56 protein-coding genes and 2 tRNA genes are annotated in these 53,320 nt (G+C 67.7%); 40 read left to right on the top strand and 18 right to left on the bottom strand.

Annotated elements, in window-relative coordinates; genetic code table 11:
* The first annotated feature begins 126 nt into the window (after nucleotides 1-126).
* Nucleotides 127-747 (top strand): dihydrofolate reductase family protein, encoded by a 621-nt coding sequence (locus tag ABD260_RS07175; RefSeq protein ID WP_344232563.1) that lies wholly within the window; start codon nucleotides 127-129, stop codon nucleotides 745-747.
* On the opposite strand, the gene ABD260_RS07170 is transcribed toward ABD260_RS07175, so the two are convergent.
* Complete coding sequence (locus ABD260_RS07170; RefSeq protein WP_344232562.1) at nucleotides 731-1,603, bottom strand: aminoglycoside phosphotransferase family protein; 873 nt, start codon at nucleotides 1,601-1,603, stop codon at nucleotides 731-733. The two genes, ABD260_RS07175 and ABD260_RS07170, sit on opposite strands and share 17 nt — an antisense overlap.
* A gap of 40 nt (nucleotides 1,604-1,643) precedes the next feature.
* Complete coding sequence (locus ABD260_RS07165; protein ID WP_344232561.1) at nucleotides 1,644-2,090, bottom strand: MarR family winged helix-turn-helix transcriptional regulator; 447 nt, start codon at nucleotides 2,088-2,090, stop codon at nucleotides 1,644-1,646.
* 93 nt (nucleotides 2,091-2,183) lie between these two features.
* On the opposite strand from ABD260_RS07165, the gene ABD260_RS07160 reads away from it, so the two are divergent.
* Nucleotides 2,184-3,569 carry an FAD-dependent oxidoreductase gene (locus ABD260_RS07160; protein ID WP_344232560.1) on the top strand — a complete coding sequence of 462 codons (1,386 nt, stop codon included), beginning with the start codon at nucleotides 2,184-2,186 and terminating at the stop codon, nucleotides 3,567-3,569.
* 2 nt (nucleotides 3,570-3,571) lie between these two features.
* On the opposite strand, the gene ABD260_RS07155 is transcribed toward ABD260_RS07160, so the two are convergent.
* The gene (locus ABD260_RS07155) at nucleotides 3,572-4,030 is read right to left on the bottom strand and encodes a MarR family winged helix-turn-helix transcriptional regulator (protein ID WP_344232893.1); all 459 of its coding nucleotides are present in this window, start codon (nucleotides 4,028-4,030) and stop codon (nucleotides 3,572-3,574) included.
* Between the two features lie 136 nt (nucleotides 4,031-4,166).
* On the opposite strand from ABD260_RS07155, the gene ABD260_RS07150 reads away from it, so the two are divergent.
* Nucleotides 4,167-4,736, top strand: coding sequence for a YceI family protein (locus ABD260_RS07150; protein ID WP_344232558.1), 570 nt, complete (start codon nucleotides 4,167-4,169; stop codon nucleotides 4,734-4,736).
* A gap of 46 nt (nucleotides 4,737-4,782) precedes the next feature.
* On the opposite strand, the gene ABD260_RS07145 is transcribed toward ABD260_RS07150, so the two are convergent.
* Complete coding sequence (locus ABD260_RS07145; RefSeq protein ID WP_344232557.1) at nucleotides 4,783-5,388, bottom strand: TetR/AcrR family transcriptional regulator; 606 nt, start codon at nucleotides 5,386-5,388, stop codon at nucleotides 4,783-4,785.
* A gap of 73 nt (nucleotides 5,389-5,461) precedes the next feature.
* Here ABD260_RS07145 and ABD260_RS07140 point away from each other — a divergent pair, with 73 nt between their 5' ends.
* Genes ABD260_RS07140 through ABD260_RS07130 form a run of 3 tightly spaced genes read left to right on the top strand, consistent with a single transcriptional unit; the run spans nucleotide 5,462 to nucleotide 8,616 of the window.
* Nucleotides 5,462-6,607 (top strand): acyl-CoA dehydrogenase family protein, encoded by a 1,146-nt coding sequence (locus ABD260_RS07140; RefSeq protein WP_344232556.1) that lies wholly within the window; start codon nucleotides 5,462-5,464, stop codon nucleotides 6,605-6,607.
* 36 nt (nucleotides 6,608-6,643) lie between these two features.
* Nucleotides 6,644-7,864 (top strand): acetyl-CoA C-acetyltransferase, encoded by a 1,221-nt coding sequence (locus ABD260_RS07135; RefSeq protein ID WP_344232555.1) that lies wholly within the window; start codon nucleotides 6,644-6,646, stop codon nucleotides 7,862-7,864.
* Nucleotides 7,864-8,616 (top strand): SDR family oxidoreductase, encoded by a 753-nt coding sequence (locus ABD260_RS07130; protein ID WP_344232554.1) that lies wholly within the window; start codon nucleotides 7,864-7,866, stop codon nucleotides 8,614-8,616. The genes ABD260_RS07135 and ABD260_RS07130 overlap by 1 nt, the downstream gene beginning before the upstream one ends.
* 11 nt (nucleotides 8,617-8,627) lie before the next feature.
* On the opposite strand, the gene ABD260_RS07125 is transcribed toward ABD260_RS07130, so the two are convergent.
* Entirely contained in the window at nucleotides 8,628-9,197 is a 570-nt protein-coding gene (locus tag ABD260_RS07125) for a TIGR03086 family metal-binding protein (RefSeq protein ID WP_344232553.1), read from the bottom strand.
* A gap of 54 nt (nucleotides 9,198-9,251) precedes the next feature.
* Between ABD260_RS07125 and ABD260_RS07120 the strand changes: the two genes are divergently transcribed.
* The 4 genes from ABD260_RS07120 to ABD260_RS07105 all read left to right on the top strand — a co-directional run bounded on the left by ABD260_RS07120 (nucleotide 9,252) and on the right by ABD260_RS07105 (nucleotide 12,992).
* A complete protein-coding gene (locus ABD260_RS07120) occupies nucleotides 9,252-10,223 on the top strand; it encodes a helix-turn-helix transcriptional regulator (protein WP_344232552.1) in 972 nt (323 codons plus the stop codon).
* Nucleotides 10,224-10,428: 205 nt separating this feature from the next.
* A complete protein-coding gene (locus tag ABD260_RS07115) occupies nucleotides 10,429-11,337 on the top strand; it encodes a GNAT family N-acetyltransferase (protein WP_344232551.1) in 909 nt (302 codons plus the stop codon).
* An 8-nt stretch (nucleotides 11,338-11,345) separates the two neighbouring features.
* Nucleotides 11,346-12,026, top strand: coding sequence for a retropepsin-like aspartic protease (locus ABD260_RS07110; RefSeq protein ID WP_344232550.1), 681 nt, complete (start codon nucleotides 11,346-11,348; stop codon nucleotides 12,024-12,026).
* A 78-nt stretch (nucleotides 12,027-12,104) separates the two neighbouring features.
* Nucleotides 12,105-12,992, top strand: coding sequence for a GNAT family N-acetyltransferase (locus ABD260_RS07105; protein ID WP_344232549.1), 888 nt, complete (start codon nucleotides 12,105-12,107; stop codon nucleotides 12,990-12,992).
* Here ABD260_RS07105 and ABD260_RS07100 read toward each other — a convergent pair whose 3' ends face one another.
* Both ABD260_RS07100 and ABD260_RS07095 read right to left on the bottom strand, forming a co-directional pair.
* Nucleotides 12,993-13,448 carry a MaoC family dehydratase gene (locus tag ABD260_RS07100; RefSeq protein WP_344232548.1) on the bottom strand — a complete coding sequence of 152 codons (456 nt, stop codon included), beginning with the start codon at nucleotides 13,446-13,448 and terminating at the stop codon, nucleotides 12,993-12,995. It lies immediately after the preceding gene.
* Nucleotides 13,449-13,473: 25 nt separating this feature from the next.
* Complete coding sequence (locus ABD260_RS07095) at nucleotides 13,474-14,229, bottom strand: SDR family oxidoreductase (RefSeq protein ID WP_344232547.1); 756 nt, start codon at nucleotides 14,227-14,229, stop codon at nucleotides 13,474-13,476.
* A 128-nt stretch (nucleotides 14,230-14,357) separates the two neighbouring features.
* Here ABD260_RS07095 and ABD260_RS07090 point away from each other — a divergent pair, with 128 nt between their 5' ends.
* The 5 genes from ABD260_RS07090 to ABD260_RS07070 all read left to right on the top strand — a co-directional run bounded on the left by ABD260_RS07090 (nucleotide 14,358) and on the right by ABD260_RS07070 (nucleotide 16,885).
* A complete protein-coding gene (locus tag ABD260_RS07090; RefSeq protein WP_344232546.1) occupies nucleotides 14,358-14,777 on the top strand; it encodes an acyl-CoA thioesterase in 420 nt (139 codons plus the stop codon).
* The gene (locus ABD260_RS07085; RefSeq protein WP_344232545.1) at nucleotides 14,774-15,193 is read left to right on the top strand and encodes an acyl-CoA thioesterase; all 420 of its coding nucleotides are present in this window, start codon (nucleotides 14,774-14,776) and stop codon (nucleotides 15,191-15,193) included. The genes ABD260_RS07090 and ABD260_RS07085 overlap by 4 nt, the downstream gene beginning before the upstream one ends.
* Before the next feature lie 15 nt (nucleotides 15,194-15,208).
* Nucleotides 15,209-15,601 carry a globin gene (locus ABD260_RS07080; protein ID WP_344232544.1) on the top strand — a complete coding sequence of 131 codons (393 nt, stop codon included), beginning with the start codon at nucleotides 15,209-15,211 and terminating at the stop codon, nucleotides 15,599-15,601.
* A gap of 64 nt (nucleotides 15,602-15,665) precedes the next feature.
* Nucleotides 15,666-16,094 (top strand): OsmC family protein, encoded by a 429-nt coding sequence (locus tag ABD260_RS07075; protein WP_344232543.1) that lies wholly within the window; start codon nucleotides 15,666-15,668, stop codon nucleotides 16,092-16,094.
* 95 nt (nucleotides 16,095-16,189) lie between these two features.
* Complete coding sequence (locus tag ABD260_RS07070; RefSeq protein WP_344232542.1) at nucleotides 16,190-16,885, top strand: GNAT family N-acetyltransferase; 696 nt, start codon at nucleotides 16,190-16,192, stop codon at nucleotides 16,883-16,885.
* Here the strand turns inward: ABD260_RS07070 and ABD260_RS07065 are convergent.
* Nucleotides 16,833-17,609 carry a mechanosensitive ion channel family protein gene (locus ABD260_RS07065; RefSeq protein ID WP_344232541.1) on the bottom strand — a complete coding sequence of 259 codons (777 nt, stop codon included), beginning with the start codon at nucleotides 17,607-17,609 and terminating at the stop codon, nucleotides 16,833-16,835. The two genes, ABD260_RS07070 and ABD260_RS07065, sit on opposite strands and share 53 nt — an antisense overlap.
* A 45-nt stretch (nucleotides 17,610-17,654) precedes the next feature.
* Between ABD260_RS07065 and ABD260_RS07060 the strand changes: the two genes are divergently transcribed.
* The 7 genes from ABD260_RS07060 to ABD260_RS07030 all read left to right on the top strand — a co-directional run bounded on the left by ABD260_RS07060 (nucleotide 17,655) and on the right by ABD260_RS07030 (nucleotide 23,543).
* Complete coding sequence (locus ABD260_RS07060; protein ID WP_344232540.1) at nucleotides 17,655-18,671, top strand: hypothetical protein; 1,017 nt, start codon at nucleotides 17,655-17,657, stop codon at nucleotides 18,669-18,671.
* Between the two features lie 49 nt (nucleotides 18,672-18,720).
* Nucleotides 18,721-20,838 (top strand): 4-alpha-glucanotransferase, encoded by a 2,118-nt coding sequence (malQ, locus tag ABD260_RS07055; protein WP_344232539.1) that lies wholly within the window; start codon nucleotides 18,721-18,723, stop codon nucleotides 20,836-20,838.
* A gap of 117 nt (nucleotides 20,839-20,955) precedes the next feature.
* Entirely contained in the window at nucleotides 20,956-21,552 is a 597-nt protein-coding gene (locus ABD260_RS07050; protein WP_344232538.1) for a lytic polysaccharide monooxygenase auxiliary activity family 9 protein, read from the top strand.
* Nucleotides 21,553-21,631: 79 nt separating this feature from the next.
* Nucleotides 21,632-22,135: a hypothetical protein gene (locus ABD260_RS07045; protein ID WP_344232537.1), complete on the top strand. Its 504-nt coding sequence runs from the start codon at nucleotides 21,632-21,634 to the stop codon at nucleotides 22,133-22,135.
* A gap of 136 nt (nucleotides 22,136-22,271) precedes the next feature.
* Nucleotides 22,272-22,562, top strand: a complete 291-nt coding sequence (gene ctaJ, locus ABD260_RS07040) for an aa3-type cytochrome oxidase subunit CtaJ (protein WP_344232536.1) — start codon at nucleotides 22,272-22,274, stop codon at nucleotides 22,560-22,562.
* A complete protein-coding gene (locus ABD260_RS07035) occupies nucleotides 22,549-22,950 on the top strand; it encodes a DUF5130 family protein (RefSeq protein ID WP_344232535.1) in 402 nt (133 codons plus the stop codon). The genes ctaJ and ABD260_RS07035 overlap by 14 nt, the downstream gene beginning before the upstream one ends.
* Nucleotides 22,950-23,543, top strand: coding sequence for a GNAT family N-acetyltransferase (locus ABD260_RS07030; RefSeq protein ID WP_344232534.1), 594 nt, complete (start codon nucleotides 22,950-22,952; stop codon nucleotides 23,541-23,543). The genes ABD260_RS07035 and ABD260_RS07030 overlap by 1 nt, the downstream gene beginning before the upstream one ends.
* On the opposite strand, the gene ABD260_RS07025 is transcribed toward ABD260_RS07030, so the two are convergent.
* On the bottom strand, nucleotides 23,516-24,208 hold the full coding sequence (locus ABD260_RS07025) for a hypothetical protein (protein ID WP_344232533.1): 693 nt from the start codon (nucleotides 24,206-24,208) through the stop codon (nucleotides 23,516-23,518). The two genes, ABD260_RS07030 and ABD260_RS07025, sit on opposite strands and share 28 nt — an antisense overlap.
* A 268-nt stretch (nucleotides 24,209-24,476) precedes the next feature.
* On the opposite strand from ABD260_RS07025, the gene ABD260_RS07020 reads away from it, so the two are divergent.
* Complete coding sequence (locus ABD260_RS07020) at nucleotides 24,477-25,469, top strand: aldo/keto reductase (protein ID WP_344232532.1); 993 nt, start codon at nucleotides 24,477-24,479, stop codon at nucleotides 25,467-25,469.
* On the opposite strand, the gene ABD260_RS07015 is transcribed toward ABD260_RS07020, so the two are convergent.
* Together ABD260_RS07015 and pepN are read right to left on the bottom strand one after the other, a co-directional pair.
* Complete coding sequence (locus ABD260_RS07015) at nucleotides 25,466-25,903, bottom strand: hypothetical protein (protein WP_344232531.1); 438 nt, start codon at nucleotides 25,901-25,903, stop codon at nucleotides 25,466-25,468. The genes ABD260_RS07020 and ABD260_RS07015 overlap by 4 nt on opposite strands.
* A gap of 171 nt (nucleotides 25,904-26,074) precedes the next feature.
* Complete coding sequence (pepN, locus tag ABD260_RS07010) at nucleotides 26,075-28,645, bottom strand: aminopeptidase N (protein ID WP_344232530.1); 2,571 nt, start codon at nucleotides 28,643-28,645, stop codon at nucleotides 26,075-26,077.
* 130 nt (nucleotides 28,646-28,775) lie between these two features.
* Between pepN and ABD260_RS07005 the strand changes: the two genes are divergently transcribed.
* The 12 genes from ABD260_RS07005 to ABD260_RS06950 all read left to right on the top strand — a co-directional run bounded on the left by ABD260_RS07005 (nucleotide 28,776) and on the right by ABD260_RS06950 (nucleotide 38,609).
* Nucleotides 28,776-29,390 carry a mycothiol-dependent nitroreductase Rv2466c family protein gene (locus ABD260_RS07005; protein WP_344232529.1) on the top strand — a complete coding sequence of 205 codons (615 nt, stop codon included), beginning with the start codon at nucleotides 28,776-28,778 and terminating at the stop codon, nucleotides 29,388-29,390.
* A 95-nt stretch (nucleotides 29,391-29,485) separates the two neighbouring features.
* Nucleotides 29,486-30,526 (top strand): hypothetical protein, encoded by a 1,041-nt coding sequence (locus tag ABD260_RS07000; protein WP_344232528.1) that lies wholly within the window; start codon nucleotides 29,486-29,488, stop codon nucleotides 30,524-30,526.
* A 10-nt stretch (nucleotides 30,527-30,536) separates the two neighbouring features.
* Nucleotides 30,537-31,004, top strand: a complete 468-nt coding sequence (locus ABD260_RS06995; protein WP_344232527.1) for a ribose-5-phosphate isomerase — start codon at nucleotides 30,537-30,539, stop codon at nucleotides 31,002-31,004.
* A gap of 204 nt (nucleotides 31,005-31,208) precedes the next feature.
* Nucleotides 31,209-32,045, top strand: coding sequence for an Fpg/Nei family DNA glycosylase (locus tag ABD260_RS06990; RefSeq protein WP_344232526.1), 837 nt, complete (start codon nucleotides 31,209-31,211; stop codon nucleotides 32,043-32,045).
* Nucleotides 32,046-32,108: 63 nt separating this feature from the next.
* Entirely contained in the window at nucleotides 32,109-33,203 is a 1,095-nt protein-coding gene (locus ABD260_RS06985; protein WP_344232525.1) for a PP2C family protein-serine/threonine phosphatase, read from the top strand.
* 116 nt (nucleotides 33,204-33,319) lie between these two features.
* Nucleotides 33,320-34,534, top strand: coding sequence for a hypothetical protein (locus tag ABD260_RS06980; protein WP_344232524.1), 1,215 nt, complete (start codon nucleotides 33,320-33,322; stop codon nucleotides 34,532-34,534).
* 450 nt (nucleotides 34,535-34,984) lie between these two features.
* On the top strand, nucleotides 34,985-35,428 hold the full coding sequence (locus ABD260_RS06975; protein ID WP_344232523.1) for a class F sortase: 444 nt from the start codon (nucleotides 34,985-34,987) through the stop codon (nucleotides 35,426-35,428).
* A gap of 11 nt (nucleotides 35,429-35,439) precedes the next feature.
* Nucleotides 35,440-35,901 (top strand): hypothetical protein, encoded by a 462-nt coding sequence (locus ABD260_RS06970; protein WP_344232522.1) that lies wholly within the window; start codon nucleotides 35,440-35,442, stop codon nucleotides 35,899-35,901.
* A gap of 35 nt (nucleotides 35,902-35,936) precedes the next feature.
* Complete coding sequence (locus ABD260_RS06965; RefSeq protein ID WP_344232521.1) at nucleotides 35,937-36,371, top strand: SRPBCC domain-containing protein; 435 nt, start codon at nucleotides 35,937-35,939, stop codon at nucleotides 36,369-36,371.
* Nucleotides 36,372-36,413: 42 nt separating this feature from the next.
* The gene (locus tag ABD260_RS06960) at nucleotides 36,414-36,854 is read left to right on the top strand and encodes a nitroreductase family deazaflavin-dependent oxidoreductase (protein WP_344232520.1); all 441 of its coding nucleotides are present in this window, start codon (nucleotides 36,414-36,416) and stop codon (nucleotides 36,852-36,854) included.
* Nucleotides 36,855-37,050: 196 nt separating this feature from the next.
* Nucleotides 37,051-37,773: a CDP-alcohol phosphatidyltransferase family protein gene (locus ABD260_RS06955; protein WP_344232519.1), complete on the top strand. Its 723-nt coding sequence runs from the start codon at nucleotides 37,051-37,053 to the stop codon at nucleotides 37,771-37,773.
* Nucleotides 37,773-38,609 carry a hypothetical protein gene (locus ABD260_RS06950; protein ID WP_344232518.1) on the top strand — a complete coding sequence of 279 codons (837 nt, stop codon included), beginning with the start codon at nucleotides 37,773-37,775 and terminating at the stop codon, nucleotides 38,607-38,609. Before ABD260_RS06955 ends, ABD260_RS06950 begins: the two co-directional genes overlap by 1 nt.
* Before the next feature lie 9 nt (nucleotides 38,610-38,618).
* On the opposite strand, the gene ABD260_RS06945 is transcribed toward ABD260_RS06950, so the two are convergent.
* The 6 genes from ABD260_RS06945 to ABD260_RS06920 all read right to left on the bottom strand — a co-directional run bounded on the left by ABD260_RS06945 (nucleotide 38,619) and on the right by ABD260_RS06920 (nucleotide 48,015).
* Nucleotides 38,619-39,770: an AAA family ATPase gene (locus tag ABD260_RS06945; RefSeq protein ID WP_344232517.1), complete on the bottom strand. Its 1,152-nt coding sequence runs from the start codon at nucleotides 39,768-39,770 to the stop codon at nucleotides 38,619-38,621.
* A gap of 246 nt (nucleotides 39,771-40,016) precedes the next feature.
* Nucleotides 40,017-41,891, bottom strand: a complete 1,875-nt coding sequence (locus ABD260_RS06940; RefSeq protein WP_344232515.1) for an ABC transporter ATP-binding protein — start codon at nucleotides 41,889-41,891, stop codon at nucleotides 40,017-40,019.
* Nucleotides 41,888-43,552 (bottom strand): ABC transporter ATP-binding protein, encoded by a 1,665-nt coding sequence (locus ABD260_RS06935; protein ID WP_344232892.1) that lies wholly within the window; start codon nucleotides 43,550-43,552, stop codon nucleotides 41,888-41,890. Before ABD260_RS06935 ends, ABD260_RS06940 begins: the two co-directional genes overlap by 4 nt.
* Nucleotides 43,553-43,873: 321 nt before the next feature.
* The gene (locus ABD260_RS06930; RefSeq protein WP_344232513.1) at nucleotides 43,874-45,112 is read right to left on the bottom strand and encodes an MFS transporter; all 1,239 of its coding nucleotides are present in this window, start codon (nucleotides 45,110-45,112) and stop codon (nucleotides 43,874-43,876) included.
* 64 nt (nucleotides 45,113-45,176) lie between these two features.
* Nucleotides 45,177-46,961, bottom strand: coding sequence for a vWA domain-containing protein (locus ABD260_RS06925; RefSeq protein ID WP_344232512.1), 1,785 nt, complete (start codon nucleotides 46,959-46,961; stop codon nucleotides 45,177-45,179).
* A complete protein-coding gene (locus ABD260_RS06920) occupies nucleotides 46,954-48,015 on the bottom strand; it encodes an AAA family ATPase (RefSeq protein WP_344232511.1) in 1,062 nt (353 codons plus the stop codon). The genes ABD260_RS06925 and ABD260_RS06920 overlap by 8 nt, the downstream gene beginning before the upstream one ends.
* 136 nt (nucleotides 48,016-48,151) lie before the next feature.
* Here ABD260_RS06920 and ABD260_RS06915 point away from each other — a divergent pair, with 136 nt between their 5' ends.
* The 3 genes from ABD260_RS06915 (at nucleotide 48,152) to ABD260_RS06905 (ending at nucleotide 51,095) form a co-directional block, all read left to right on the top strand.
* A complete protein-coding gene (locus tag ABD260_RS06915) occupies nucleotides 48,152-50,017 on the top strand; it encodes a phage tail protein (RefSeq protein ID WP_344232510.1) in 1,866 nt (621 codons plus the stop codon).
* Nucleotides 50,018-50,312: 295 nt separating this feature from the next.
* A complete protein-coding gene (locus tag ABD260_RS06910) occupies nucleotides 50,313-50,696 on the top strand; it encodes a VOC family protein (RefSeq protein ID WP_344232509.1) in 384 nt (127 codons plus the stop codon).
* A 69-nt stretch (nucleotides 50,697-50,765) separates the two neighbouring features.
* Nucleotides 50,766-51,095, top strand: coding sequence for a hypothetical protein (locus tag ABD260_RS06905; protein ID WP_344232508.1), 330 nt, complete (start codon nucleotides 50,766-50,768; stop codon nucleotides 51,093-51,095).
* A 76-nt stretch (nucleotides 51,096-51,171) separates the two neighbouring features.
* Here ABD260_RS06905 and ABD260_RS06900 read toward each other — a convergent pair.
* Nucleotides 51,172-51,245, bottom strand: a tRNA-Gly gene (locus ABD260_RS06900).
* 108 nt (nucleotides 51,246-51,353) lie between these two features.
* On the opposite strand from ABD260_RS06900, the gene ABD260_RS06895 reads away from it, so the two are divergent.
* Together ABD260_RS06895 and tig are read left to right on the top strand one after the other, a co-directional pair.
* Nucleotides 51,354-51,426: transfer RNA gene (locus tag ABD260_RS06895), tRNA-Pro, on the top strand.
* Nucleotides 51,427-51,504: 78 nt separating this feature from the next.
* On the top strand, nucleotides 51,505-52,902 hold the full coding sequence (tig, locus tag ABD260_RS06890) for a trigger factor (protein WP_344232506.1): 1,398 nt from the start codon (nucleotides 51,505-51,507) through the stop codon (nucleotides 52,900-52,902).
* The last annotated feature ends 418 nt before the right edge of the window (nucleotides 52,903-53,320 follow it).

Genomic DNA, 53,320 nt, shown 5'->3' with positions numbered 1-53,320 from the left:
CCACGACCGGGACCACGACCGGGACCACGACCGGGACCACGACCGGGACCACGACCGGGACCACGACCGCGGCCGGGACCGGGACCGCGGCTGGGTCCGGGAAGGGGAGAGGGGAGGGGAAGTCGGATGAAGCTCGTGCTGAGCGAGTTTGTCACGCTCGATGGGGTGAGTCAGGGCCCGGGTTCGGCGACCGAGGACACCAGCGACGGGTTCACCCGTGGCGGCTGGTTGGTGCCGTACTTCGACGAGGCGTTCGTGAAGCAAACAGTCGACTGGCTCGCCCGCGCGGACGGTCTCGTTCTCGGGCGGCGTACGTACGAAGCCTTCGCCCGCGACTGGCCGCAGATCACGGACCCGGGTGACCCGTTCACCGTACGAATGAACACGTTGCCCAAGTACGTCGTGAGTACCACGCTCACCGAAGCGAACTGGCGTCCGACAACCATCCTCAAGGATCTGGCAAGCGTCGGAGAACTGAAGAAGAAAGCTGGCGGCGAGCTGCAAATCCACGGCAGCGCGAGACTCGGCAATGCCCTCCTGAGGGCAGGCCTTGTCGATGTCGTCCGACTGGTGGTCGCGCCAACGGTCATCGGTACCGGACGGCGCTTGTTCGAGCATCCCGGCGACGCGGCAGGTCTGCGGCTGACCGAGCAGGCGGCGACGCCGAGCGGTCTCCTGCTGCTCGAGTACGAGACCGTCGGTGCCGCGCCTGTTGCCGAGTACGAAGGTGTTACCGCGTTTGTCTGACGTGATCGGCCAGGACGGTTTCGATCATCGGGAGGTTCTCGGTGATGAGTGCTTTCCACAGCGCCCAGCCACGAGCGCGGGCCCACATCGCGTCGTCCTGGCCGACTGCTTCGCGGAACACCTCGCGGGACGTACCGGAAAAGAACCCGTAGGCGATCACCAAGTCACAAGCGGGATCGCCGACGCCGGACGTACCGAAGTCGATGACCGCGGCCAAGCGCCCGTCCTGGACGAGCAGGTTCCCGCTCGCGATGTCGCCGTGGAACCACACCGCCGGCCGATCCCACGGGGACGCGAGCGCCGCCGTCCAGACCTCCAGCGCAAGGTCCGCGTCGATCCGTCCCTTCAGCGCCGTGAGCGCCGCCATGGTCTCGTCGTGGTAGTACTCCGGAGGCGCGCCGCGGTGGAAGCTGTGGTCGCCGGCGAGCGGTCCGCCGGTGGCGTCGACGCGCTGCAGCGCGAGGATGAACTCCGCGACCGCACGGGCAAACCCGGACAAGTCGGTCACCGTCTCGGGTGCGGCGGTCCGGCCGTCGATCCAGCGGCGAATCGCCCACGGATGCGGGTAACCCTCGCCGGGTGATCCCTTCGCGACCGCGGTCGGGATGGCAACCGGCAACTGCGGTGCAAGCACAGGAAGCCACTGATGCTCCTTGTCGACAGCCGCCACGTAGCTCGCATGCGTGGGTAGCCGGGCGGTCAGCTCGGAGCCCAGCCGGTACGTCCGGTTGTCCCAGCCGTCGACCTTGACCGGAGTCACCGGCAACTCGGCCCACTGCGGGAACTGCTGCGCGATCAGTCGCCGGACGAGCGCCGCGTCGATCCCGGCGCGCCCGTCTTGATGAAGTTCAGTCACGCCGCCAGCGTTCCGGACCGCGGCGAGCGGCTCAATGGATTTAGCCCAGGTCTGCAGAGTTGTCGACCGCGTCCGACAGGAACCGCAGGATCACGCGGAGCTCGTCATCACTCCGGGACGCCAGCACTTGCTGGAATCGCTCGCCCTGCTCGGCGTACAGCGGGACCATCGTCTCCTGGATCTTCTCCAGCGCCGGTGTCACGACGACCTTGCGACGGTCGGTCGGGTCGGCTTCGCGGGTGACGAATCCGTGCGCCTCGAGCCGGTCGATGACGCCGGTGATGGTGCCGGAGGTGAGCCCGGTGTGGTCGGCCAGCTGCCGCGGCGTCAGCGGTCCGTACGCGCGCAGCAGCGTCATGAACTGCGAATCGCTGGCGCCCAGGCCCACCTTCGCGGACACCGCGTGGTTGTACAGCACGAGCTCGGCGATGACCCGGACCATCTGCTCCTGGATCTCGGCGGCGAGCGCTTCTCGGCTACTGGTCATGGCCACCTCAGCATAGGGCTTGCTTTTATCTCGGATCTCCAAGATACTCGAAAAGACAAGATACTTGGCAAACCGAGACAAATGGAGATGGCGATGAAGGTGCTGGTGATCGGCGGCGGGACCGGAGGCCTCGCGCTGGCGCACGGCCTGAAGCGGGCCGGCATCGAGGTGGCGGTGTACGAGCGGGACGCGCTCCGCACCGAAGGGCTGCACGGCTATCGGGTCGGTATCGATCCGGATGGCAGCCGGGCCCTGCACGCGCTGCTGCCGAAGGAGCTGTACGACACGTTCGTGGCCACGAAGGCCCGCGACCCGAAGTACTTCAACATGCTCACCGAGAACTTCAAAGAGGTGCTGTCGATGCGGGTCGAGCCGTCGACGGACCCGGTCGAGAGCGAGAAGTCGATCAGCCGGATGACGCTTCGGCAGGTACTCCTGACCGGCCTGGAAGATGTCGTCGAGTTCGGCAAGGAGTTCACCCGCTTCGAGCAGCACGGCGAGCGGGTGACCGCCTACTTCGCGGACGGTACGCAGGCCACGGGCGATCTCCTGGTCGCCGCGGACGGTGCGCATTCCCGCGTACGCCGCCAATATCTGCCGCACGCGGACATCGAGGAGACCGGGATCATCGCGATCGCCGGCAAGCTGCCGATCACCGCGGAGAGCGCGAAACTGGTGCCGCCGAAGGTGTTCGAGGGCATCTCGATGATCAACGCGCCGCGCGGCCTGTTCTGCATCCTGCACGTGATGGAGTTCCAGTGGGACCGCGACGGCCAGGTGAAGCAGGGGATCGGCGGCAACACCGAGGAGCTGATCCGGCGCTGGCCCGGACTGCAGTTCGACAACACCCGCGACTACATCAACTGGGGGGTGTCGGCGACCAGGGACAAGTTCCCCGCGAACGTCATGCAGCTGCGCGGCGAGGAGCTGATGAAGCTCACGCTGGACCTGACGCCGGACTGGCATCCGGACCTTCGCCGGCTGTTCGAGCTGACCGATCCGGGCACCTGTTTCCCGGTGAACATCTGGACCTCGGCGCCGATCGATCCCTGGCCGACGACGAACGTCACGCTGATCGGTGACGCGATTCACACCATGACGCCAGGCCGCGGCGTCGGTGCGAACACTGCGCTTCGCGACGCCGTGAACCTGTGCCGGGCGCTGATCGACGTCCGCGACGGTCAGCGCGAACTGATCCCGGCCGTGAACGCGTACGAGGCGAAGATGATCGAGTACGGCTTCGACGCGGTGCTCAAGTCACGCGCTCAGATGACGTCCGACGATCCCATCCACAAACCCGTGATCGGCCGCATCGCGCTGGCGGTGATGCGTACGGGGATGCGCGCGGTCAACCACCTTCCGCCGCTGAAGCGGCGGATGCAGGCCTCGATGATGGCCTACCGCGGCGCCAACCGGGACGAGCTGTCGCTGGAGATCACCCCGGCGCCCGCGCAGAAGCCGGCGCCGGTGCAGAAGTAGGGTCAGCGCTGGCCGATGTGCTCCGCGACCGCGTCGAACACGCGCCCGACCGCGGCGAAGTCCTCGGTGCCGGCCAGGTCGACCAGGTTCTCCCGGACGCCCTCGACGTGGTACGGCGCGGCCTGCTCGAGCAGAGCGAACCCAGCGTCGGTCAGCTCGGCCCAGACACCGCGCTTGTCGCTCGTGCACGACGTCCGGCGAACCAGCTCGGCGGTCTCGAGGCGGCCGACGGTGTGGGTCAGCCGGGACCGGCTCTGGTGCAGCCGGTCGGCCAGGTCGGCCATCCGGAGCCGTCGCTCGGGCGACTCGGACAGCCGGACGAGGATCTCGTAGTCGTTGATACCGATGCCGAACCGGCGCAGGTCGTCGTCCAGCTTGGCCATCAGGCGTGCGGTTCCGAGCAGGTACGCACGCCACGCCACCTGCTGTTCGGCGTTCAGCCACCGAGTCCCAGTATCGATCGTCACGGGAACAGTGTACCGGGAATGTAGTTGACTTTTAAACCGTTGGACCCTACTGTCGTAGCCATCGGTTGAATGTTGAACTATAGCGGCTGCGTCGCCCCCGACCAGTACCGACCCTTCCCGAGAGGACCTCATGAGCGACACCACCACCGGCACCCCGACCAGCACCATTCCGGGCCTGACCGCCGGCACCTACGCCCTCGACACCGCGCACACCGAGATCGGCTTCACGGTCCGGCACCTGATGACCAAGGTCCGCGGCACCTTCCAGGAGTTCGGCGGCGAGATCGTCGTCAAGGACACCATCGAGGACTCCACCACCAGCGTCTCGATCGAGCTCGGCTCCGTGCACACCCGGAACGAGCAGCGCGACGGGCACCTGCGCTCCGGCGACTTCTTCGACGCCGAGAACAGCCCGAAGATGACCTTCGTCAGCACCGGCATCAAGGCCGAGGGCGACGACTACGTGCTGGCCGGCGAGCTGACCATCAAGGACGTCAGCAAGCCGATCGAGCTGGCCTTCGAGTTCCTCGGTGTCGACCAGAACGCGTACGGCCAGACCATCATCGGTTTCGAGGCCTCCGCGTCGATCAGCCGCAAGGACTGGGGCATCGACTTCAACGTGCCGCTCGAGGGTGGCAAGCTGCTGATCGGCGACAAGGTGGACATCCACCTCGACGTACAGGCCGCACTGCAGGCCTGATCGCAGCACTTCGAAAGACCCCGCGCCAACTGGTGCGGGGTCTTCGCTATGCCTGGACCATTCGGTGCGCCAGGTCCGCGTACAGGGCGCCGAGTGCTTCCGGGTCGCCGCGGTGTGGCGTGTACCAGCGCGCTACGTCGATCGACATGGACAGTACGGCGAGCGTCGTACCCGGAAGGTCCGTGACGGTGAACGAACCGTCGGCGACTCCATCGGCCAGTACCTGCTCGATCTGGGACGAGATGGCGCGGCGGATCGTGGCGACCTCGGCCAGGTGTTCGGGGGAGAGCGCCGCGAGCTCGTACTGGACCACGCGCGCGATCGTGTGATGCCGCGCATGCCAGGCGGTGAACGCTGCGACCAGCGACCGCAGCCGCTCTGAGGGCGTTTCCCGGTCGGGCGACGCAGCGGACCGGAGCACCTCCAGTGCCGCGTTGTGGCCGTAAAGGCTGATCTCGAAGAGCAGGCGTTCCTTCGACGGGTAGTGCACGTACAGCGCGGCGGGGCTCATGCCGGCGCGGGCAGCGATGTCGCGGGTGGTCGTGGCCTGGTACCCGCGCTCGGCGAATGCGTCGATGGCGCCGGTCAGCAGCCGGCGGGCGGCGGCCGGCTGGACGTGCTCCCAGACAAGTGGGTCGGTGACTGCGGACACGTTGACACCCTGCACCAAACGCGTGAAGCTAAGCAAGCGCTTAGCGATCAGTCTCAAATCTCGGGGAGGCCCCATGGAGCGCGTCATCTTCAACGAGGACCATCACGCCTTCCGGGCCAGTGCGAAGGAGTACTGCGACCGCTCGCTGGTGCCGCGGATGGAGCAGTTCCTCGAGGAGAAGACCCTCGATCGCGCGGTCTGGCTGGAGGCCGGGAAGCAGGGTTTCCTCGGGCTGGACGTGCCGGAGGAGTACGGCGGTTCGAGCGTCGGCGACTACCGGTTCAACGCGGTCTTCGCGGAAGAGCTGTCGAAGGTGTCCGCGTCGCTGTCGAGCTGCTTCGGCATCCACTACGACTGCGCCGCGCCGTACCTGGTGGATCTCGGCACCGAGGAGCAGAAGCAGCGCTGGCTGCCGAAGTTCTGTTCGGGTGAGTACGTCGCCGCGATCGGGATGACCGAGCCGTCCGGCGGTTCCGACCTGGCCGCGCTGAAGACCAGCGCGAAGAAGACCGACGGCGGCTGGGTGCTGAACGGGTCGAAGACCTTCATCACCAACGGCGACATGGCCGATCTGGTCATCGTGGCGGCCCGCACCGACTCGTCGAAGGGCGCGAAGGGCATCACCCTGTTCGTGGTCGAGGAGGGCATGGACGGCTTCGCCCGCGGCCGGAAGCTGGACAAGGTCGGCCAGACCGAGTCGGGTACGTCGGAGCTGTTCTTCGAGGACGTCTTCGTTGCCGAGGACAACGTGCTCGGTACGGTCGACCGCGGCTTCATCCACATGATGGAGCGGCTCGCGCAGGAGCGCGTCGGCGCCGCGGTGTCGAACATCGCGCAGGCCACCCAGATCCTGGCCGAGACGATCGAGTACGTGAAGGAGCGGAAGGCGTTCGGGCAGCCGGTCGGCTCCTTCCAGTACAACAAGTTCCTGGTCGCCGAGCTGGTCACCAAGGCCGAGGTCACCCAGGCGTACGTGGACAACGCGATCGTCGCGCACGACGAGGACCGGCTGTCGGCGGTGGACGCGGCGAAGGTCAAGTGGTGGAGCGCCAGCGTGCAGAACGAGATCCTGGACGCGTGCGTGCAGCTCCACGGCGGGTACGGCTACATGAACGAGTACCGGGTCGCGCGCGCCTGGCGGGATGCCCGGGTGACGAAGATCTGGGCCGGATCGAACGAAATCATGAAGGAACTCATCGGCCGCGACCTGGGCCTGTGACAAGGCCTGTGACAAGGGCGCTGAAAGGGAATCGAGATGCCTGAAGCAGTCATCGTGTCCACGGCCCGGTCGCCGATCGGTCGCGCGTACAAGGGTTCGCTGACCACGATCCGGCCGGACGACCTGGCCGTCCAGATGATCCAGGCGGCCGTCGGGAAGGTGGGCCTGACCGGGGACCAGATCGAGGATCTGGCGCTCGGCTGTGCGGAGCCGCACGACGAGCACGGTGGGAACATGGCGCGTCGGGTCGCGGTACAGCTCGGCTGGGACAACACGCCCGCGACCACGGTGAACCGGTTCTGCGCGTCGTCGACGCAGACCGCGCGGATGGCGTACCACGCGATCAAGGCGGGGGAGGGCGACATCTTCGTCAGCGCCGGCGTCGAGTGCGTGTCCCGGTACAAGAACTTCGGCTCCGCCGGGGTCGGCGATCCGAGCTCGTTCAACCCGGTCTTCACCGACGCGGTCGCGCGGACCGAGAAGTACGCCGAGACGAACGACACCTGGCACGATCCGCGGGCGGACGGGCAAGTCCCGGACATCTACATCTCGATGGGCCAGACCGCGGAGAACGTGGCGACGCTGCGTGGCATCAGCCGCGCGGACCAGGACGTCTTCGGCGTCCGCTCGCAGAACCTGGCCGAGAAGGCGATCAACAACGGGTTCTTCGAGCGCGAGATCACGCCGGTGACACTGCCGGACGGCACCGTGGTCAGCAAGGACGACGGACCGCGGGCCGGGACCACGCTGGAGAAGGTCAGCCAGCTGCAGCCGGTGTTCCGCCCGGACGGCACCGTGACGGCCGGCAACTGCTGCCCGCTGAACGACGGCGCCGCCGCGGTCGTGATCATGAGCGACACCAAGGCCCGCGAGCTCGGCCTGACTCCGCTGGCCCGGATCGTGTCGACCGGCGTGAGCGGACTGTCGCCGGAGATCATGGGCCTCGGTCCGGTGGAGGCGTCGAAGCAGGCGCTGGCCCGGGCCGGGATGAGCATCGGCGACATCGATCTGGTCGAGATCAACGAGGCGTTCGCCGTGCAGGTGATCGGTTCGGCGCGCGAGCTCGGGATCGACGAGGACAAGCTGAACGTGCACGGCGGCGCGATCGCGCTCGGGCATCCGTTCGGGTCGACCGGCGCGCGGATCATGACCACGCTGGTGAACGGGCTGCAGTTCGAGGACAAGCAGTTCGGTCTCGAGACCATGTGCGTCGGCGGTGGGCAGGGAATGGCGATCGTGCTCGAGCGCCTCAGCTGATGGGCCTCGAAGGCCGGACGGCGATCGTCACCGGCGCATCCCGTGGGATCGGGTTGGCGATCGCGCAGCGCCTGGTGCGGGACGGTGCCCGCGTGGTGATCACCGGCCGTACCCAGGAGACGCTCGACCAGGCGGTGCAGACGCTGGGCGGCCGGGAGCACGCGCTGGCCGTCGCCGGGAAGGCGGCCGATCCGGAGCACCGGTCGCAGGTGGTCGCGGCGGCAGTGGCGACGTACGGGTCCGTGGATCTGCTGGTGAACAACGCCGGCATCAACCCGATCTACGGGAAGCTGCTCGACGTCGATCAGGCGGTCGCGGCCAAGATGGTGGACACGAACGTGCTGGCCGCGATCGCGTGGGTGAAGGCCTGCCGCGACGCGTGGATGCGTGCGCACGGCGGGGCCGTCGTGAACCTGTCATCCGTGGCCGGCCTGTCGCCGTCGCCGGGGATCGGCTGGTACGGCGCGACGAAGGCGATGCTCTCCCGGGTAACGCAGGAGCTGGCGGTCGAGCTGGCGCCGGAGATCCGGGTGAACGCCGTGGCCCCGGCGGTGGTGAAGACCAAGTTCGCCGGGGCGCTGTACGAAGGTCGTGAGGACAAGGTCGCGGCGACGTACCCGCTGGGTCGGCTGGGGCGGCCGGAGGACGTCGCGTCGCTGGTCTGGTTCCTGCTGTCCGACGAGGCGTCCTGGATCACCGGCCAGACCATGACCATCGACGGCGGCCTCACCCTCAAAGGCGGCATCGGCTAAGGCTGGATGGCTTAGGGCCGGCGGCCCTGCCACGCGGCCAGTTGGTCGTACGGGGTCGCGTCGTCGGCGACCTGCACTACCGGGCCGAACGGAACCCGCCCACCGCGCTCCTCGGCCGGAATGAACCGGCGCACCATTGGAAGCACCTGAGCCGCCAACTCCTGATCCAGCTCGCCGAGACGGTCAGTCGCCTTGGCCAGATCCCAGGCGTGAGTGGTCAGCTCGCCGGTGTACCCGGCGATGGCTGCCGCGCCGGGCAGTGTTCCCCAGGGGAGCGTGCAGATCTGCTCCAGTACGGCGTCGTTCGCGATGGTGCTGTCGAGGGTCGCCCTGCGTTCTTTCCAGCTGGCCGGGATGTCGTCGACGCCGGTGGCGATGACCGGAATCGTCAACGGGTCGCCGCCGCGCAGCGCCAAGTCGATGCGGGTGAGCACGCTCAGCAGATGGTTCTGCAGCGTACGGACGTCGTATTCGTCGCACGGGGTTTGCAGGTCGAAGTGGCCGGGATCGGTCGTGCCGACGAGCTGCTCGGCCTGGTCGACGGCGCGGACGAACAGTGGGCGCGGATCGGTTGCGTTCATGACCACAGCCTCTCAGCCGATATACGACATCTTCTGTCGCATATTGTAGAAGTTGTGCGAGCGGACCGGTTGTTGCAGATCATCCTGCTGCTGCAGCGGCATGAGCGGCTGAGTGCCCGGGAGCTGGGCGAGCGGCTGGAGGTGTCGACGCGGACCGTGCTACGTGACATGGAGGCACTGTCAGCAGCCGGTGTGCCGGTGTACAGCGAGCGGGGGCGCAATGGCGGCTGTGTCCTGCTGCCGGGGTACCGCGCCGACGTGAGTGAGTTGACGCCCCGGGAAGCACAGGCGCTTTTCGCATGGTCCGGACGGGCAGCGTTGTCGGAGGAGCTCGGACTGCGGGACGCACTGCACACTGCGATGGGCAAGCTCGCTGCGACGCTGCCGGTCGAGCTACAGGGGGATGCGGATGCCCTGTCCAGTGCGATCGTCGTGGACCGGCGGCGCTGGTTCGCGGAGGCTGAAGACACCGGTGCGCTGCCGGTGCTGCGTCAGGCAGTGGTGAAGCAGCGGCGGGTACGGCTCAGGTACGCGTCGGCCAGTGCGGGCCTGCAGCAACGCACTGTCGATCCGTGGGGGCTGGTAGAGCAGGCCGGTCGTTGGTACTTGGTGGCGGCGCACCGCGGAGCAGCACGGATGTACCGGGTCTCCAGGGTTGAGCAGGCGGATCTCCTGGAGGAGCAGGCCGATCGGCCGGACGGTCTGGACGTACGGGCTGAGTGGGAGCGACTGCGGTCGGCTCTTGAGACGCACCGGCCGGTGGGAGTCGACGTACTGGTCCGCATCCGCCCGGAGCGGATCGACCAGATCCGGCGGATTGCCTCGCCGATGCTCGCGAAAGGTGAGGTGGCTCGCGACGTACCGAGCGATGACGAGTGGCCGCACGTACGGATGCACTTCCGCGTCCGCGAGGCCGCGTGCGGGGTACTGCTCGGTTTCTCGGGGGACCTGGAGGTGCTGGAGCCGGCCGATCTGCGCGAGCGGATGCTGGAGCTCGCCGAGGCCGCGGTCGTCACTTACAGCTGAGCTGCGGACGCCCCGCCGCCGGTGACCCCGTCGCGTGCAACCACGATGGCACTTCCGGCGGTCGGGGCGATCAGTCCGACAGCACCGCGTCACTCTAGTACGAGTCGGCTACACAGCCGAATCGTGGGATTCTCGCGGCTGTTGCGATCGCATTGCTGTTGTTAATGCATGGCGTGGATGCGGGCGGCTGGCTAGGGTCCGGGGCATGACTACTGGGGCGCTGATCCGGCTGGCAACAGGTGATGACGCCGAGGGCGTGGCAGCGGTCCGGCGGGTGGTCTACCCGTACAAGGCGATGTCAGCGGCGGCGACGCGGCACCTGATCACCGTGCAGTCGCCGGGGGAGCGGTTCCTGCCGCTGGTCGCGGAGCGCGACGGCGAGCTGATCGGCTGGGGATCGGCCGGGCTGAACGTCTGGACCAGCGAACCGGGTCAGAGCAACTTGATGATCTATGTGCATCCGGACCATCGCAAGCGTGGCATCGGCAGCGCACTGGCCGAGCGGCTGCACCAGCACCTGACCGAGGTCGGAGCAGTCCGGGTGCGGACCTTCGTCCAGCCGGACGGTCTGGAGTTCGCCCGGAACCTCGGGTACGACGGCACGCGGCAGATGCACTACGCCGGAGTGGAGCTCGACTCGTTGCCGGCGCAACCGGAGACACCGGGCGGGATCGAGTTGGTCACTTTCGACAAGATCGACCCGCGGGCCGCGTACACCGCTGACGCGATCTCCTCGCTGGACGAGCCGAGTGACTCACCACTGGACGCGGTCGAGTACGACCAGTGGCTGGAGGAGATCTGGAACAGCCCGGCGATGGACAAGTCGCTGAGCGTCGCGGCGATGACCGGTGCCGAGATCGCGTCCTTCACGGTCGTCGAAACCGACACCGACCGGATGTGGTCGGGCATGACCGGAACCGTCCCGGCACATCGCGGCCGCGGCCTGGCCAAGCTGGTCAAGTCGGTAGCCCTCCGCCGCGCCGCCGCGGCCGGCATCACCGCCGCATACACCTCCAACGACGACGCGAACGCCCCAATGCTTGCCATCAACAACTGGCTCGGCTACCACCGAGTCCAAACCGAACACGGCCTCCTCCGCACCCTGGACAACTGAGGTGCAGCATGGCGATCGTCGGGTTCGACCGGGTGCAGCACCTGGTTCGGGTACCGATCAGGATCGGTGACCGCGAGTACCGCTTCCTGGTCGACACCGGGATCGGGATCACGGTGCTCTCGTCGTCGATCGCCGAACACTTCACGCCGACCGGCGAGACGTACACCGGTCGGCGGATGTCCGGTCAGGAGATCGAGGCGCCGCTGGTCCGGCTACCGCGGGTTGCCCTCGGTGACTTGACGGTCGCCGGGCACCTCGCGGGTGTTGCTGATCTCGGTGACGCAACCGGTCCGCACGGCTTCGCCGGGATTCTCGGACCGGCGTTCTTCGAGGGGTATACGGTCACGACGGATCCGGACGCGATGACGTTGACCGTTCAGGCCCGGGACAGTTTTGTGGCCGATGGCCCCGAGATTCCGTTGGACATACGGCGGGAGTCTGTGTCGGTGGACCCGTTCACCCAGCTCGTCCTGCCGGGCGGGCGGGAGATCACCGTTGAGGTGGACACCGGCTCGGACAGTTTGATCCTCGATACCGCGCAGGCGGCGCCGAGGGTGCAGTTTCAGGAGATCATCCATGATGGACTGGTGGGCGCGGCGTACCTGGGGCGGTACCGGATGACCTTCGACGTCAGTGGTTCGCGGCTGGTGCTTGGTGCGCGGCAGAGTCAGGCTGAGACGGAGCTGTAACGGGTTTCCTTCCGGTATGCACCTGAAAGGGCGTTATGTTCCGGGGGACTTCGCTGTTGGAAGGCCCAAGGAGTTCGGATGGAGATCAGGGCGGCTGGACCGGGGGACGTGGCCGGGGCGGTCGCGTTTCACGACGAATTGGTGCCCTATCTGGTGGTCACCCGGGGAGTGCTGAGCCGTCGGCTGGGTGCGCCGGTGGCGCCGGGGCGGTCGACGTTCGCGGCGGTGGACGACGGCCGCGTGGTGGGCTGGGCGACGAGCAACCTGATCGCCGGGTCCGATCCGCTGGACGGTGAGGTACGGGTGCTGGTGCGGCCGGAGTACCGCGGTCGTGGCATCGGGACCCAGTTGCTGACGGCAACGCACGCCGAGCTGCGTTCTGCGGGTGCGACGTCGGCACGGGTGTTCGCCGAGCCGGGTTCGGTCGAGTGGGCCGCGCAGTTCGGCTACCGGCAAACCAGGCAGGTGCATTACGCGGGCATCGATCCGGGCAAAGCGCAGCCCGCTCCGGAGGCGCCGAGCAAAGTACGGCTCGTGCCGCTGACCGAAGTCGAGCCGCACCAGCTGTACGCGGCCGATCAAGTTGCCCAGCGCACCAAACCGGGTGACGCGAGGATCACCTCCCGGCCGTACGACGAGTGGCTGGCCGCCGTCTGGCGGTCACCGGACACGGTGCTCGACCTGAGCTTCGCCGCCGTGTACGACGAGCAGGTGATCGCCTTCACGCTCGGGATCGGTGACCACACGACGATCTGGTCGAAGATGACATCGACGATGCCCGAGTACCGCGGTCGTGGCCTGGCCAAACTGGTCAAGGCCACCGCGCTCCGGCATGCGGCCGACGCGGGCGTACGCGGCATGTACACGGCCAACTACGACGGCAACACCCCGATGCTGGCGGTCAACGACTGGCTCGGCTACGAGCGCATCGCGACCCACGCAGTACTGATCAGCCCGATGCCCTAACTAGGGCACCAGCAGGACGACCGTCTCCGCGACGCAGGCGGGCTTGGTGGAGTTCTCCAGCTCGATCACCCAGTGCAGCGAGACCTGCACACCAGCCGGCGTCTCGACGGCGTTGGCGATCGACGCGCCGGCCCGGACCCGAGTACCGACCGGGACCGGGGACGGGAAGCGCACCTTGTTGACGCCGTAGTTCAGCTTCGCGCTGACCCCTTCGACCTTGAACAACTCGTCGCCGAACCGGGCGATCAGGCTCAAGGTCAGGTACCCGTGCGCGATCGTCCCGCCATACGGACCCTGCTTCGCCCGCTCGGCGTCGACGTGAATCCACTGGTGGTCACCGGTGGCGTCGGCGAACTGGTTCACCTGCTCCTGGGTGATCTCCAGCCATTCGGTCTCACCCAGCCGGGTGCCGACCGCGTGCACGACCTCGTCGGCACCGGTGAAGGACTGCGGCATAGGTTCGCTCCCTGTTAGTTCCGGACTAGTTCCGGGGCCCGCCCGCGACGTACAGCACCTGGCCGGAGACGAAACCCGCCTCCTCGCTGCAGAAGAACGACGCCGCGGCGGCGATGTCGGCCGGCGTACCGGTCCGTTGCACCGGGATGCTCGCGGCGGTCGCCTTCTTGAACTCCTCGAAGTCGACGCCGACCCGGGCCGCGGTGGCGGCGGTCATGTCGGTCTCGATGAAGCCCGGCGCGATCGCGTTCGCGGTGACGCCGAACTTGCCCAGCTCGATCGCCAGCGTCTTCGCCAGCCCCTGCAGGCCGGCCTTCGCGGAGGCGTAGTTCGCCTGGCCGCGGTTGCCCAGCGCGGAGGTGGAGGACAGGAAGACCATCCGGCCGTACCCCGCCGAGACCATGTGCGCCTGGCAGGCCTTCGACATCAGGAAGCTGCCCTTCAGATGCACCGACATGACCGTGTCCCAGTCGTCCTCGGACATCTTGAACAGCAGGTTGTCGCGGAGCACGCCGGCGTTGTTGACCAGGATCGTCGGCGCGCCCAGCTCGGCGGCGACCCGCTCGACCGCGGCCGCGACCTGGTCGGCCTTGCTGACGTCCGCGCCGACGCCGATCGCCCGGCCGCCGGCCTCGGTGATCGCGGTGACGGTGGCCGCGCAGGCACTCTCGTCGAGGTCGACGACGGCGACCGCGTTGCCGTCCTGGGCGAGGCGCTGCGCGACGGCCGCGCCGATTCCCCGGGCTGCCCCGGTCACGATCGCCACCCGCTGTCCGCTCACGCCACCACTCCAATCGTCGACTGGTCTGCCGAAGATGACATTACCCACGCTCTGTCACCCGCAGAGTACTCAGGATGCGATGATCGCCGTGTGGATCATCACAGCTCGGGGCGTGGGGTGGGAACGGTATGAGAAACCGCCACGTCTACCACTGCCCGCTGCGCTGGGGAGACCTGGACGCGCTCGGCCATGTGAACAACGGCCGGTACGTCGACTATCTCCAGGACGCCCGCGTCGACTTCCTGTTCCGGACCGCGAAGGAACTGGGCGCCGACAACCTGGAAACCGGTCTGCTGGTCGCCCGGCACGAGGTCCAGTACCGCGCGCCGCTGCACTTCCGGCCGGAACCGGTCCGGATCGAGCTGTGGATCAGTGAGATCAGGGCCGCGTCGTTCACGGTGGACTACGAGATCCTCGACGCGGAGCCGGAGCGGCGTACGTACGTGGAGGCGCGTACGAAGCTGGTCCCCTTCGACTTCACCGCGAACCGCTTGCGCCGGATCACACCGGTCGAGCGCACCGCATTGGACAAGCTGGTGGGCGCATGACGTTCACGTACCAGGTGCTGGTCCGCTGGTCGGACATCGACTCGTACGACCACGTCAACAACGTCAGGTACTTCGACTACCTGCAAGAGGCCCGGATCGCCTTCTTGAGTCAGCTGATGGACACCACGGGGGACTACTTCGCGCAGTACCCGTGCGTACTGGTCAATCAGACCGTGGACTACCTCCGGCCGATCCTGCTCCGGCATCCGCCGTACGACGTGGATGTGTGGGTTCAGTCAGTCGGTACTACGTCGTACACGCTCGGTTCACGGATTGTGGATCGCAGTGGTGAGTCGGAGGACGTGTACGCCAAGGCGGAGTCGGTGATCGTCGCCGTGGACGGCCGGACGCATGCCAAACGCGTGCTGGGTGCGGTGGAACGGGCAGCCCTGCTCCAGCAGGTTGCGGCCACTTGAGAGACTGGGTCCGAGATGAGTGACCAGCAGAGCTTCTACGACGCCGTCGGTGGGACGGATACCTTCCACCGCTTGGTGGCAGCGTTCTACCGGGGTGTTGCCGCCGATCCGGAGCTACGGGCGATGTACCCGGAGGAGGACCTCGGTCCGGCCGAGGTGCGCTTCCGGATGTTCCTGGAGCAGTACTGGGGCGGCCCCAAGACGTACTCCGAGCAGCGTGGGCACCCCCGGCTGCGGATGCGGCACGCGCCGTTCGCCGTCACCCCGAGCGCCCGGGACCGGTGGCTCGGCCACATGCGCGCCGCGCTCGACGAGATCGCCCTGTCCCCGGAGCGGGACGAGGAGATCTGGCGGTACATGCTGATGGCCGCGGACAGCATGGTGAACACGCTCGAACCGCAGAACTGAACCACCCGGGCGCGATCGACGTGTCCGGGCGCCGAACCACCCCCTCGAAGGAGAGAACACGAGCATGGCTACCACTCGTACGGCCAAGGCCCACTGGGAAGGCTCGCTGATGGAGGGCGCCGGCCAGGTCGCGCTCGAGTCGTCCGGAGTCGGCACCTACGACGTCACCTGGGCCTCCCGCGCGAACGACGCCAACGGCAAGACCAGCCCGGAAGAGCTGATCGCGGCCGCGCACTCCACCTGCTTCTCGATGGCGCTGTCGCACGCGCTGGCCGGCGCGGGCAAGCCGCCGGCGTCGATCGACACCCAGGCCGACGTCGACTTCCAGCCGGGTGAGGGCATCACCGGCATCAAGCTGTCGGTGAACGGCAACGTGCCGGGCCTGACCGCCGAGGAGTTCGCCGAGTTCGCCGAGGGCGCGAAGAAGAACTGCCCGGTGTCCCAGGCGCTGTCCGCGGTCCCGATCACCCTGGACGTCACCTTCACCGCCTGACCCGTCCCGCAAGCGTCCGGCGAACCACTCTGGTTCGCCGGACGCTGTCGTTCCTGCCGCTGAAATCTGTCGGTGCGGTCCGGCAAGCTGCGTCCATGGCTGATGCTCTGGTCGAGAACCACCTGACGTTTCTGGCTGCTCATCGCGGCGTCGTCCGGCGATCCGTCGACGCGATCGAGGTGGAAGGTGAGGCTGCGGAGTTCTCGGTCTGGATTCCGCTGTCGCCGGACGCCGAACTGCCCGGTGGGGCGGGGGCGGTGCGGCTGGTGCCGGAAAGCGGAGCCGGGTGGGAGGAGCGTCTGGCCGCGGCGGGGTTCGAGCCGGCCGAAGTGCTGGTGCACCTGGAGGCGCCGGCCGGCCCGGGGGATGGGGAGCCGATCGAGGCCATCGGCACAGAGCGCGACGCCAGGGGGTTCGCGGAGGTCCAGAGTGCGGCGTTCCTTGAGGTGGGGGAGCCGGACTACGACTGGTGGCAGCAGATGTTCGTGCGGCGCGCGGTGCAGAACTACCAAGCGCCCGGCCAGTCGCTGTACCTGCTCCGCGTCGACGGTGCTCCGGCGTCGACCACCCTGGTGTTGCGGACCGGTTCGGTGGTTGGCGTCTACGCGGTCGCGACCAAGCCGGAGTACCGCGGTCGGGGACTGGCGAGCAGGCTGCTGGCGCAGGCGCGGCGGGACGCGGTGGGTGGGCGGCTCACGCTGCAGGTGGCGGAAGGTTCGGACGCGGAGCGGCTCTACCTCAAGCTTGGGTTTCGCCGTGCGTTCCGGTCGCCGTGCTTTCGTCGGTCTTAGTTTCCTCTTCCTTTTCGGTGCCGGAGCCGACGCCGGAGGAGCCGGTGCTGTTCGGGTCCCGGGTGGTCATGTTGCCGACCCGGAGCACCTCGCCGTTGCGTACGTACCAGGTGGTGCCGTCTTCGCCACGGAGCGTGGTGATGCGCAGACCGACCGCGACCACGGTGCCGGTCGCCTTCTCCATGTCGATCAGGTCGCCGACGCCGTACTGGTCCTCGAAGATCATGAACACGCCGGCCAGGAAGTCCTTCACCAGCGTCTGCGCGCCGAAGCCGAGCGCGACGCCGATGATGCTCGCGGACGCGATCACCGGCAGGATGTTGAAGCCGAGCTCGGCCAGCACCATCACCACCAGGACGGCGGTCAGTACGATCGTGACCGCGCTGGTCAGCAGCGACGCGATCGTCTCCGCGCGCTGCGCCCGGCGCTCGTTGGCGAGGGTGTTCTCGACGAACTCCTGGCCACGTTTCGACTTCGCCAGCACGCCCGCGACCGCGCCGTTGCCGGTCCGCCGGGCGAACCGGCGGATCAGCTTGTGCAGCACCCAGCGGAGGACGATGAAACCGATGATCAGTCCGGCGATCCGGGCCGGGACCACGACGATCTGATCGGTCATCTCCAGCTTGCCGTCGGAGCCCGTCCGGAAGAACGCCGGAAAGGTACTCGGCAGCGAAAACAGGGGGTGACTGACTAGGGACACAAGGTAGCTGGTCAGAATAGGCATCTCGCCGCCCGATCTTAGTAAGGCTGACAAGGGAGAAGCGATCGCATGTCGAGCCGTCTGGACGACGAGCTGTCGAGGCTCGTGAGCGCCGGCGTGCTGCGCCAGTACCAGGCCGACTCGATCCGGGACGCGGCCGACGCGGAGATCGACGCGGCCCTCGCCGACCCCGGCCGGCCGACGGCACCGGCCTCGGCGGCGGACCAGCCCGCGGAGCCGGTCCAGACCAAAGCGAAGGCACCGCTGGAGACGCCGCACGCGAACGCGCTGGTCGAGGTGCTCGGGTACATCGGCGGCGCGCTGCTGCTCGGCGCCGTCGCGCTCCTGACCTTGGCGAACTGGGGTGAGATGGGCCGTGCGGCCCGGATCAGCACCGGGACCACCGCGGCGGTGGTCCTGCTCGGCGCGGCGGTCGTCCTGGCGCTGCTGCGGCGGCGTGAGCAGCTCAGCTCGGCGCTCGCGTCGATGGGCTGCTGCGTGGCCGGGTTCGCGACCTTCGTGGCGATCGAGGGCGAGACCGGCCGGGTGGTCGGGGTGCTCGTCGCGCTCGCGCTGGCCGCCGCCGGGTTGTGGTGGCTGGCCGGCTCTTCGTTGCTGGTGGCAACTTTTGGGATCCTGGCCGTCGGTGTGTTGGTGATCACGGCGGATGTCCTCACTCCGGACACGGGGTCGGCCGCGAACAGCGCGGGGATCGCCGGGACCGGTTTCATCATCGTGGCGTTCGTGTTCGCGATGCTGGGGATGGTGCGGGATCAGGTGACGTCGTGGTCACTGGCCGGAGCCGCGATGTTCAGTTCGTCGATCTGCTGGCTGGTGCAGGAGCGCGGCGAGATCATGGCGCTCGCGGTCGGTACGGCTGGTCCTGCCGCGTTGCTGGTCGCGTACGGCCGGACGCGCCGCCCGGCGTACGCGGTGGTCGGCTGTGCGATCCTCCTGGTCATCTGGCCAACCGCCCTGTACCAGCTGACCGACAACCTGGCCGGTGTGGCGATCGGACTCGTCGTGGCGAGCGGAGTCCTCCTGGTTGCAGTCATGATGTTGAGCCGTCGCCGCTCGAACGCGTAAGAGGGTGTCGTTTGTACCTTGGTGCGGTTGATACGGCAGACTCGCTGAGGTGACAGCTCCCACTCCGGCCCTTGTCGAGCTCGCGGTTGCCCATGGCGTTGCGACGGAGTACTGGAACTGGCAGGGCGAGCATGTGATCGTCTCCAGTGAGGTCGTGTCGGACGTACTGGCTGCGCTTGGTGTGGATGCGTCCACACCGGAGAAGGCTGCTCTCGCGTTGGCGGAGCACCGACAGGCGCGCTGGCGACGTACGCTGCCCGCGACTGTGGTGATGCGGGAGGGGTGGACGCCGTGGTTCGCCGTGCACGTGCCGCATGGGTCGACGGCGGAGGTGTGGGTCGATCTCGAGGACGGCGGTCAGCGGCGGGACCTCCCGCAGCAGGACCACTGGGTCGAGCCGGAGTGGATCGACGGCGTACAGGTTGGTGAGGCGACGTTCCAGCTGCCCGGCGACCTACCACTCGGGTACCACCGGTTGTGCGCGAAGGTCGGGACCAGTCCGGAGATTGCGGTCAGCACGCTGATCGTGACGCCGCGCAAGCTCGAGCCGGAGAAGCTGCACCGCACCTGGGGCTGGGTGCTGCAGCTGTACTCGGTCCGCTCGCGCAGGTCCTGGGGGATCGGCGACCTGCACGACCTGGCTGACCTGGCTGCCTGGTCCGCGCACGACCTGGGTGCCGGGTTCGTACTGGTAAACCCACTGCACGCTGCTGAGCTGGCCGGCCGGATGGAGCCGTCGCCGTATCTGCCTGCGTCACGGCGGTTCGGCAACCCGATCTACCTCCGGATCGAGGACATCGACGAGTACGGCGACCTGGCGCCGGCGGAGCGCGATCGCGTACGCACGCTGGCACTCCAGGCCCGTGCGCTGAGCGAGGACTCCGACGCGCTGGACCGGGACACGGTCTGGGCGGCGAAGCGCGAGGCGCTGCAGGTGCTGTTCCGGGTGCAGCCGTCGGTGGGGCGGATAGCCGAGTACGGCGCCTTCTGCGACCGGGAGAGTCAGGGGCTGATCGATTTCGCCACCTGGGCGGCGCTCGCGGACGTACACGGACCGGAGTGGAGCAAGTGGCCGGAGGAGTTGCAGTCACCTACCGCGCCGGAAGTTGTTGCCTTCCGCAATGAGAACCCGGATGCGGTGGAGTTCCACTGCTGGTTGCAGTGGCAGTTGGACGAGCAGCTGGCGCGTACGCAGGCCCGGGCGAAGGCGGCGGGCATGTCGCTCGGCGTACTGCACGACCTGGCGGTAGGCGTCCACCCGGACGGTGCGGACGCGTGGGCGCTACAGGACGTACTGGCCCCGAACATCCACGTAGGAGCGCCGCCGGACGCCTTCAACCAGCAGGGCCAGGACTGGTCGCAGCCGCCGTGGCGGCCGAACGCGCTGGCCGAGACCGGGTACGCCGCTTGGCGCGACCTGGTGCGGGCAGTGATGCGGCACGGTGGCGGACTGCGGATCGACCACATCCTGGGGATGTTCCGGCTCTGGTGGGTGGTTTCGCCGGAGCGCCCGACCGAGGGTACGTACGTGCGCTACGACCACGAGGCCCTGGTCGGCATCCTCGTACTGGAGGCTCAGCGTGCCGGTGTGACCGTGATCGGTGAGGACCTGGGCACTGTGGAGCCGTGGGTGCGTGACTACCTCACCGAGCGCGGTGTGCTGGGTACGTCGGTGCTGTGGTTCGAGCGGGATGCGAACGGCAAGCCGCTCGCCCCGGAGCGCTGGCGTGAGCTCTGTCTGGCCACTGTGACGACACATGACCTCCCGCCGACCGCTGGGTACTTGGCGGGCGACCACGTGGAGTTGCGGAATCGCCTTGGGCTGCTGACTCGTCCGGTGGCGGAGGAGCTTGCTGTTGACGAGGCGGACCGGGACGCGTGGCTCAACGCGCTGCGCGAGCGGCACCTGCTCTCCAACACCGATGGCGACGTCGAGCGGATCGTGGAGGCACTGCACCAGTACGTCGCGCATACGCCGGCGAAGCTGGTCGGGGTCGCGCTCACGGACGCGGTCGGCGAGCGTCGTACGCAGAACCAGCCGGGCACCACGGACGAGTACCCGAACTGGCGCGTGCCGCTGGGCGGACCGGAGGGCGAGCCGGTACTGGTCGAGGACCTGCCCAACAACCACCGCCTGCGCCGGCTGATCGGCGCACTGAACATCTAGCTTTCCGTATCCAACTGCTCACCAACCGTTGACAATAGTTATGAACGGTTGTTTTCTATTGAGCAGGAGAGGCGCCTTCCTTCGCTGTCCACCGCCCCAACAGTGGAAGGAGATCTCATGCTGCGGATACGGAAACTCAGCATGGCTGGAATCGCCGCCGGCGCGCTGGCGCTGACGGTGTGTACGTCGGTACTCGCCTTCGGGCACGGGTACACGACCGGCCCGACCAGCCGGGCCAAGTACTGCCAGCAAGGGACCGTGACGAACTGCGGCCAGATCCAGTGGGAGCCGCAGAGCGTGGAGGGTCCGAAGGGGTTCCCGGCGGCCGGTCCGGCGGACGGGAAGCTCTGTTCGGCGGGCCTGCCACAGTTCGCCGAGCTCGATGATCAGCGCGGTGGTGCGTGGCCGGCCACGCACCTGCAGGCCGGTCAGGGGTTCAACTTCACCTGGCATCTGACCGCGCCGCACGCGACCACCGACTTCAAGTACTACCTGACGAAACAGGGCTGGGAACCGGCCAAGCCGCTGACCCGGGCCGCGCTCGACCTGACCCCGTTCCTGACCGTCAGCCTGAACGGCACCCGCCCGCCGAACGACGTGTCGCACCCGGGCACGATCCCGAGCGGCCGGACCGGGCGGCACATGATCCTCGCGGTCTGGACCATCGCCGACACCGGCAACGCCTTCTACCAGTGTTCGGATGTCAGTTTCTGATTCGAACCGGCGTTTCGCCAATAACTTTCCCGGGAAATGCACTCCTTGAAACATCCGCCCCGTTTCAAGGAGTGTCCCCATGAAGACAGTGCTCCGTCGTGTCGTCGTACCCCTGGTCGCCGTACTGGTCGGGCTGCTGCCCGGCGTGGTCGCGGTCGAGCAGGCGTCGGCCTTGACCAAGATGACCCACTCGCAGGCGACCGCCATCTTCCGCGCGGCCGGCATCACGTGGTCGTCCAGCGGCAACTGCTCCAACCGGAACGTCGCTACCTGTACGTCGTTCGATCAGATCAACGACAGCACGGTGTACGGCGTGCGGACGTTGAAGACCGCCAGTGGGTGTGCGGTGAACATCACCGGTGGTACCGAGACCGGACATGCCAGTGGGACGTACAGCCACTGGAACGGGTACAAGGTGGACATCTCGGTGTACACCTGTGTGAGCAACTACATCCGCAACACCTTCACCCGGATCGCGGACCGTGGCGACGGCGCCCAGCAGTGGAAGTCGGGCGCGGGCAACATCTACGCGAACGAGGGCAGCCACTGGGACATCACGTACTACAACTGCGGGGGTTGCTGAACTGAAGAAGCAGCCGCGCTTCGCGCGGGTTGTGAGGTGGAGACTGCGGTGGCTGCTGAGCAGATTGCTGACTGGTTGACCGGCTTGGGAGGGGCTGCGGCCGCTCCCAAGCCGTGCAAGTACTAGGCTTCGGGACGTGATTGCTGAATTGTCCAGCCACTCCGTGCTGGTGTTCGTCGGGATACCCGTGCTGGTGATCGCGATCGTGGCGCTGCTGGTCTTCGCCTCGTCGATCGCGAACGGGCCGCGGTACCGTCCGGGCTTGTCCTGGTGGGCTCCGCCGGTCTGGATCAACGGCCCGACCGCGACCCGGCCCGACCCGGCCAGCCTGCCCGAGCTGCCCGAGCTGAACAGTGCTCCGGGTACCACCGCGACCGCCGGCGCCGGCGTTGCCCGTACGACCGGAGGCGCAAGTGCCAGCTGGTGACGCATTCACTCCTGACCAGCTCCACGACATCGAGCGGGCGGTCCGGCATGCCGAAGAGGTGTCCGGCCTGCACTTCTCCGTGTACGTCGGTGGTGCGGACTCCGAGACCCGCCCGTTCGCGATCGAGCTGCTGAACGAGCTGGACGACCCGGACAACACCGTCCTGGTGTACGTCGACCCGGCCGGCCGCCGCCTCGAGATCGTCAGCGGCGCGCAGGCCAGGCGCCAGCTGTCGGACACGTCCGCCGGTCTGGCCGCACTGACCATGCAGACGTCGTTCGCGACCGGTGACCTGACCGGTGGTCTGGTGACCGGTGTCCAGCAGTTGGGTGCACACGCGCACCAGGCGCCGCTGCTGCACGCCAACAACGAGCCGCACAAGCTCTAGTGACAACAGCGCTCCAGCCACGTCGCATCGACCTCGGCGACGTAGTACTGCGCCCGTTCGTGGCGTCCGACGAGGCTGCGGTGGCTGTCGCGCTCCAGGACCCGGGCATTCTCCGGTGGACCGCGGGTACGGCCGTGATCCGGCTGCCCGCGGACCAGCGCGCCGGCAGGTGGCTGGAGCCACGGATCGATGGCTGGGTACGCGGCAACGCTGTTTTCGCGATCGCGGACACCGGCACGGACCAGGTACTAGGCAGCGTCACGCTGCGGGACGTGCACCGCGTGCCCGATCAGGCCGTTGCCGCGTACTGGGTCAGTCCACTGGCGCGCGGCCGGCGGCTTGGTGCGCGCGCACTGGATGCCGCTGCGCGCTGGGGTCTCGCCGGCGATGGGCTCGGTTTGCACCGCATCTCACTCGACCACGCACTGGTCAACGAGGGCTCGTGTCACGTCGCCCTGCGGGCCGGCTTCCAGCTGGAAGGCGTGATGCGCGACTACTACGTCGAGCCGACCGGGCGGCGGCATGACTCACATCTGCACGCTCGTCTGGCGACCGATGTGGTCACTCAGCCGCGGGTAGCCGCCGGCTCGTAGGTGGGGCAGGCCGGGCTCGGGTAGATCCGCTGGGTGCGCGGGTCCAGGCACAGGTTGAGCATCTGCTCCGACGACGTACCCGGACCGAGGTACACCACCCAGGTGGCGGTGACTGGTGTCAGTGAGCTGTTGGTGAGCCCCGGGTACTGCCCGTTCACCAGCATCGCCTTGGCCGGTACGCCGGCGCGGGACAGCTTGGTCGCGGTGTCCTTCGCGGCTTGACCCGCGTCCAGACCGACATCGGTCGGGTACTTGTCCAGCACCGCGATCCAGTCGCCGCGCTTGAACTTCGGCGACACCGGGCCGGTGTTCACTGCGGGTGGCGTGGTGGGCGGTGTGGTTGTCTGGGCCTTCACCGTGGTCTTGGGCGCCGAGACCGGCGGCTTCCGGTCCGCCTTGGTGGTGCCGCCGTCGGTGGACGGCGCGGCGGCGGCCTCGCTGTCGGTCCCCATCCGCAGGCTGTCGGCCGGCGGATCGGTGGACGTCCCTCGGGTCAGGATGAATGCGAACACGGCGGCCATCGCCGCCGCGGCCACGATCGCCGCACTGATCGCACTGCGGGACCGTTGCGGTTTCCGGGCGGCCCGAGCGGACGCCTTCCGGTGATCTGCGCGGCGGTGATCGACGCGGCGGTGATCTACGCGGCGGTGATCGACACGGGTCATGGCAAGGGCCCTCCCCGGACAACCCCTGATGAACAGTTCGGTGCAGCTTAAACCGAAGATCCGGAGAAGTGAGGCTTTCTCAGGTGGCAAGAATCTCTTTGCCGGCAAGGGCATCGCGGACCGCGTACGCGTGCTCACGATGCGCCGATCAGCAAGCGTTTGACCCTCACGGGTAGCGCCGGCGCAACCACCCTGCGGGTCCGCGGACGATGGCCGGTGCTGCCGCGACGCTTGACCTAGACAGCGCTCTAGTTGTTTGGCTGGGCACATGCGTTATCTGACGATTGGGAGCGACCCGGCGCGGCAGCGTCGGGTCAGCCAGATCGCCCTCGGGGCGATGCTGATGGGTACGGCGACCGACGAGTCGACGTCGTACGCGGTCCTGGACCGCTACGTCGAAGCCGGCGGGTCGTTCATCGACACGGCCAACAACTACGCGTTCTGGGTCAACGGCACTCAGGGCGGTGAGAGTGAGCAGCTGCTCGGCCGCTGGATGCGCAGCCGCGGTGTGGGGGATGAGCTCACCATCGCCACCAAGGTGGGCGGCCGTCCACCGCAGCCGGCCAAGCAGCTGAGCGAGAACCTGGAGGGCCTCTCGCAGCAGGTGGTCAAGGAGTCGCTGGCCCGCAGCCTGGAGAACCTCGGCCGGGACCACATCGACGTGTACTACGCGCACATCGATGACTACGCCGTCCCGGTGGAGCAGCAGGTAGAGACCTTCGGATCGCTGGTGAACGACGGGTCAGTGGGTCTGGTCGGGCTGAGCAACTACTGGACCTGGCGGCTCGAGCGGTACCGAGCGGTGGCCGCTCAAGCAGGTCTGCCCGGGTACGACGTGCTGCAGTACCACCACACGTACTTCCGCGGCCGGACTGACCAGGGCGGTCTCCGGTCCAAGGACGGCACGATCGGTGTCGCGGACGGCAACCTACTCAGCTACCTACGGTCGGAGCCCGGTCTGACGCTGGTGGCGTACACACCGCTGCTGAGCGGCGCGTACGTACGAGCTGACAGGCCACTGGACGAGTTGTACGACCATGCCGGCACGAGAGCACGCCAGGCCGCTCTGGACGAGGTAGTGAAGGAGACTGGTGCGACAGCGAACCAGGTGGTGCTGTCCTGGCTGACGGGCGGTGAGATCCCGACCATTGCACTGGTAGGTGCGTCTTCAGTGGAGCAGATCAACGACAGCCTTGCTGCGATGGACCTGGAGCTCACAGCTGACCAGCGTCAGCGACTCGACGCAGCAGGCAACAACTAGGTGCCGGAGGGGACGCCGTCGTATCTGACTTGGGGGCGGGTGTCGAGGGCATCGTCCAGCCAGGCGTCGACGTCGACCTCCGCGGACAGGATGTGCCGCACGTACGCGGCGCGCTCGTGGCTGAGGACCTCCTGCTCCCAGACCGAGGTCCCGGCGCCGATCGGCGCCGGGCGGAGGTCGCCGACGTCGATGCCGCTGAAAATGCTCAGCCGGGACTGGAAGTCCTTCGCCCAGCTCTGCACCACCAGGTAGACGCCGTCGTCGGACAGGTGGAGTACGGCGACCCCCAGTCCGGCGGAGCCCATCGCATCGTCGAACTCGAACTGCCGGGTGGCGGTGATGCGGGCGGTGTCGACCATCTGGTCGTCCCACTGCCGCCCGCGCGCCGTGACGATGTACGGCTTCACCAGGCGATGTGAGTATCGCCAGGGCATCAGTGGAGTGACAGGTCGGGGTCGGTAGGCCTCTGCGAGTCCGGTCAGCGCTACAGCTGCCGCACCAGCCAAGGCGGGGTCTGAGGCGGGCACCGACCCAGTCTTACCGCACCGCGAGGTTCAACGCGACAGCGCCGGCCTCGGATGAGACCGGCGCTGTGAGCGGGCTGATCAGGCGACGTCCTGTGCCTGCGCGGCGATCGCGCGGGTCAGGTCGGCCTGCGCCTCGGTGACGTAGCGGAGGGTCGGAGCGTCCACCGACGTCGACTCCGCGGCCAGCCAGCCGGTCAGCGCGTCCAGCGCCGCCTGGTCGGCCAGGTGCCGCGGCGACAGGTACACCAGCACGTTCTCGCCCATGGACGAGCCGAGCCGCGTGTACACGTCCTTGGCCGCCGCCAGGTACTTGTCGACGTACGGCCGCAGCAGGTCCTCCTGGCCGGGCTGCTGGAACCCGAGGATGGTCCGGAACTGCGTCTCGTTCGGGGTGTCCTCCGACTCGACCGCGACCCGCCAGGCCTCTTCCTTGGCCTCGGCGGTCGGCCGCGCGGCGCGTGCCTGTGCGGCCCGCTCCTGACCGGTGATGGTGGTGTCGCGGGTCAGCTCGTCCTCGATCTCCGCCGCACCGATCCGGCCCAGCCGGGCCAGCGCGACAATCAGCGTCCAGCGCAGGTCGGTGTCGACAGCCAGGCCCGCGGGCAGGTCGTTGCCGGCCACCCAGGCAGCTAGCCGGTCGGCTCCGGCTTCGGAGAACACTGCCGAGCTGTACGCCCGGACGTACGCCAGCTGGTGGTCGCTGCCGGCCTCGGCGTCCGCGACCAGCCCGGCCAGCGCCTCCTCGAACTGGGCCCGTAGTGCCGGCCGGTTCTGCGGTGCGGCGTACTGGTTGATGGCTGTACCGGCCTGGGCGAGCAGTGCGCGCACACCGGTGAGGTCCGTCTCGGCGCGGATGCCCCGCAGCACGATGCCGACGTACTGGCTGGCCGGCATCTCCGCGTCCCGGGTCATGTCCCACGCCGCGCCCCAGGCGAGCGCCCTGGGCAGCGAGTCGGTGAACTGGTCGATCGACTCCACCAGTGTGGCCCGGGAGCGCTCGTCCAGCCGGATCTTCGCGTAGGTGAGGTCGTCGTCGTTCAGCAGCACCAGGTCCGGCTGGGTGGCTCCGACCAGCTCCGGCAGCTCGGTCCGCGGACCGTCGATGTCCACCTCGAACCGCTCGGTCCGGACCAGTCCCGCCTCGGTACGCCGGTACAGACCGACCGCGAGCCGGTGCGGACGCAGTACCGGGAACTTCTCGATCGCGGTTTGCTCGATGGCGAAGGACGTGAACGCACCCTGGTCGTCGACCGCGAAGCCGGCGCGCAGCGTGTTCACACCGGCGGTCCGCAGCCAGCGCTCGGTCCAGTCGTCCAGGTCACGCCCGGACGCCTTCTCCAGCGGCTTCAGCAGGTCGGCCAGCTCGGTGTTGCCGAACGCGTGGTCGTGGAAGTACTCCTTCAGCGCGGCGACGAAGGTGTCCTCGCCGACGAACGCGACCAGCTGGCGCAGCGTCGACGCGCCCTTCGCGTAGGTGATGCCGTCGAAGTTCACCTCGACCGCGTGGAAGTCGATCATGTCCGCGGCGATCGGGTGCGTCGACGGAAGCTGGTCCTGCCGGTACGCCCAGTTCTTCCTTGCGTTGCAGAACGTCGTCCAGGCATCGGAGTACTTCTCCGTCGCGACCACCTGGGCCCAGTGGCTGGCCCATTCCGCGAACGACTCGTTCAGCCACAGGTCGTCCCACCAGGACATCGTGACCAGGTCACCGAACCACATGTGCGCCAGCTCGTGCAGCACGGTGTTGGCCCGCGCTTCCAGCTCCGCGTGCGTCGTCCGGCTCCGGAACAGGTACTCGTCGCGGAGCGTCACGCAGCCGGCGTTCTCCATCGCGCCCATGTTGTACTCCGGCACGAACGCCTGGTCGTACTTGTGGAACGGGTACGGCGTGCCGAAGGCCTCTTCGAACAGCGCGAAGCCCTGCTTGGTGACCTCGAACAGGTCGTCGGTGTCCAGAGCGCCCTTCAGCGACGGACGGCACAGCAGCGACAGCGGGTACGAGCCGTGCGGCCCTTCGTACATATCGGTGACCACGTGATACGGACCCGCGACCACCGCGGTGATGTACGTCGAGATGCGCTCGGTCGGCGGGAACTCCCACCGCGCCAGCTCCTCGCCGTTCTCGCCGGCGTACGGCGTCGGTTCCGGTGTCGGAGCGTTCGAGATGACCACCCAGCGGGCCGGCGCGGACACGGTGAACGTGAACGGGGCCTTGAGGTTCGGCTGCTCGAAGGTGGTGAACACCCGGCGGGCGTCCGGCACCTCGAACTGGGTGTAGAGGTAGGTCTCCTTGTCGGCCGGGTCGACCGAGCGGTGCAGCCCTTCGCCGGTGCGGGAGTACAGGCAGTCGGCGACGACCGTCAGCTCGTTGCGCTCGGCCAGATCGCCGAGCTGGATACGGGCTCCGTCGTACACCGTGTCCGGGTCGAGGGCGACGCCGTTCAGCGTGACCGAGCGGACCTTCTCCGCGATCAGGTCGGCGAACGTACTGGCGCCGGCCTCGGCGGAGAACGTGATCGTCGTCACCGACGGGAAGGTCGGGGCGCCGGTGGGCGCGTTGGCCAGATCGAGCTCGATCGCGTAACTCACGTCACCGACCACACCCGCACGGGAACGCGCCTCGTCGCGCGTCAGGTTGGTTCCAGGCATGTCCGCATCCTATGCACCTGGCACCGCGCTTCGCCGCGGGTTTCCCCTCGACCGTGGGTACTGGATACCAAGTCGGTATCGCTGGACTACCGGACCCGGCCTAGTTCTTCAACTTTGTATGATGGTGAATATGACTTCCTCCGCTGATTTCTGGTTCGACCCGGCCTGCCCCTGGGCCTGGATGACTTCTCGCTGGATGCTCGAGGTCGAGCAGGTCCGGGACGTGCGGACGACCTGGCACGTGATGAGCCTCGCCGTCCTGAACGACGGCCGCGACGAACTGCCCGAGCAGTACCGCGACTTCCTGGTGAACGCGTGGGGCCCGGTCCGGGTGCTGATCGCGGCCGAGCAGGCGCACGGCAACGAGGTGCTGCTGCCGCTGTACACCGCGCTCGGGAAGCGCATCCACCTCGAGGGCCGCGGGATCGAGAACGGCTCCGGCGACGTGATCAAGGAGGCGCTGGCCGAGGTCGGACTGCCCGCCTCGCTGATCGAGGCGGCGACCACCGACAAGTACGACGACGCGCTGAAGAAGTCCCACCACGCCGGCATGGACCAGGTCGGTATGGAGGTCGGTACGCCGGTGATCTCGGTCGAGGGCACCGCGTTCTTCGGCCCGGTGGTGACGCCGGCGCCCAAGGGTGAGGCGGCCGGCAAGCTCTGGGACGGCGTCCGGCTGGTGGCCGGCACCGAGGGCTTCTTCGAGATCAAGCGCACCCGGGACCGCGGCCCGATCTTCGACTGAGCGATTTCGTCTCACGTTCAGGGCTTGCTCTGCGACCGTCCGGCCGGTGAAAGTTGCTCACCAGGAACGACCCCCAAGTGGTGAGTAGGAACCAGATGACCTTGCGTGACGAGCTGCCCACAGCCGGCGATCTTGCCGTCCCTTCCGGCGTGGTCGCCGGCATCGCCGTTTTCGACCGCCAGACCGGCGGGTTCGTCCAGCAGCTGAACGCGGACCTGCCGTTCCGGTCGGCGTCCGTGGTGAAGCTGCTGATCGTGCTCGACCTGCTCTGGGATCGCGGTCCGGCGTACGACGTCGAGGCGGCTGACCAGGAGCGGCTCGAAGTGATGCTGCGGAGCAGTGACGACGACGCCGCGAGCTACTACTGGGAGCAGCGCGGCGGCAGCGCGATCGTGGACCGCATGATCGACCGGCTCGGACTGACCCACACTGCCGGTCCGCCGGTAAGCCACCCGGGCTTCTGGGGGTACGTGGCGATCACAGCCGCCGACACCGTGCGGATCTACCAGTACTTGCTGGACCGTGCACCGGCGCCGGTACGGCAGTACGTGATGGATCTGTTGCACCGGCCGACCCGGTACGGCACGGACGGCTTCGACCAGTACTTCGGGATCGCGTCTGTCTTCGACCCGGACTTCAGCATCAAACAGGGCTGGTCCGGCTTCCACGGGTCCAGCGGGTACCAGTCCGATCGCGCCAAGCCGGAAGCGGCCGTGGACCTGGTCAGCGACGCACTGCACACCACCGGAACAGTTGGCGTGGCGGACCGGAGCATCGTCTCGGTGTTCACGCTGCATCCGGCCGGCACACCGTACGGGAAGGCGTACACCGATGTGACTCGGCTGACCAGGGAGCTGACCGTGCCGGGCGCAGTGCGGACGGCTGGGAGCTGGGTACTGACCACCGGGGACGGTGTACGGGTGCGGAGCGCGCCCAACACGTCCGGAGGCATCTTGGGGCACCTGCCCTCCGGTGTGGAGGTGCTGGTCAGTGGACAGGCCGAGGGCGAGCTGATCGACGCACCGCCTCGATCCAGCAGCTGGTGGGCCTATCTGCCCAAGTACGGCGGCTATGTGACCAACGTGTACATCGGGTCGGGCGCACCCAAGCTCCCGGGCGTCCCGGTATGTCAGTAGATTGCTCGGCATGCGAGTGCACATCGGCTCTGACCACGCCGGCTTCGAACTGAAGAACCATCTGGTGCAGCACCTGACTGCCGCCGGGCACGACGTCGCGGACCACGGTCCGGCCGTCTACGACGCCGTGGACGACTACCCGCCCTACTGCCTGCGCACCGGGCAGGCGGTGGTCAACGACCCGGGCAGTCTGGGCATCGTGATCGGTGGCTCGGGCAACGGCGAACAGATCGCCGCCAACAAGGTGCAGGGCGTCCGGGCCGTACTGGCCTGGAGCACCGACACCGCACGGCTGGGCCGCGAGCACAACAACGCCAACGTGATCAGCGTGGGTGCGCGGATGCACACCGAGGAGGAGGCAGCCGGGTTCGTCGACACGTTCCTGGCCACCGACTACTCCGGTGAGGAGCGGCACACCCGCCGGATCGAGATGCTGACGGCCTACGAGTCGACCGGCGAGCTCCCGCCGCTGCCCTGATCGTCCTGATCGCCCCGATCAGCCGGTGTGGCCTGCTCGTCCGGCTCGCCGGGTGGCAGCACCGGGCGGCGCCGGACGGGCCGGCTGGGCCGGGAGACGTCGCGAGCACGCATACTGCGGCCGGTCCCGACCACTGCCGGAGTGGGCGCGGCAGTCCGCCCCTTGGCCGCACCAGAACCACCTGTCGTCCCCATATGAGGAATCATGCCTGAAGGTCACACCCTGCACCGGCTGGCGAACGACGTCTGGGACGCGTTCGGCGGCCGCACGGTCCGGGCGTACAGCCCGCAGGGCCGGTTCGCCGAGGGCGCCGCCCTGCTGGACGGTCACCTGCTGCGGCAGACCGAGGCCCACGGCAAGCACTTCCTCGCCGAGCTCGAGGGCGCCGGCTGGCTGCACATCCACCTCGGTCTGATCGGCAAGATGGACATCCACGCTGCTGACGCGGCGGAGGTGCCCGAGCCGGTCGGCCAGGTCCGGCTGCGGCTCCAGAACGCCACCGCGTACGCCGACCTGCGCGGTGCGACGGTGTGCGAGGTCATCACCGACGAGGAACGCGACAAGCTGCTCAACCGGCTCGGCCCGGACCCACTGCGCGACGACGCCGACCCCGAGCTGGCCTGGAAGCGCATCCATCGCAGCAGACTGCCGATCGGGCAGTTGCTGATGAACCAGGACGTACTGAGTGGTGTCGGCAACGTGTACCGCGCCGAGGTGCTGTTCCGGGCCAAGCTGAACCCGATGACACCCGGCAACGTACTGAAGAAGCGCGAGTGGCAGGGCATGTGGGACGACCTGCTCGAGCTGATGAAGTACGGCGTGGAGACCGGCCGGATCGACACCGTTGCCGACGACCACACGCCCGAGGCGATGGGCCGCGATCCGCGCCAGGACGACCACGGCGGCGAGGTGTACGTGTACCGGCGCCAGGGGCAACGATGCCATGTCTGTCAGTCGGTGATCAGGACAAAGATCCTCGCGGGCCGTAACTTGTTCTGGTGCCCCAAATGCCAGCGGACCGGCCTCACTCGCAAGAGCTGACCCCCATCGGTTGTGTTGCGAATTGATGCGCGGACCGATCGGTACCGTTATCTTCTTCAGACCATGAGGAAGAACGGCGGTCTCGCGCCCGTACGACGCATCGGCCGCCGGGTCGAGGCGCTGGCCCGTCGTGCCCGCCGATCGCACCGGGTGGCGTTCATCGCGCTGGCGCTGATGTCACTGGTGTTCGCGATGGGCAGTCTGGCCTGGCCGAAGTACGTGCCTGCCTCCTTGCTGGTCATCCCGCTGCTGCTGGGCGGTCTGCTGCTGCGGTTCCGTCAGCTGGTCGCGCTGACTGTCGTCACACTGGCATTCGCTACGTACGTGGTGGCAGTACGGCCTCCCGCGCTGCCGCGTACTGGGTTCGTGCTGGTGCTCGCTCTGGTCGGGTGGATCGTGCTGACCAGTGCGAAAGTGCGCAGCCGGCTCGGTGTGCCTGGTACACGTGGTGAATCGATGCTGATGGAGCTGCGGGACACGCTGACCGCGCAGGGGGAGATGCCGACGCTGCCGCCCGGCTGGCGCGTCGAGGTGGCGATCCAGTCGGCTGGCGGATCCACGTTCTCCGGTGACTTCGTGGTGTCGACGGTGCACGACGACGTACTCGAGGTGGCGCTGGTCGATGTCTCCGGCAAGGGAATCGATGCCGGAACGCGCGCCCTGCTGCTGTCGGGTGCGTTCGGTGGGCTGCTGGGCGTCGTACCGGAAGAGGAGTTCCTGCCGTCGGCCAACCGGTACCTGCGCCGCCAGGACTGGGACGACGACTTCGCCACCGTCGTACACGTCGTGGTGGATCTGCGGACCGGTGCGTTCGACGTACGCACCGCTGGGCATCCGCCGGCGATCCAGTTCGACGCGTGGTCCGGGCGCTGGCAGACGCGGGACGCGGACGGGCCGTTGCTCGGGCTGATGGAGTCGCCCGAGTTCAAGGTGAACACCGGGCAGCTGAAGCTCGGGGACGCGCTGTTCCTGTACAGCGACGGCATGGTGGAGACGCCGCGCCGCGACATCGGCCGCGGTACCGACCGGCTCGCCGGCGCCGCGGAACGGCTGGTGGCGCAGGGATTCCTCGGCGCCGCCGCCGAGCTCGTCGCGACCGCCGGCGGGCCGGGCGACGACTCGGCCATCGTCATCATCCACCGCATGGCCCATGCCTGAGGCAACAAAGTCCATCGTTGTCAGCTACTGATTGTTTGACTTGGGCAACGGAAAGTTCATACTGCAGAAGAGATGTCCGCCCGGGTTATGGCCAATTTGTCAGACAGGGGACGGGGATGGTCTTCACGGGGGTCAACGCACGTGCCGCTGGTGCGGTGGCGGCAGCCGGAGCGTTGATTGTCTTGATAGGAGCCGCGGCGCTTGCCGTCCGGCCAGGGCATGACGCCGGGCCGGGAGCAGGTGGCGGGACAGGCGCGGCCGGTCCAGCTGGTGCCGCACTACGTGCTGATGCGCCGGGCAACAATGGTGTCGTCAAGATCGACGGCGTCGACATGGGCGGCGGTCCGCCGGACAACAACCCGCACCAGGGCTGCACTTTCGTGATCGAGTTCTACAACTACGACGTGGGGCAGTACTACGCGGATGTGCAGTTCACGGCGCAGGCACCGACCGCCGACGCCGGCCTGACCGTCGAGTCCGGCAACCTGCACCCGTTCATCGGCGGTGGTCCGATCGGGCCCAACAACCTGAACGCGCGCGAGACGTACACGCTGTCCTTCACCGGCCCGCCACAACCGCAGCAGGGCTACCACGTGAAGGTCACGGTCAGCGCCCCGCACTCCCAGGGCAACGACACCAAGTCAAAGGTCTTCTGGGTCACCGGCTGCAACGCCCCACCCACCACACCCCCGACCACGCCTCCCACCACTCCGCCTACAACTCCGCCTACAACTCCGCCAACGACGCCTCCCACCACTCCGCCGACGACACCTCCCACCACTCCGCCCACAACACCACCAACTACTCCGCCGACGACGCCTCCTACGACGCCGCCGACCACACCTCCCACTACTCCGCCTACGACCCCACCGACCACGCCTCCTACTACTCCGCCGACCACACCGCCCACAACGCCACCAACGACGCCACCGACTACCCCACCCACGACGCCGCCGACTACACCGCCGACGACGCCTCCCACCACTCCGCCGACGACGCCGCCGACCACACCGGTTACGACGCCGCCGACCGTGCCGCCGACAGTCCCGACGTCGCCTCCGACGACGGTGACGTCCACTCCACCGCCGACCGAGTCACCCACCACGACGACGCCGGCCAGGCACACGACCGCTCCGGTGACCACGACCTCCGGCGTACCGACTGCTGTCCACGCCGGTCTCGCCGGTCCACCTGACCGACCGACACCGACTGCCGGCACTACCGGCAACAGGTTCAGCGACCTGGGCGGCATCCTGATGGTCCTCGGCGGCATGCTGCTCGCCGGCGGCGCCACCGCCACCCTCCGCCGACACGGCCGACACACCCGCTGACCACCTTGCCCACGACCCCCTTGCCCACGACCACCTCACCCACCACCCTCCACACCCCACCACCTACCGTCGGGGCAACCAGTGAGTACACCCTGGTTGCCTGGACGGAGGCGCTGGAGTCGTGGTGGGTGAGGTGGGAGTGTCAGAAGTGAGGTGGTCCCGGTGAAACTCGGCAAGCGGCGCGGTCACGGCGCTCCGTTGCGCTGGAGCGGAGCAGTCGCTGCCATCGGCGTGTGCGTACTTGCTGTCGGCGCCTACCTACAGTTCACCGACGCAGGCGCCGAGCCACCACCCGCAACGGCCGCACCCTCCACAACGGCTCCATCCGCGACGACACCGTCCACAACCGATCCATCCGCAGCCCCACCGCCGTCAGCAGCCAACCCACCTACTGCGACCAGACCAGGTCCAGGAGCCGGCCAGTGGACCACACCGGCAACTCACGGCCGGGTGACCGCCGGAGCACGCCCAACCGAGGTGAAGATCCCCGCCCTCGGCGTAGCCGCTCCGGTCCTCGCCATCGAACCAGTGCACGCGGTACTGACTCCACCGAGCGATCCGTCAACAGTCGGCTGGTGGTCAGGCGGTGCAGCCCCAGGAGCTACTCGCGGATCGGCGGTCATCACCGGCCATGCAGTCCACACCGGCGGCGGTGCGTTCGATCCCCTCGGCAAGTTGACGCCCGGCGCAGTAGTACAGGTCACCACCAGTGCAGGGCAGTTGCAGTACAAGGTGACGACCGTCACGACGTACCGGAAGGCCACGCTGGCTCGACGCGCGGCTCAGTTGTTCGACCAGTCTGCGGCTGGGCGGCTGGTGCTGGTGACCTGTGAGGACTGGAACGGTCAGGTGTACCTCAGCAACGTGGTCGTGATCGCCCTGCCGATGGCGTAGCCTGCTCCGTCGTGACGATCGACGGGCTGGGTGACACCTTCGGTGCCGGTGCGGATCGCGCGGCTCCGGACGTGTCGTTCGAGGAATTGGTCGCGATGATGCCGGAGACGTTGCGGGAGGTGTTCCCGCCGTACCGCTGGCAGCTGGCGAAGCTGTGGGAGCTCGACCTGAAGGTGGAGCCGGTCGAGATCGCGGACCTGGTCTGGATGTTCGACCTGCCGCTGTGGCAGTTCGACGGCGACCGGTTCAAGGTGACGCCGCATCAGGTCGCGGAAACCCCGATGAACTTCCGCGCGCACTACCAGCGGGTGATGGACGCGGACCTCGACTTCCCGATCAACCTGGTCGCGTATCGCGGGCGCCTGGTCGTACTGGACGGCATGCACCGCCTGCTGAAGGCGCACTTCCTCCGCCGGCGCTGGATCGAGGGGACGATCGCGACCGCCACCCAACTGCAGTCCTGCGAGATCTGACACCGTCTGACGGCGGGTACGGCAGGATGGGCGGCATGGAAAGTGTTGAACGTGAGGTGTACGTCGATGCCAGGCCGGAGCTGGTGTGGGCGGCAGTGACGCAGCCGGAGATTTTCACGCAGTGGTACGCGTTCGGTGGTGCTGATGTCGACCTGCGCCCGGGCGGCCGGATGGTGCTGCGGTGGGACGAGCACGGCGAGTACCTGGGCTTTGTAGAGCGGGTCGAGCCGGGGCGCCGGTTCGCCTACCGGTACGCGGTCGAGCCGGGCGTGGAGCCCGCGCCGGGCAACTCGAACCTGGTCGAGTTCACCCTGACCCCGGAGGCGGACGGGACCCGGCTGCTGGTGGTCGAATCGGGGTTCGAGCGCCTCGACGTCACGCCGGAGCGGCAGACCGGGCAAGCCGACCAGGCGGCCGGTGCCTGGGACAACTCGCTGGCTCTACTGACCGCGCTGGCGCCGGCGCTCTGAGACAGATTCCGATGGTGATGCGTCACCATTACTATGGCCGGTATGACATCGAACAACGACGAGTACGCGCCGAGCCCGACCGGTTGGGTTCGCGAGCAGGTGGAGAAGGTCACGGCGGCAGGTACCACCGACGTGGTGGGCGTGCAGGGGATGAAGGTCGTGCTGATCACGATGCGCGGCGCGAAGTCCGGCAAGGTCCGTAAGGTCCCGGTGATGCGGGTCGAGCAGGACGGGGTGTACGCCGCGTTCGCCTCGCTCGGCGGCGCGCCGAAGAACCCGGTCTGGTACAACAACCTGAAGGCCGACCCGAAGGTGACGCTGCAGGACGGCGAGGTCACCGGTGACTACATCGCCCGCGAGATCGACGGCGCCGAGTACGACGAGTGGTGGGTTCGCGGCGTCGACGCCTACCCGCCGTACGCGGACTACAAGAAGAAGACCACCCGGAAGATCCCGATCTTCCTCCTCGACCCGGTCAAGTAGGCAACGGGCCCGGCCACCCCGGCCAGGGTGGCCGGACACCCCCTAAGTCCTTGCAAAGATCCAGGCGAGTCGACGGTCGGTGACGGGGCAGGGGCCGGGCTTGTGAGACGCTGGCGGCGGCGGGGTTGACCTCTACCCGGCCCGGCGCGGCTGCGTCGCTTGAGTTCCGGGAGTTGTCACGACCACACACGACGCGGTGCGGGAACCGTTCGTCGGGTCGACGCGGTTGCGTCTGGCCGGACTTGCACTGCATGCCTATACCGCGAGCGGAACGGTGCTCGCGCTGCTGATCGTGATCGCCGCCATCGACGGCGACGCGGTCCGTGCCCTCTGGCTGGGGCTGGCCGCCCTGGTGATCGACGGCACCGACGGGATGCTGGCGCGCCGGCTGCGGGTGAAGGAAACCATCCCGTGGTTCGACGGCGCCATGCTGGACAACATCGTCGACTACCTGACGTACGCGTTCGCGCCGATCATCCTGCTCTGGACCGGCGGCTACCTGCCGTCCGGTGCCTGGGGTGCGGTGCTCGGCGCACTGCCCCTGCTGGCGTCCAGCTACCAGTTCTGCCGGGTCGACGCGAAGACCGAGGACCACTTCTTCCTCGGCTTCCCCAGCTACTGGAACGTGGTCGCGTTCTACGTGGTGGTGCTGGGTCTGACCCCGGTGGCGACCGGTGTACTCCTGGTGCTGTTCTCGGTGCTGGTGTTCGTCCCGGTGAAGTACGTGTACCCGTCGCGGACCAAGGCGTTCCGGTCACTGAACCTGTTGACCACCGCGATCTGGCTGGCCTCGTACGCCGTACTGCTCGCGCAGATGCCGCACCCGCATCCGATCGTCGTCGCGATCTCACTGTCGTACCTGGTGTACTACGGCGCACTCAGCTTGTATCTCACGTGGCGCCGTAGGGTCGTCGCGTAGTGCTGCTCGGTCTGGGCGCGGCGCTCGGTGCCGCCGCGCTCTTCGGCGTGGCCGCGATCCTGCAGGCGGTTGGTTCGCGGAAGGTACCGACCGAGTCGGAGCTGGACCCGCGGCGGCTCGGTGGCTTCATCGTCGCCCTGCTCAAGCAGCCGGCGTTCCTCGGGGCACTGGCACTGAACCTGGCCGGCTTCGGACTGCACTTCGTCGCGCTCCGCCTGCTCCCGCTGTACCTGGCCCAAGCAGGCATCGCGGTCAGTCTGGTTGTCACCGCACTGCTGGCGACGCGGTTGATGTCGGATCAACTCAGTACGCTCGAATGGTCCGCGGTGATCGCAGTGTGCATCGGGCTCGGACTGCTCGCCGTGGCGGCGGGAGATGCCGGTGCGAGCGCGCAGCATCATGGGCTGACGATCGGCGTTGTCGTCGGGCTAGTGGTCATCGCTGTCCTCGGTGCGCTCGCCAGCAGGTCGCAGCATGGTGTTTCGACCGCACTGCTCGGCTTGCTAGCCGGTCTCGGGTACGCCGGGGTGGCCATCTCGGCGCGCCTGCTCCAGGACGGGTCGGTGAGCGAGCTGGTGCACAGCCCGACGTTGTACACGCTGCCGATCAGTGGGGCGCTCGCGTTCATCCTTTACTCGTTGGCGTTGCAGCGTGGTTCGGTGACTCTCGCTACTACGCCGATGATCGCGTTGCAGACCATCACTCCGGCTGCGGTCGGGGTGTTCGTGCTGGATGATGCCGTACGCCACGGCTGGTGGCCGGCCGCGATTCTCGGCTTCCTGCTGTCTGCGGCCGGGTCCGTGATCCTGGTCCGCTTCGAGAGCGTGAAGGCCTAGCTTAAGGGCCTAGCGGGACGGCCATTTCCAGGGCGGTTCGTCCAGCGGGCGCTGGCCGTCGATGGTTGTGGCACCGGCGTCCTTGACCAACTCCAGTGTTTGCAGGTCGGGGGAGAGGGCCTCGAGCGACGCAATGAACGGCCGCGAGTGGGTCACCACAATGACCTGCGCCTCCTTGGCTGCAGTGACCACCAGATTGGCCAGTGCGGGCAGTAGATCGGGGTGGAGGCTGGTCTCAGGCTCGTTGAGTACTAGTAGCTCAGGTGGTCGCGGTGTAAGTAGTGCAGCGACCCACAGCAGGTACCGAAGGGTGCCGTCGGACAGCTCAGCCCCGGACAGCGGTCGCAGCAGACCCCTCTGGTGGAATGCCAGCTCGAACCGACCTCCAGTGTTGACGACCTCTACGCGACTACCAGGGAAGCCCAGCTCCACTGCGTCTTCGAGAGTGCCGCGGGGGCTCAGCTCCCGGATCGTCTGCAGTGCAGCGGCTACGTCAGAGCCGTCCGGAGCGAGTACGGCGGTGCGCGTACCGATCTGAACCCGCCGAGCGGGTGCCGCCGTGTCAGTACGGAAGTGGTCGTAGAACCGCCAGCCGCGCATCCTCTCCCGTACGACCAGCAGCTCCGGTGCACGCTCCGGATCGGCGAACTCGCTCAGCATGCTGTCGAACGTCTGCAGTTGATGACCCGAGCGCTGCCACTCACCACTACCGGACCGGATGCGTACGTCCCGGTTGTTGCGCTCGACCAGCAGTGCGGCCGGCCGCAGGAACGGCCCTGCCCACAGCGCCTCCCGCTTGATCTCCGGATCGAGGTCGAACTCTGAGCCGTGCGGTATCGGCAGCCCCAGATCCATCAGATAGCCGTAGTCGTCACCGGCGAAGCCCATCCGTAAGGTCACTGGGCCGGTCCGCCGCGTGCCCTGAGCCGGACGGTCTTTCCGGACGTGTTCGGGGCCGGCCCACAGTGTCGACTGCAGACCACCCTCCCGCGCCAGGGCGGCGACCGCACCGTTGCGAGAGGCGTCCGACAGCAGCCGGAGCGCCCGGTAGAGGCTGGACTTGCCGGACCCGTTCGCACCGGTCACCACGTTCAGCCCACGCAGCGGCATGACGATGCGCCGCAGTGACCGATAGTTCTCCACCGCCAGCGTCGTCAGCATGTCCTCAACCTTAGTGTCCTGAGTCGGACGTTCGACGGTGCTTTCGGCGCCCAGGCACGCACCTCGCGGCACTTGCCCAGCGCCCACGATGCTCCGCATCGAGGCCACTGACCAAGCACCCCGATGCACGCACCTGACCACCGAAATCACTCGCCGAACGTCCGACTCAGGACACTAGGGCAGCGCACCGACAAAGCAGTGCGGGCGCGTGAAGGAACCACGCGCCCGCACTGGTTGGTACAGCTCTCAGGCCAGTGACTCTTCCCAGGCCTGGTGCAGGCCGGCGTAGTGGCCGTCGACGGTGATGAGGTGATCCGGCGAACCGTCCTCGATGATCTGCCCGTACTCGAGGACCAGGACGCGGTCCGCGGTCTCGACGGTGGACAGCCGGTGGGCGATCACGATCGCGGTCCGGTCCGCCAGGATCGTCTTCAGCGCCCGCTGGATCAGCCGTTCGCTGGGGATGTCCAGGCTGGAGGTCGCCTCGTCCAAGATCAGGACCGACGGGTTGGCGAGGAACGCCCGCGCGAACGCGACCAGCTGGCGCTGACCGGCCGACAGCCGCGAGCCGCGCTTCTCGACCGCGGTGTCGTACCCGTTCGGCAGTGCGCTGATGAAGTCGTGCGCGCCGATCACCTTGGCGGCCTCGACGACCTCCTCCATCGTCGCGTCCGGCTTGCCGAACCGGATGTTGTCGGCGACCGAGCCGGTGAACAGGAAGTTCTCCTGCGTCACCATCACCACCCGCTCGCGCAGGTCGTCCTCGGCCAGGTCACGGAGGTCCGCACCGTCCAGGACCACGTGCCCGCTCGTCGGGTCGTAGAACCGTGACACCAGCTTGGCGATGGTGGTCTTGCCGGCTCCGGTCGTACCGACCAGGGCCAGCGTCTGTCCGGCCGGTACATCCAGATCCAGACCGGGCAGTACGGGTACGCCGTCCACGTACTCGAACCGGACGTTCCGCAGCTCCAGGTGACCGCGGGGCTTGGCCGGCCGCACCGGCTTGATCGGCTCCGGTACGTCCGGGGTCTCGTTCAGTACGCCGGACAGCTTCTCCAGCGCCGCCGACGCGGACAGAAAGGTGTTGTAGAACTGCGAAATGTCCTGCAGCGGCTCGAAGAACTGCCGCAGGTAGAGCAGGAAGGCGGTCAGTACGCCGACGGTGACGTGACCGTGGTACGCCTGGTAACCGCCGTACGCCAGGATCGCGACGATGGTGATGTTGCCGACGCCCTTGATCGACGGCATGAAGATCGCGTTCAGCTGGAACGACTTCAGGTTCGCCTTCCGGTAGCGGTCGTTGACGCCGTGGAAGATCTCCTCGTTGCGCGGCTCCCGGCGGAACGCCTGCACCGCGCGGATGCCGGTCATCGACTCGACGAAGTGCACGATGACGAGTACGACCGCCTCGCGGGTCTGCCGGTACACGACCGCGGACCGCTTCCGGAACCAGGCGGTGAGGACGAGCAGCGCCGGGAACGACAGCAGGGCGATCAGGCCGAGTTTGAGGTCCAGCGTGAGCAGGATGATCGCCGTACCCAGCAGGGTCAGGACGGCGGTGACCAGGCCGTCGAAACCGTTCGCCAGCATCTCGTCGATCACCTGCACGTCCGAGGTCAGCCGGGAGATCACCCGGCCGGACGTGAACTTGTCGTGGAACGCCGGGCTGAGCCGCTGGAAGTGGTCGAAGACGCGCTTGCGCAGCCCGAGCAGGATGGTCTGGCCCAACCGCCCGGACCGCATCAGGAACAGCTGCCGCGCGAACGCCTGCAGCAACGCCGACGCGAGCACCGCGATCACGATGGTGATCAGCTCACGCGAGCCCTCACCGGCCAGGATCGGCGGGATGCCGTTGTCGATGCCCAGGTGCACCAAGTACGGCACTGCGAGCCGGGCGCCGTTCTCGACGATCACGATGACGATCAGCAGCCAGATCAGCTTCCGGTACGGCCGGAGCAACTCACCGAGCAGCTTCCGCGAGTCCTCCTTCAGCCGGATGCTGGTAGCCCGGGAGATCTCCCGATCGGGGTCCTCCTCGAACATCCCCCGCCAGGTCTGCTCCTGTTCCTCCGGCTGATCCTTCGCTTCGTCAGGAGGAGGTGTTTGCTGGGTCGTTGTCATGCGGGCACCTCCTCTTCCTCGGCTGCTAGCAGGTGCCGGTAGGCCGGCACTGTCGCTAGCAGTTCCTGATGGGTTCCGACGTGGGTGATCGTGCCGTGCTGCAGTAGTGCGACCTGGTCGGCCAGCATCACTGTGGACGCCCGGTGCGCGACCACGATGCCGGTGGTGTCGGACAGCACGTTCCGCAGCGCTTCCTCGACCAGGGCCTCCGTGTGTACGTCCAGCGCGGACAACGTGTCGTCCAGTACCAGTACGGCCGGCTTGGCGAGTACTGCCCTTGCCAGCGCGAGCCGCTGGCGCTGACCACCCGAAAGGGACATGCCCTGCTCACCGACGCGGGTCTCCAGCCCCCACGGCAGATCGTTGGCGAACTGGGCCTGCGCGACCTCTAGTGCTTGCTGCACCTCTTCGTCGGTCGCATCCGGCCGGCCCAGGGTCAGGTTCTCCCGGACGCTCATCGAGAACAGCGTCGGGTCGTCGAACGCGGACGCCACCGCGGTACGCAAGGACACCAGGGTCAGGTCCCGGACGTCATGGCCGTCGATGGTGATCCGGCCTGCCGTTACGTCGTACAGCCGGGGGACCAGCGCGGTCAGCGTGGTCTTGCCGGAACCGGTGGCACCGACCAGGGCAAGGGTGGTGCCCGGGGTCAGGTCCAGGTTGATGTCGTGCAGCACCTCGGTGTCGTCGTCGGAGAACCGGAAGCCGACGTGCTCGAAGCGCAGGTGGCCGCGGGAACCGGTGAGCTCATCCGGACCGGACTTGATCACCGAGTGGGTGTCCAGGATCTCGCTGATCCGGTCCGCCGCGGTCATCGCCTCCTGGGCCATCGCCAGGATCGCGCCGAGCGAGGTGACCGGCCAGACCAGGGACAGCATCAGCGTGATGAACGCGACCAGGGTGCCGAGCGTGATCGCCTCCCGGCCGACGGCGAGCGCGCCGAGCAGCAGCACGATCACCAGGGTCAGGTTCGGGATGACGCCGAGGAAGCTCCAGAACCGGGACGCCAGCCGGACCTTCTCGACCTCGGTGTCGTACAGCGTGGTCGCCTCGTCGTCGAACTGCGCCTGCACGTACGGCCGGCGGCCGAACGCCTTGATCACCCGGAAGCCGAGCGCCGACTCCTCGATCCGGGTCGCCAGGTCGCCCTGCTGGTCCTGCACCTTGCGGGAGATCCGCAGGTACTTCTTCTCGAACTTCAGTGACACCAGCACGATCGGGACGGCGGCCACCAGGACGACCAGCCCGAGCGGCCAGTACAGCTGGAGCAACAGGATCGTGACCACGATCAGCTGCAGGATGTTCATCACCAGGAACAGCAGGCCGAAGCCCATGAACCGGCGGATGGTGGACAGGTCCGTGGTGACGCGGGAGAGCAGCTGGCCGCTCTGCCACTTGGTGTGGAACTCCATCGGCAGGGACTGGAGCCGGACGTACAGGTCGTGCCGGAGGGTCGCCTCCAGGTCGCTGACGGTCCGGGACTGCGCCCAGCGGCGCATCCAGACCAGGATGACCTCGGAGATGCTCAGTCCGAGCGCCAGCAGGGCCAGCGGGACCAGCAGGCTCAGCTCACGACGGGTGACCGGCCCGTCGATGATGGCTCGGGTGACCAGCGGGATGGCGAGGCTGACACCGACGCCGAGCATCGCGGTGGAGAACATCACCGCCAGGCGGTAGCGGTGCGGTTTCAGATAGGGACGGAGCCGCCAGAGATTGCGGCTGCGTTCGGGGGCACGGGTGGTAGGGGCTGCGATCGACGGCGCTTGGACAGTGTGCTCTAGGGGCATCTGGACGGGCGCACTTCCCATCTACTTCGGTTCAAGGGGTTTTTGGCGACCTGAAAACGGCGCACTTTCCAGTATCACTCAGTAGGTAAGCGCTTGTCCTGCGAATTCCATTCCCCGCCGATGAATTACCGCCGTCCGCAATAGCCGACCCGGAGCCCAGGCGGGAAGGGGGTCCGGACCTATCGCGTTTCGCAATCAGTGTTCGGCCATCGATCGCCCTTCTTCGTCCGGCTGAGTTTCGTCCGGAAGGGCGTGCAGGCTTCGGACCGGGGAGCAGATGGCGACCACCAGGCCGGCCAGCATCCCCGCGGTGGCAATCAGCAGGGTCGGCCGGATCTGCAGCGTCGCGGCCAGTACGCCGGACGCGAGCGCACCGATCGTCTGACCACCGATCACCAGCGTGCGCCACGCGGACGTGACTTGGCCGAGCAGATGCGCGGGCGCGAGCGCGAGCCGCAAAGTGCGCTGCGGTACGCCGGACAGCGACATGCCCAACCCGGCGAGCACCTGTCCGAGCAGGATCAGCGGAGTGCGGCCGGTGGCGAGGGCAGCGCCGTTCAGCGACGCCAGGAACACGCCGGACAGGTACGAGCGGCCGATGCCGACGCGCCGGCACCACGTACTCGCGAAGAGCGTGCCGACGACGGCCGCGACGCCGAAGGCGGTGATGGTCAGCCCGACGAACGCGGGCGGCTTGTGCAATTCGCGGACCAGGAACAGAACCACCAGCGGACCCTGCATCGCGCCGGCCATTGCCGCGATCATCGCCGACACCACCAGCGGAGTCAGTACTCGGTTGCTGAAGAGCACTTGAAGGCCCGCGGACAGCCGTACCTCGGACCGCTCCGGTGCGGGCGCCCGTTCCGGCTCCTTGAGGCGGTACGCGGCGATGGTGGAGACGAGGTACGACGCGGCATCCACGACGATCGCAAACGGTGCCGTGAGTACCTGGACCAGGAAGCCCGCGACGGACGGTCCTGCTGTGGTGGCGAGGTTCGCGTTGAGCAGTGCGGCGCTGTTGGCGCGCATCAGGTCCGCACGGGGCACCAGGAATGGGATGAGCGTTTGGGACGCCGTGTCGGAGAGCAGGGTGAGTACACCGGTCAGTACGGCGACCACGTACAGCTGGCCGAGGTGTAGCCAGCCCAGGGCGGCCGCTGCGGGTATGGAGCCGAGCAGCAGCAACCGGCCGAGGTCGGTCCAGATCAGTACGCGACGCCTGGACCACCTGTCGACCCAGACACCTGCCTGCAGGCCAAGCACCAGATGAGGCGCGATGGTCAGAGCAGACAGTGCCCCCATCTCCACAGCGGACGCCTGCAGGTTCACTACAGCGACCAATGGCAGTGCAACCGTGGTGATCGCACTACCGGCGCCAGACACCAGTTGCCCGATCCACAGCTTGCGGAACTCGCCCCTCACGACCCACGCCATGCCATGGAACCTGTCACCGAACAGAGTCACCCGGCTACACCTGTTCGCCCCCAGCAGAGCCTGTTCACTCCACGCGAAAGACAGGCCCCTTGGCAACGAACGGCAGTGATGCACTGCGCGGGATCAACCAGGCATGCTCCCGCCGTACCCGGACGACGTCGCACTCCCCGTCCGTGATCAGCAGGATCGGTCCGTCCGCGGGGAAGTCCTTCGCTCGCTCGAGTAGGTCGACGCCGGGCTGCAGTACGGTGCCGCCGCGGCCACGTACTTGGATGCTCCCCGCGATCTCGTCCACCGGAAGGTACCCGGCGTCGTAAGCGGCCGCGTCGCAGTACACGACCCGTGCGGCTGGGACGTCGCGGGCACGGGAGTACGAGGCGATCGCACCGAGCGCCTTGCCCAGTAGGCCGCGGTCCATGGAGCCGGAGGTGTCCAGCACCACGCCGTACGTCGGGAGCCGCTCCAGCTCGACCGGACGAACCCATCCGGGGCGGGGGATGTCCGGCGTACCGGACTGGCGCCGGGACGCACGGGCGTACGTGCGGCGCTTGTCGACGGCTGGAACGTGCTCCTCGAACCAGCGGGCGAGCTGCGCGTCCCACGCGAGTGGTGGATGGTCCAGTGCGCGGATCTCCTCGACCAGCCCGGCAGGAAGCGAGCCGCGGGAGGAGTCGTGGTACGCCAGCCCGGTGCTGAGCGCACGGCGGTAGATGTCGTCCAGGCCGGCTCCACGCGCACCCTCACCGGTGTGGGGCAGTGGATGACCCAGTACGTCACCCAGTCCGGTGCCGCGGAGGGTCGCCAGCTTGCGGTACCGGCGGAGGTCTGTGGTGATGCGGTCGTAGACCTCTTCCGCGGACATGCCCTTGAGTGCTGGGTCGTGCAGCGTGCCCTCCGGCATGGTGCCGACGCCCATCTCCAGTAGCCAGCCGTTGATCACCAGGTCCGCTGCGACGTTCCACAGGTACGGATCGCGGCCGCCGACGCGCTCACCGTGCCGGAGTGCGGCGTGCAGCATCTCGTGGGCCATGACGAACCGCCACTCGCTCAGCGTCAGGCTGATGAGTGGGTTGACGTAGATCTCCCCGGCAGCCGCATTGACGGCCGCCACCTGGATGTCCCAGCCGCGGGCGACCTCCACCTCGGCGACGATCGTCATGCTCGCGGCAAGCGCACCCAGCAGTGGGTACGACGAGACGAACCAGCCGAGGGCCAGGTCCCACTTGTCGCGGCCGCCGCTGTGGGCAGTCAGCGAAGAGCGGGCGCCACCGGCTACGTCGACAGCTGCCGCGGCGGCAGCCGACAGTCCGGCTGCGAACAGCTCGTTCCAGTTCGGCGGCTGGCCCCAGCCGTTCCATCGGGCGGTGCGTACGTCGGGGTGGTGCCCGGCCACGCCCTGGTCGGAGTACTCCACCGGTACACCGGACCGCCGCCACAACCGGGCCAGGGCGTCCTCCTCCATGCTGGGAAAGGACGGCGGCAGGTCAACCACCGGCGTACCCAGCTTGAGCGACTGCAAGTATCGGTTGACCGCTACGTCGTACGCGGCGCTGGCCGGCTGGTCCGGGTCCGGCAGCTTCCGGTCGGCGTGGCCGAGGCCCAGATGGATCAGTAGGTGGGCAAAGACCCACGTCCACTCGTCCGGCGTCGCCCGGCGGGTGCGGTGCGTACGGATCTCGCCGTTCGAGTCGATGACCGCCCAGGCGTCTGCCGGACAGGCGTCGTCGCGGATCGGGCTGTGCGTCCAGTCAGTCATCGGAGCGAACAGTGGATGCCGCGAAACAGTCGCCCAGCCGGCCTGGATCGCCTCCCAGGCCGGGTCGCGCTGCGCCTTCTTCCGCTTAGGCACGGGCGGCTACCAGGCGCGGCAGGTCGCGGCTCACCTCGACCAGGAACCACGTCGGCAGCACCGGGCGGCCGTCATCGTCGGACGCGATCACCAGCTGTGCCACTTCGAGCGAGATCTCCGCGAGCTCGACCAGCAGGGCCTTGCCGCGGTGCGCGAGCTGACGCGCTGCCGGACTGGCCGAGGCCTTGTCGGCGGCCAGTTCCTTGATCAGCCGCGCGCGGAACGTCTCCGCGAGGAAGTAGAGCAGGTCGCGATCCTCCGGTGCCGTCGGCCAGCCGGTTTCGCCCTTCAGTACCGCATCCAGCCCGAACGCGTGCCGGACCGTCTTCACGTACGCGCGGAACGTGGAGGCGTGTGCCGCGGACAAGGTGCCGAAGGCAAGCACCCGCAGCGTCTCGTCGGCGATGTCGTCGCCGTACGAATGCAGGGCGTCCGAGAGCATGTGCCAGCTGCGTGGCGTCGAGAACGGCTCCTCGGTCTTCGGCGGTGCGGTCCACAGGTGGTCGGGGCGGTTGCGCAGGTAGTCGAGTACCCACGGGTGGATGCCGGCCGTACCCGCCCACTGCAGCCAGTCGCTCGCGGACGCGCGCAGGTGGACGTGCACGAGCCGGTTGACCAGAGCGCTCGCCATCGGGCGGGCCAGGGCGTTGTCGGTGGCCCGGTTGCCGGCGCCGATCACGACGGAGCCTTCCGGCAGCTCGTACTCACCGATCCGGCGGTCCAGGATCAGCGAGTAGAACGCCTTCTGGACCTCCGCGGACGATGCGTTCAACTCGTCGAGGAACAGGCAGTACGGCTCTTCGCGGGCGATCGCCACGGGTGGAGCGAAGCGGCTGCGGCCGTCGACGATCTGCGGTACGCCGATGAGGTCCTCCGGCGCGAGCTGAGTACCCAGCAGGGTCACGCACTCCAGACCGAGTGATTCCGCGAACTCCCGTACCAAACTGCTCTTGCCGATCCCCGGTGCGCCCCAGAGGAAGACCGGGCGTACTACCGCGACGTGCAGCAGCACTTCGGGCAGTTCGGCTGCCGATACTGTGATTCCTGCCTGCATCAGGTCCTTTCAGTCGGGTGGAGAGCTCTCCAGCGTCCTCCTGTGCGCCTGGTGTGTCACCTGGTTTTGTGGGGTGGCTTCCGTTACTCGTGGTTACTGGCTAGGGTGCCTGCGACGGCTGGGGGAGGGGTCTCACGTGGTCAGTTTCCGGGTCAAGGCGGCTGCTGTGGTGTGCGCTGCCGTACTGGTGCCGCTGTCTGCTTCGTCCGCGTTGGCCGCTGATCCGCCGCCGCATCTTGGCGAAGGCGTACTGGTGCCCGGGCGGAGTGCCGTGGATGTCGGGATGTCCGGTGCGCGGGTGGTGGTTTCCGACCCGGTGTACGAGACAACCAACAACGGGAGCACCTGGACTGCCGTTGGCGGGTCCAACAGTGGCAAACCGTTGCAGGTCGAGGGCGGGGCGCTGCTGACGTTCGACGGGACTACGGCGAAGGTCGGTGGGCTCAGCTTCCCCGCTGCGGACGAGGTAGTGCTCGGCAAGGGCGGCAAGCTCGTTTCGCACCGTACGCCGAGTGCGGCGACCGCAGAGGTGTACGACGTCGCCACCAAGACCAAGCTGGCCGACTACGCGCCGCCGTTCGCGCTGGCTGATGACACGGTGTGGAAGGTGACTGAGCCAGGTCACCTGGACGGCAAGAGCCTCACAACCGGTGCCGTGAAGACAGTGCTGGTCGCTAGTACGTGCACTGTCGGTCCGGGTGCTGTGAACGGTCGCTGGGCTGTGCTGAGTGGCTGCAACCAGGTGGTTGATGTTGTTGGGCCACAGCCGCCCCGGAACCTGTCCGTTGCGGCGGATGCCCAACTGGGCAACGGATTCACGGTGCAGGCGTCTGGGACCGACCTGTTGGTCACTGACCTCAATGACCCGGCTCTGGGGCAGCGGCGGTACGGACCGATCCGTACTACTGGTCCTAGCTTCCGTGCGGATGGCTCAGGCTTGGCCAAGATCGTGTACGCCGACGCGGCCGCGAAGCCGCGAGTGATCACACTGAACTGGCTGGCTGCTGATCCGCAGGAGCGTCCGGACACCGTGGCGCCCGTACTGACCAGTGCGTCGGCCGGTGACCGCATCCGGGACAACACGAGTCTTTCGTTCGAGTGGGCGTACGACGATCCACAGGACCCGAACTCGCCTGCTACTGGGGTGGACAGCTATGACCTGCGCATCCAGCAGCGTCCGAACCGTACGTCGCCGTACAGCGCATGGAACCAGGTACCAGGTTGGCAGGGTCTGAAATCGAACGGTGCGAGTTTGACCGCGCCGATCGGTACGGACACGTGCTGGCAGGTGCGCGCACGTGATTACGCCGGCAATGTGAGTGCGTGGAGTGCCTCGTACTGCAGTGAGGTGGACGGTACTGCTCCGGCGCTGCAGACGTGGCGGATCGGTGATCGGGTGCAGTTGGGTGGATCCGCGACGGTGCGGTGGGCGTACAAGGACGACACCGACATCGCTTCGTACGACGTGGTTTACAAGACTGCCGCGTCGGGGGTGGCGTTCGGGAAGTGGATCTATCCGGCGAACTGGCAGGGTACGAACATCACGGCGATCACCTGGGTGCCGCGACTGGGCTGGGACGAGTGCTTCATGGTCCGCGCCCGTGACTACCTGGGGAACCTGTCCGCGTGGTCGGCTCCGCTATGTTCGGTTGCTCCGGATGACGACCGTGCGCTGACCGCCGCCGGCACAGTCACTCGCTCCACGAGCACACTGGCGTTCCAGGGCAGTACGTCCGTCCTGAAGGCCAACGGCGCGTACCTGACGAAGGCGACTGCTGCCGGTCAACGAATCGCTCTGGTAGCCATCCACGGCCCGGGTCAAGGCCGCGTCGACATCTACCACGCCAACATCAAAATCGGCACCGTCTCCCTGGCTGCGACGACCACATCCCGCGTAGTCACGTACCTGCCCGTCACGCCTTTCCGCACCGGCGCCCTCAAGATCGTCTCGACGTCCACAGCCCCCGCCACCATCGACGCCGTCGCCCTGCTCCGAGCCTGAAGTTGGAGCTCCGGCCGTTGGTGATCACCCGCGTGGCGAACGTGGCGCCCGGCGGTGCGCTCGCTGCGACCGGCATGGGGCTGTGGATGGAGGCCGGGACAGCCGCGTACGTGGTGGGTGCACTCGCGGTGGTGCTTGGCCTCGTGCTGGGGGTTCGCGGGTACCGGATGGGTGTGCACTGCGGCGCCGGCGCGCTGACTGTTCGCCGGCTCCGAACCGGTGAGGCTGGTGGCCTGAGGTTTCGGTGGTGGTGGAAGTGTTGGTGGGTGGGGGTGATGTGGCGGAGGATGCGGGGATGGTTTCTGTTGTTCTGAATGTGGCGATCGACTGTGCGGACGCGTACGGGCTGGCGCAGTTCTGGAGTGCGGTGACCGGGCGGCCGGTGGATCCGGATTGCGAGCCGGGTGACCACGAGACCCAGGTCCTGATGGCCGAAGGTCCGATGCTGTACTTCAATCAGGTGCCTGAACCGAAGACGATCAAGAACCGCGTCCACCTGTGCCTGCGCCCGGAAACGTACCGCGACCTCGAGGTGGACCGCCTGCTCGGCCTCGGCGCCACCCTCGTCACCGACCGCCGCAACCCCGACGGCACCGGCTGGGCAGTCCTCGCCGACCCCGAAGGCAACGAATTCTGCGTCCTCCGAGGCACCACCGAACGCTCCGCAACAACTTCCTGACGGCCGATCACGCGCCGCCCGCCCGGAGAAACTCACATGCCCTGGAACGCGCGGCCCGACGAACCACCCATGCCGCCAAGGCTCGCGACCTACGCGCTGCGCACCGCTGACCTCTCGCAAGCTGGCCGTCCAGTCGGCACCCTGCTGGTCGAGCCGGAGCTCTACACGGAGCAAACCAGCGGCGCCCTCTGGTGGCGCCGCTGGTCCCAGCCCCAGTGGGCCGCTCACCTATGGCTCGATCTACCCGGCCTGCACCTGGAGGTCGACGCGACAGACACTCTCATCGCCCCCGGCGACCTGGAAGCAGAGCTGGACGACTGGGACGCCAACCGCTTCACCTTCGCCGGCCAGTCCCTGACCCTCCATTGGCGGCCCTCAACAGAATTGGCGTCCGAGTGATCTACGCCACACGACGACGTCTGCCGGCATGACAAAGGCCCTCAGCCGCATTCCTGCAGCTGAGGGCCTTTCGGGGTGGAGCGGGTGACGAGAATCGAACTCGCGTAGCCAGTTTGGAAGACTGGGGCTCTACCATTGAGCTACACCCGCGGTGCTCGGACATGATTCCACAGGTAGCGGGTTGGACTCAAAACGGGGGAAAGCGGGCCCCGGTGGCGTGAGCACTGGTTCGGGTCGACTAGACTTCCACGGTCACTGCGGGGCGTAGCGTAGTGGCTAGCGCGCCTGCTTTGGGAGCAGGAGACCGCAGGTTCGAGTCCTGTCGCCCCGACAAACCCCGTGCAGTACCGGCTGTGGCGTCGGCTGTCCGGCGTCGCAACATGTCACCGAATCAAGGAGAACCGCCACCGTGAAGAGCACCGTCGAGTCCTTGAGCCCGACCAAGGTCAAGCTCATCGTCGAGGTGCCGTTCGAGGAGCTCAAGCCGAGCCTCGACGCGGCGTACAAGAGCATCGGTCAGCAGATCGTCGTACCGGGCTTCCGCAAGGGCAAGATCCCGCCGCAGGTGATCGACCAGCGGGTCGGCCGCGGCCCGGTGCTCGAGGAGGCGATCAACGACGCGCTCCCGAAGCTGTACTCGCAGGCGGTCAGCGACAACCAGGTGAAGGCGATCGGCCGGCCCGAGGTCGACGTGACCGACTTCAACGACAAGGAGAGCCTGCAGTTCTCCGCCGAGGTCGAGGTCCGTCCGGAGATCACCCTGCCGGACCTGGAGGGCCTGGAGGCGTCGGTCGAGGACATCGCGATCTCCGACTCCGAGGTGGACGAGCAGATCGAGTCGCTGCGGCAGCGGTTCGGCTCGCTGAACCCGGTCGAGCGCGCGACCGCCGACAAGGACTTCATCACCCTTGACCTGTCCGCCAGCAAGGACGGCGAGAAGGTCGAGGAGGCGCAGGCGACCGGCCTGTCGTACCAGGTCGGCAGCGGTCAGCTGCTCGACGGCCTGGACGAGGCGGTCATCGGCCTCAGCGCCGGCGAGAAGAAGACGTTCGTCACCCAGCTGGTCGGCGGTTCGCTGAAGGGCGAGGACGTCGACGTCGAGGTGACGGTGACCGCGGTCAAGGAGCAGGAGCTCCCCGAGTTCGACGACGAGTTCGCGCAGACCGCGTCCGAGTTCGACACCGCGGACGAGCTGAAGGCGGACGTGCAGACCCGGCTGGAGCGCGGCAAGCGGCTCGAGCAGGCCGGCGAGGCGCGGGACGCGGTGCTGGAGAAGATCCTGACCCTGGTCGACGTGCCGGTGCCGGAGGGTCTGCTGACCGACGAGCTGGCCGCCCGCAAGGAGAACCTGGAGCAGCAGCTCGGGTACTCCGGGATGACCATGGAGCAGTTCCTCGAGGGTGAGGAGCAGACCCAGGACGAGTTCGACGAGGACCTGAAGAAGCGCTCCGAGGACGCCATCAAGGCGCAGTTCGTGCTCGACCTGGTGGCCGAGCAGCAGGAGCTGAGCGTGAACGACCAGGAGCTCACCGAGCACATCGTCCGGCACGCGCAGCGCTCCGGCGTCTCCCCGGACCAGTTCGCCCAGCACGCGGTCGAGAACAACCTGGTGCCGAGCCTGGTCTCCGAGGTCGTCCGCGGCAAGGCGCTCGCGTACCTGGTCGAGAACGCGAAGGTCACCGACGGCTCGGGCAACACCGTCGAGCTGAAGACGCTGCAGCCGGACGGCACCTACGCCGACCCGGAGGCCGCTGACGCCGACGCCGAGAACGCCGAGGCCCCGGTCGCGGAGCCCGCGAAGGCCTGAGCAGTCCGCCGCACGGCCCGGACCCCACCACGGGGCTCCGGGCCGTCCGCATTTCCGGGACATGTCCCAACACGCCTCGCTCAGCGGCTGCTGGGTGCCCCAAACCGGTTTGGGGGTGATTGTGCACGTGGAGCGGGGAGGGTTGTACTCCCGGATCGGGCGGTCAGGCACCCCAAACCGGTTTCGGGGTGTCCGGCTGCTGTGACTGATCCGCGGCCGGTGGGTTGTGTCATCGCCAGCCGCCAACCCGAGGGACGCCGCTAGGTGTGCGCTGCGCGGCATAGGTGCTGCGCGGGGTAAGCGGTGCGCGGGGATATCCGCTCGCGTTGTGGGTTCTCCACTCGTGTACGGGTGGAGAACCCTGGCGGAGTCCATCGGTCTAAGCAACGCCTGATGGAGGGTGTTGTGTATGCCGATG

The sequence above is a fragment of the Kribbella hippodromi genome (genome assembly GCF_039531045.1).
Lineage (GTDB): Bacteria > Actinomycetota > Actinomycetes > Propionibacteriales > Kribbellaceae > Kribbella > Kribbella hippodromi.
This window is presented reverse-complemented; position numbering and strand designations above follow the sequence as displayed.

Excerpts from the sequence above, each read along its gene's own strand:
- ABD260_RS07110 (WP_344232550.1), top strand. The coding sequence starts at position 11,346 with ATGGCGATCGTCGGGTTCGACCGGGTGCAGCACCTGGTTCGGGTACCG.
- ABD260_RS06935 (WP_344232892.1), bottom strand. The coding sequence starts at position 43,552 with ATGTTCTCCACCGCGATGCTCGGCGTCGGTGTCAGCCTCGCCATCCCG.
- ABD260_RS07085 (WP_344232545.1), top strand. The coding sequence starts at position 14,774 with ATGACGTTCACGTACCAGGTGCTGGTCCGCTGGTCGGACATCGACTCG.
- ABD260_RS07060 (WP_344232540.1), top strand. The coding sequence starts at position 17,655 with ATGTCGAGCCGTCTGGACGACGAGCTGTCGAGGCTCGTGAGCGCCGGC.
- ABD260_RS06980 (WP_344232524.1), top strand. The coding sequence starts at position 33,320 with ATGGTCTTCACGGGGGTCAACGCACGTGCCGCTGGTGCGGTGGCGGCA.
- ABD260_RS07005 (WP_344232529.1), top strand. The coding sequence starts at position 28,776 with ATGACTTCCTCCGCTGATTTCTGGTTCGACCCGGCCTGCCCCTGGGCC.
- pepN (WP_344232530.1), bottom strand. The coding sequence starts at position 28,645 with ATGCCTGGAACCAACCTGACGCGCGACGAGGCGCGTTCCCGTGCGGGT.
- ABD260_RS06985 (WP_344232525.1), top strand. The coding sequence starts at position 32,109 with ATGAGGAAGAACGGCGGTCTCGCGCCCGTACGACGCATCGGCCGCCGG.
- ABD260_RS07105 (WP_344232549.1), top strand. The coding sequence starts at position 12,105 with ATGGAGATCAGGGCGGCTGGACCGGGGGACGTGGCCGGGGCGGTCGCG.
- ABD260_RS07125 (WP_344232553.1), bottom strand. The coding sequence starts at position 9,197 with ATGAACGCAACCGATCCGCGCCCACTGTTCGTCCGCGCCGTCGACCAG.
- ABD260_RS07045 (WP_344232537.1), top strand. The coding sequence starts at position 21,632 with ATGAAGACAGTGCTCCGTCGTGTCGTCGTACCCCTGGTCGCCGTACTG.
- ABD260_RS07075 (WP_344232543.1), top strand. The coding sequence starts at position 15,666 with ATGGCTACCACTCGTACGGCCAAGGCCCACTGGGAAGGCTCGCTGATG.
- ABD260_RS06905 (WP_344232508.1), top strand. The coding sequence starts at position 50,766 with ATGCCGCCAAGGCTCGCGACCTACGCGCTGCGCACCGCTGACCTCTCG.
- ABD260_RS07115 (WP_344232551.1), top strand. The coding sequence starts at position 10,429 with ATGACTACTGGGGCGCTGATCCGGCTGGCAACAGGTGATGACGCCGAG.
- ABD260_RS06965 (WP_344232521.1), top strand. The coding sequence starts at position 35,937 with ATGGAAAGTGTTGAACGTGAGGTGTACGTCGATGCCAGGCCGGAGCTG.
- ABD260_RS07130 (WP_344232554.1), top strand. The coding sequence starts at position 7,864 with ATGGGCCTCGAAGGCCGGACGGCGATCGTCACCGGCGCATCCCGTGGG.
- ABD260_RS07090 (WP_344232546.1), top strand. The coding sequence starts at position 14,358 with ATGAGAAACCGCCACGTCTACCACTGCCCGCTGCGCTGGGGAGACCTG.
- ABD260_RS06990 (WP_344232526.1), top strand. The coding sequence starts at position 31,209 with ATGCCTGAAGGTCACACCCTGCACCGGCTGGCGAACGACGTCTGGGAC.
- ABD260_RS06940 (WP_344232515.1), bottom strand. The coding sequence starts at position 41,891 with ATGACAACGACCCAGCAAACACCTCCTCCTGACGAAGCGAAGGATCAG.
- ABD260_RS07160 (WP_344232560.1), top strand. The coding sequence starts at position 2,184 with ATGAAGGTGCTGGTGATCGGCGGCGGGACCGGAGGCCTCGCGCTGGCG.
- ABD260_RS07140 (WP_344232556.1), top strand. The coding sequence starts at position 5,462 with ATGGAGCGCGTCATCTTCAACGAGGACCATCACGCCTTCCGGGCCAGT.
- ABD260_RS07050 (WP_344232538.1), top strand. The coding sequence starts at position 20,956 with ATGCTGCGGATACGGAAACTCAGCATGGCTGGAATCGCCGCCGGCGCG.
- ABD260_RS07165 (WP_344232561.1), bottom strand. The coding sequence starts at position 2,090 with ATGACCAGTAGCCGAGAAGCGCTCGCCGCCGAGATCCAGGAGCAGATG.
- ABD260_RS07000 (WP_344232528.1), top strand. The coding sequence starts at position 29,486 with ATGACCTTGCGTGACGAGCTGCCCACAGCCGGCGATCTTGCCGTCCCT.
- ABD260_RS07135 (WP_344232555.1), top strand. The coding sequence starts at position 6,644 with ATGCCTGAAGCAGTCATCGTGTCCACGGCCCGGTCGCCGATCGGTCGC.
- ABD260_RS07020 (WP_344232532.1), top strand. The coding sequence starts at position 24,477 with ATGCGTTATCTGACGATTGGGAGCGACCCGGCGCGGCAGCGTCGGGTC.
- ABD260_RS06930 (WP_344232513.1), bottom strand. The coding sequence starts at position 45,112 with ATGGCGTGGGTCGTGAGGGGCGAGTTCCGCAAGCTGTGGATCGGGCAA.
- ABD260_RS07080 (WP_344232544.1), top strand. The coding sequence starts at position 15,209 with ATGAGTGACCAGCAGAGCTTCTACGACGCCGTCGGTGGGACGGATACC.
- ABD260_RS06945 (WP_344232517.1), bottom strand. The coding sequence starts at position 39,770 with ATGCTGACGACGCTGGCGGTGGAGAACTATCGGTCACTGCGGCGCATC.
- ABD260_RS07015 (WP_344232531.1), bottom strand. The coding sequence starts at position 25,903 with ATGCCCTGGCGATACTCACATCGCCTGGTGAAGCCGTACATCGTCACG.
- ABD260_RS07100 (WP_344232548.1), bottom strand. The coding sequence starts at position 13,448 with ATGCCGCAGTCCTTCACCGGTGCCGACGAGGTCGTGCACGCGGTCGGC.
- ABD260_RS07150 (WP_344232558.1), top strand. The coding sequence starts at position 4,167 with ATGAGCGACACCACCACCGGCACCCCGACCAGCACCATTCCGGGCCTG.
- ABD260_RS06910 (WP_344232509.1), top strand. The coding sequence starts at position 50,313 with ATGGTTTCTGTTGTTCTGAATGTGGCGATCGACTGTGCGGACGCGTAC.
- ABD260_RS06960 (WP_344232520.1), top strand. The coding sequence starts at position 36,414 with ATGACATCGAACAACGACGAGTACGCGCCGAGCCCGACCGGTTGGGTT.
- ABD260_RS07065 (WP_344232541.1), bottom strand. The coding sequence starts at position 17,609 with ATGCCTATTCTGACCAGCTACCTTGTGTCCCTAGTCAGTCACCCCCTG.
- ABD260_RS06920 (WP_344232511.1), bottom strand. The coding sequence starts at position 48,015 with ATGCAGGCAGGAATCACAGTATCGGCAGCCGAACTGCCCGAAGTGCTG.
- ABD260_RS07070 (WP_344232542.1), top strand. The coding sequence starts at position 16,190 with ATGGCTGATGCTCTGGTCGAGAACCACCTGACGTTTCTGGCTGCTCAT.
- ABD260_RS07025 (WP_344232533.1), bottom strand. The coding sequence starts at position 24,208 with ATGACCCGTGTCGATCACCGCCGCGTAGATCACCGCCGCGTCGATCAC.
- ABD260_RS07175 (WP_344232563.1), top strand. The coding sequence starts at position 127 with ATGAAGCTCGTGCTGAGCGAGTTTGTCACGCTCGATGGGGTGAGTCAG.
- ABD260_RS06995 (WP_344232527.1), top strand. The coding sequence starts at position 30,537 with ATGCGAGTGCACATCGGCTCTGACCACGCCGGCTTCGAACTGAAGAAC.